Here is a 56,629-nt window from a genome sequence, read left to right as displayed (position 1 = left end):
ACGCCGGCTCCGCCAAATCCTTTCAGCACCTTCGCATCATCATGTTTCTCACCTCGCTGAGCAAAATCCAGCGCAAAACCAAAGAATCGTTGTACTTCTCTGGGCAAAGTCTGCAAATCCTTTCTGCTGCTGCCTATCCAGATTAGCGGCTTCTCATCCTGATCAGTCATTGATCATACCTTTCCTGGTATCGATGGAATGATTATACCCGTTCAGGTATGGTAATCAAATCTTCAACTTCGAAGTTGAGATGGAATTAATGCGTACAATACTAATTATGTTAAATAATGGATTTGCTTAACGCTAAGATTAATTTCGGCTTAGCCTCTTCCACAGCTTCTCTCATATAAATTGAGGACATGAATCTCAGTGGCTATAGGCTGCATCCCCTTAAAGGTGACAGACAAGGTATCTGGTCGATAACTGTTACGGGAAACTGGCGCATTACTTTTGAGTTTAAAGACAGTGACGCCTGGATTCTAAATTATGAGGATTATCACTAATGACAATGCATAACCCCCCACACGCAGGTGAAGTTATTTCCGACATCATGGAAGATCTCGATATCGGAATCAGGGAGTTAGCCCGCGCTTTGGCTATCGCACCCTCTACAGCCTCAAGAATGGTTTCTGGTATCACCGCCGTAACGCCTGAGATGGCTATCAAACTGGCCGCAGTGATCGGCAGTACACCTGAGATGTGGCTTCGCATTCAGGCTGCGTATGACCTTGATCGGGCGGCTAAAACAGTGGATTTGTCGGTGTTGAATAGCAGTTACAAGCCTGAACCTTTGCAGAGCGCAAACTGACCCTATCTTGTTGATGCGATTAAATGTCGAAGATTTAGCGAAGAGTCGTTCGGTATGATTTGCAAAATGCCCTGGTGCTTTTCGCCTCACGTCCATAAGGGCATAACACTCCATGAAAGCACCCGCCACAAACAGACTGTTTTTGTTGTCCCTCTCACCACAGCCTGAATGTGACTGATACCCTCTGAGTCACGAATCAGGGTTTCAGGATGACTTTTGTCCAGCCATTATCACGATCATCGAAATGCTTATAGCCTTCGGGGGCATCTGCCAGTGCAAGACGATGCGAGATAATCTGCGCCGGATTAGCTCTGTCGTGATGGATAAGCCGGGCGAGCTGGCGGTTGTACGCTTTTACATTACATTGCCCGGTCTTTATTGACTGGCCTTTGAACCAGAAATTACCAAAATCGAAAGGCACTTTGCCTTCTTTTGCCAGATCGGTCGCTGCTCCGGGATCCTGAGGAACAAAAACGCCTACTGCACCAATGCCGCCAGTAGCTTTGGTTGACGCGACAAGGCTATTTAACGTGGCTGAGTTATCCTCGTGGCCATGTTTATTGCAGCATTGATAACCCACACATTCGCAACCGCAATCTGTGCCGCGGCCATGAGTTAATTCGAGAATTTTATTGACCGCATCATCACCCACACCATTGATCGCCACAGCGCCCATTTGTTCGGCTAATGCCAGTCGATCTGGATGGGTATCGACAACAAACACCTCTGATGCGCCTTTGATAATGGCCGAATGCGCAGCCATTAAGCCGACCGGGCCAGCACCATAGATGGCAACACTCTCTCCAGGGCGCAAGCCTGCCAGTTCAGTGGCATGCCAGCCGGTAGGGAAGATATCGGAAAGTAAAACGTAGTCTTCCTCCTTTTCTACCGCATCGGGAGGCAGTACCAGACAGTTGAAGTCAGCATAAGGAACGCGAAGTAACTCCGCCTGTCCACCGTCCCATTCGCCCATTTCAGCAAAGCCATAGGCGGCACCGGCCGTACCCGGGTTGGCCGTCAGACAGTAACCGGTTAACCCTTTCTCGCAATTTTCACAGAATCCACAGCCGACATTAAAAGGCAGACAGACATAATCGCCGACTTTCACTCGCTCAACCGCGCTGCCGACTTCAATCACCTGCCCCAGATTCTCATGGCCGAAGATGCGACCCTGCTCGAAGCTGGTTCGCCCTTCGTACATATGCAGGTCGGAACCGCAGATATTGGTGGTGGTAATACGGACAAGCACATCTGTCTGGCGAACTATTTTGGGATCCGGAACGTCTTTGACTGAAACGTCGAAAGGTCCGTTATAGACAACTGCTTTCATAGCGTTCTCCTCACGTGCATGATCAGTTTTGAGGGAGGCGACTGCGCGATTCTTTGCTGTCGTAATCCTCTTCGTGATGCTGCTTTTTCAACCAAAATTCGTGATTGAATGTGTAAGTGTAGAACAGCTTATGGCACAGCCTGACAAAATAAACATCATGTAACTCTATGAAATATAAGCGCCGCTTCGCTAAAACCCCGTTTATCTCCCCCGCCGTTTTGCTTCTTTGCACCCTGCTTCAGGTCACCATGCTTATTGCCTGAGAGGGATTAGCGAGGCCGCTGGCGTTTGCCTATTTCTTGTCCTGCGACCAGGTTGCGCTGCCTGATGGGCTGAGGCAGACCGGTGGAAGTGGATGGCTTCACTACCGCATCCTGTCACTGGCAAGATGATAAACATCGTTGCGCTCACGCTTACCGACTGCCACAACGGCAATCACCAGCTGATCGTCTATCACCTGATAAACCAGGCGAAACCCGGATGCTCTGAGTTTGATTTTATAACAGTCTTTAATGCCACGAAGTTTTGCCGAGGGGATATGTGGATTGTCACAACATTTCTTCAGCTTTTTAGCAAATTGCTGCTGGAGAGTTTTGTCCAGCTTCTGCCACTCTTTAAAAGCCTCTTCCCTGAATTTGACGGTATAACTCACAAAAGCGCATCCAGATCGACATCCAGCAGACGCTGGTTGCTGCGTTCGTGGACCAGTTTAACCAGTTCCTGATCGTCGAGGGCATCAAGCATTTGCTCATAAAGCTCAGCCGGGACGCAATAGAATGCAGGCTGGTTGCGGTTGAGAATAGCAACAGGATAACCTTCCCCTGCATTCACAGTGGCCATAGGGTTTTTCTTCAGCTCGCTAACGCTGGCGCTGGTATCGCTTAAAATGATGTGTGGCATAACGCCTCCAGGACTGCTTAACAGGTCTTTATAGTAGCAGTCCGAAGACCTGATAACCAGTCTCTGAAGTAGATCAGGTCTGACTGCTATGCTTCTGTCTGATGGAGGTCCGAATAATGAAAATCCAGGCGTTTCTCTCTAAGGTCTGATTGTGAAAAACTTAACGAGGATAAGTCGAAAAGATCTCCAGAATGCCATTAATAACAAACTGAACGCCCATGCAGACTAACAAAAACCCCATCAGACGCGATATTGCGTCTATGCCACTGTTCCCCAGCATCCGCATTATGGCTCCCGCACTCCGCAGACAGATCCAGGTAATCAGGCTGACAACCAAAAAAATAAGCGGTGGTGCCACAGTGATAACCCACTCCGGGAAATTAACACCATGCTTTAACGTCGATGCGGAGCTGATGACCATAGCTATCGTACCAGGTCCGGCAGTACCTGGCATGGCAAGTGGGATGAAAGCGATGCTCGTATCATGTTTACTCACGGCTTCTTCCGACTGACCTTCATCGCCAGCCAGAGCATTCTGCTGGGCTGCAGGAAAAAGCATCCTGAAACCAATGTAAGCCACTATCAGTCCCCCGGCGATGCGTAATCCCGGTATAGAGATACCGAACGTTCTCATAACCAGCTTACCTCCGTACCATGCGACTAAAAGAATGATGAACACGCACAGTGAGGTCTGCATCGATACACGATTTCGCTCGACATAGCTGAAACGACTGCCAAGGGCTAAAAAGAGAACGACAGTAGTTAAAGGGTTAGCAAGAGGAAGCAGCACGACCAGGCCTAAACCCACCGCCTTTATCAGTTCAAACATATTATTATCCTGCGTTTGATGAACATAAGGTAATCAGCCATTCGGGCTACCAGAAAAGATCAAAAAGCGCTGTTGTCACTAAATAGCTGTTGCATGCCGGTGTAAATTCGAGCGTCGATCCCCTGAATCTAAAATATCAATCCACCAATGCGTAGTTTGACAAAAGAAATAATCCAGCCATAAGGCCATTTTTTATTGTTCTAAGTAAAACCGATATCCGATTTATGATCCGATACCTTACTGGTCTTTAGATGAACGGCGGACCGAACATTATTTATTTAACGCTGGATATAAAAAACAGACATTCTATAAATCAGTGCCTTGCCGTCAATGACTTCATCCCGGATGAAGATGGTTTTTTGATTTGATATCTAACCATTAATGATTTAATTAATGAATCCAGGGTGAATAAGATGGCGTATGCATCAAAAATTACCGGATCGAAAATTCAGTAACAGCGCAGGAGCGCGAAGTGAAGTAAGTATAAATATTTTTTCTCAAAGTCAGGCTGATAAAGATAAAATTGTGATCCAAACGTCAAAGTTTATAAATTATTTTAAATCAAGTCGTTAGATGAAATAACCTATTGAGCAATGTAAGACAAACAGATAACTACAGCCATGAATTAGAAATGTAATAAAAAGCCAAAAATCATCAGTAATCAATAAGATCAACCAGCAGGATGCTCAGGGTTAAGGCAGGAATTTTCTCGAATTCATATTTTTCAGGTAATGTCACGGTTCGGGGGTTGTATCCGTTTTTATCTATTACAAATTGACACATCCCTGGCATCGATCTATTTTTAAAACGCATTCCATTGTGGCAGAGGCAACTATGTTCCTTAATTATTTTGCTTTGGGTATGCTGATTTTAGTTTTCATCATTATTTTTTATGGAATTATCGTTCTTCACGATATTCCCTATTTAATTGCGAAATCCCGTAACCATCCTCATGCCGATGCCATTCACGTCGCGGGTTGGGTCAGTCTTTTTACGTTGCACGTCATATGGCCATTCCTGTGGATATGGGCCACGCTTTATCGTCCGGAACGCGGCTGGGGTATGCAGAATCAGCACGCTTCATTACTGGAATTGCAGCAGCGGGTAGCCGAGCTGGAGCGTATGCAGGCTGAGTCAAAAGCGCTGCGACCGGAGCGATGATATGGATCTGCTCATTATATTAAGTTACGTTGCGATAGCCTGGGCTGTTTTTAAAATATTCCGAATCCCCGTCAATAAATGGACCGTGCCAACGGCTGCTCTCGGGGGGATTTTTTTAGTCAGCGCACTTATTCTGCTGATGAACTATAACCATCCCTATACATCGCTCGCACAAAAAGCGGTTGTCGCGATCCCTGTTACCCCACAGGTTACTGGTGTCGTCATTGACGTGACGGATAAGAAAGAAGTGCTGATTAAAAAGGGAGACATGTTATTCACCCTTGATCAGACGCGATATAAAGTCCGGGTTGAACGGCTACAGGCCGACCTTGCCACCGCTATCAACGCAATCGAAGCGATGAAGGGACAATTAAATGAAGCCGTTGCCTACACAACCCATGTCACTGCGGAGCGGGATAGATTATTTCAGGACTATCAGCGCTATTTAAAAGGCAGTAAGGCGAAAGTTAACCCTTTCTCAGAACGTGATATTGATAATGCCCGACAGGCCTTTCTCGCTCAGGACGCCCTGGTAAAAGGCTCTCTGGCGGAACAGGATCAGCTCCGAAGCCAGTTAAACAGTGTATCAGGAGGTGAACAATCTCAGATCGCCAGTCTGAGAGCGCAGCTTGCCGAAGCCCGATATAATCTGGAGCAGACCGTTGTCCGCGCACCCAGTGATGGTTATGCCACGCAGGTATTAATCCGCCCCGGAAGTTACGCAGCTGCCCTGCCACTTCGCCCGGTCATGATATTCATCCCGGCACAAAAACGTCAGATTATTGCGCAGTTCAGGCAAAACTCCCTGCTTCGTCTGGCGGAGGGGGATGAGGCTGAAGTTGTGTTTAATGCTCTGCCGGGGCAGGTATTTTCAGGAAAGCTACTCAAAGTTCTGCCTGTAGTTCCTGGCGGAGCTTTTCAGGCCCAGGGAACGATTCAGTCACTGAGTCTGGCTTCAGCGTCAGATGGCGTTTTAGCGGTTATAGAGTTAGCTCCAGATAAAGATGTCGATGCATTGCCAGACGGCATTTTTGCTCAGGTGGCTGTCTATTCTGACCACTTCACCCATGTTTCGGTCATGCGTAAGATTTTACTAAGAATGACCAGCTGGATTCATTATCTGTATTTAGATCATTGATTAAATGAATGAACTGGTCAGCGTAAAGCAGGATGGAGAATAAGCTTTAAAATGGAGGGTTATATTGCCTGTTATTTTTTAAATGTAGTCATGAATGCCATTCATCTTTTACAACATTTCGAGGATACTCATATGAAAAAGTTAATTTTTGGTGTGGTTATTTGCTCTCTATCGTTTGGCTCATTTGCTGCCGAGATGATGTCAAAGAATGATTTTATGAAAGTAAAAGACCACTATGAAAAAATCGGTGATATCTCGACATCAGGTGAGACAAGCCCATCGGATGCAAAAGCGGAGTTGTCAAAAATGGCAGATGAAAAAGGCGGTGACGTGTTTGTACTGACTTCCGCCAATACAAATAATAAAATTAAAGGCACGGCTGATGTGTATAAGAAAAAGTAGCGCAGCTTTCTCTCTGAAACAGAAAATGTAGTGCTGGATTATTTTACGATATCTTCTGAATCCTGCTCTTAATGCAGGTTTCCTGATGCCCTTTACTGATGTAGAGGGCATCTCTTACAAAGCTGGCAGAGTTTTAAACAGTACTCTGTTTCTTTATAGCAGTGATCAGGCGCCTGAAGCCCTTATTTCTTATCCTGCGACCAGGTTGCGCTGCGAATATCGACCTTCAACGGCAACAGACCAATCCGGGTAAAGGTATCTGCCAGTGCCTGCTGCTGGGTGAAGACTTCAGGCGTCATCCGCTCTGCCCCAAACGGCATTCTCGCCAGCGCGCGCTGCCAGATGGGCTGAGGCAGACCGGTTGAGGTGGACATGATTTTCGCCGCCTCTTCCTGATGCTGATTGGCCCAGGTGCTGAGTGAACCCAGTTCATCGACTACCTGGCTGGCAATCTGCGGATAGGTTTCTGCAAACTTACGGCTGGCAAGATAGAAGGTGTAGTGCGGCACCAGTCCTTCCGCGTTTTTAATCAGTCGGGCGTGGGCGTTGGTTTCAACTTCTGCGTAATAAGGATCCCAGATAACCCATGCATCGACCGCTCCGCGCTGAAAAGCGGCACGCGCATCAGCAGGCGGCAGATAGACAGGTGTAATGTCCTTGTAGCTCAGTCCTGCCTGCTCCAGAGCGGTGACCAGCAGATAGTTAACATCAGAGCCTTTATTCAGCGCCACTCTTTTGCCTTTGAGATCCGCCACGCTTTTAATCGGGGAATCTGCAGGCACCACAATCGCTTCGGTTTTCGGATTAGCCGGAGAGTGTGCCAGATAAACCAGGTCGGCCTGTGCGGCCTGGGCAAACGTTGGGGGAGCATCGCCGGTGGCGGCCAGATCGATACTGCCGATGTTTAACCCCTCCAGCATCTGTGGTCCAGCCGGAAACTCAATCCAGTGAACCGCAATCCCCTGCTTCTTAAATTCCTGATCCAGCGTGCCGCGATATTTCAGCAGCGCGAAGATATTGGCTTTCTGAAAGCCGATATTCACCGTTTCGGGTTTCTCTGCTGCGGCCTGGGTGTTGAACGCTAAGCCTGCCTGGGCGGCAATAATCAATGCGCTAAGTAAAACTTTTTTCATCTCTCATTCCAGAGTCTGTTTGTTGTCAGCGCAACATAACAAACGCAGGATGAAGCGCTTAGCGAGGAAATGTTCGATGCTTAGCTATAAAAACACTATGGATGCCAGACCGATTCGCGTACCCGAATAGCGCGGTTAAATAACCCCAGTGCGTAAAAGCGGTCAGCGATGGTCTGCTGTTCCCGGATGATGGCTAAGTTCATCCGCTGGGTCTGATGACTGCGTCGGGCCAGGGCGTGCATCAGTGAGGTCGCAGAGATACCCAGTTCGGTGGAGAGCAGCCCGGCCGCTTCCGCGCGATGCGCATCAATGTAGCGGCCGGTCTGCTCCAGCGCGGTGAGCAGTATCTGAAGCAGGTCACCGGAGTGCGCCGCAAATCCGCGTTCAGCAAGGTAAAACTGATGATTATGGACCCGGCCGGTGCCATCCGCGATGACACGAAACTGTCCGCTGTTCTCGGCATCGCTGAGTAGCGGGTCCCACATCATCCAGGCATCGACTGCGTGAAGATCGCTGGGCGTCAGCGGATACTTTGGCGGTGCATAGACGATACGGACATCATCCAGCGCCAGGCCTGCTTCATCCAGAATCTGCAGCAGCAGATAGTGGACGTTGGAACCGCGATTCACAGCAATGCGTTTGCCTCTGAGATCGCCAATGTGCTGAACCGGGCTGTTTTTCGGCACCAGCAGCGCCACGCTTTGCGGGGCGGCGGGTTCCCAGGCGACGTATACCATCGGGCTGTTACTGGCCTGCGCAAACAACGGTGGAACTTCACCGGTGGTCCCGAAATCGATTTCCTGATGGCTCAGTGCATGCAGAAGCTGCGGCCCCGCAGGAAACTCGCTCCACAGCACGCTGACGCCCCGATCGGCCAGCTGTTGCTCCAGTGACTGACGCGCTTTCAGGATGCCGAGATTGCCAAATTTCTGATAACCAATGCGCAGTTCCCGCTCCCGTTGTGGCGGCTGATCCTGAGAAGGGTCGCGCTGACGCAGTGAGGTGCGACGCGGTTTTATTATGCCCAGATGACCCAGTTGGGTGCGCAGCGTATGCCGGCTGATCCCAAGTAACGCGGCCGCCTGTAGCTGATTGCCCTGTGTGAGTTCCAGCGCATTCTTCACCAGTGCGGCGATCACTTTGGGATAGAGCGGCGTCTCACTCTGCTGCATCTGCTGACGCAAAAACTGGTCGAGCGCCTCTTCTCCGGGGGGGAGATCGCTGCCAGCAATGGCGCTCAGCCGAAGCTGTTGCGGCGTGACCAGCGAGCTCTTGCTGAGCAGCACCGCATTATGCAGCGTGTTCTCCAGTTCACGGATGTTGCCCGGCCAGCTGTAGTCCATCAGCGTGGCGACAGCCTCTTCACTCAGGCGTAACTGAGGACGTCCCAGACGTCGCGCATAGAGCTGCAGAAAATGGCTGGCCAGCACCGGAATATCTTCGCAGCGCTGGCGCAGCGGCGGCAGTGTGACGCTGGCCACATTGAGCCGGTAGTAGAGGTCTTCCCGGAACCGCCGTTCCCGAATTGCTACTGCCAGGTCCCGGTTGGTGGCCGCAATGACCCGCACGTTAACCTTCACCGCTTTGGACGACCCCACGCGCGTAATCTCACGCTCCTGTAAAACACGCAGCAGTTTCACCTGCAGCGACGGACTCAGCTCACCCACCTCATCCAGCAGCAGCGTGCCGCCCTCTGCTGCTTCAAACCAGCCGCGATGGCGATCCTGTGCGCCGGTAAAGGCCCCTTTCTCATGTCCAAACAGCTCCGACTCCGCCAGGCTCTCGGTGAGCGCACCGCAGTTAACGGCCAGAAAAGGCTGCCGGCTGCGCGCACTGTGATTATGCAGGTAGCGCGCCATCACCTCCTTGCCCGTGCCGGTTTCACCGATGATCAACACGGTGGCATCGGTAGGCGCGAGCTGATCCAGCACGTCTTTAAAGGCGCGTGATGCAGGGTCAATTAATTCAGGGCTGGAAATCTGCATCTCATTTACCGGGTTAACAGAGGAGCCATGACCATAACGCGCGACAGCCGGAGAAACGAGAGGCAGCATGGGCTGGTTTGTTGCCAATGCAGCAGGCTGCAACTTCAGCTGCTGCAAATACAGCAATAAGACGCAGAGGGTATTCCTGTTATCTTTATGTAAATAAAGGAAAATAATAAAACTGCGCGCTGGCACGCTTCCTGCTAACAGCTATATAACCAAAGAATTTATCCGTATGTAATAAATTCAAATATCGTTATAAAGGAATCTGCTAATGAGCCAAGCGACACAGGAAAACCTCAACCTCTTCTGGTTTCTGCCTACCCACGGCGACGGGCGTTATCTGGGGACGACCGAAGGCGGCAGAGCGGTCGATTTACCCTATTTACAGCAGGTTGCGCTGGCAGCAGATAATCTGGGCTACTACGGTGTGTTAATCCCGACCGGTAAAAGTTGTGAGGATTCCTGGCTGGTTGCCTCTGCACTGGCACCGATCACCAAAAAGCTACGCTATCTGGTGGCTGTTCGTCCCGGTCTGCAACCGCCGAGCCTGGCGGCGCGTATGGCGGCGACGCTGGATCGTCTCTCTGGAGGACGGTTGCTGATCAACGTGGTGACGGGTGGCGATCCGGTGGAGAATAAAGGTGACGGCATCTTCCTGAGTCATGAAGAGCGCTATAAGGTGACCAGAGAGTTTCTTGAGGTTTACTCCCGCCTGCTCAAAGGTGAGAAGGTAGACTTTGAAGGCGAACATATTCGCGTGGAAGGCGCTGAGATCCTTTTCCCGCCGGTGCAGGAAGATGGCCCACCGCTCTACTTTGGTGGCTCGTCTGAGGCCGCTATCGACGTTGCGGCGAACCAGATCGACACCTATCTGACATGGGGCGAGCCGGTTGAGCAGGTGGCGGAGAAGCTGGCAGTGGTGCGTCAGCGGGCGAAGGAGAACGGCCGTACTCTCTCTTACGGCATCCGGCTGCATGTCATCGTACGTGAAACCGAAGAGGAAGCCTGGGCGGCTGCGGATCGGCTGATTTCTCATCTGGATGAAGAGACCATCGCCGCCGCGCAGAAGATCTTTGCCCGCATGGACTCCGCCGGTCAGGCGCGAATGAGCGCGCTGCATCAGGGCTCGCGAGAGAGCCTGCGCATCGGCCCAAATCTTTGGGCGGGTGTTGGCCTGGTGCGCGGCGGTGCAGGAACGGCGCTGGTCGGTAATCCACAGCAGGTTGCCGATCGCATCCGGGAGTATCAGGCACTGGGGATCGAAAATTTCATTTTCTCCGGCTATCCGCACCTTGAAGAGGCGCATCGCTTTGCTGAGCTGGTGATGCCGCTGTTGCCGCTGGCTGCCAATGCTGAAAAGAAACAGCGCAGCGTCAACACCGGTCCGTTTGGTGAAACCATTGGCGGTGACCGTCGTCCTGCTAAACAGGCCAGCGCCAGTTAGTCAGTTAACCGAAGAGAAGGCTTGCTTATGTCACAACAGCAGATTGTCATTATTGGCGGGGGATTCACCGGCACCGCGCTGGCGATCCACCTGGCCCGATCTGGCCTCGCGGAATTGCACGTGACGGTGATTGAACCCCGCGCGCAGCTTGCTCAGGGCGTGGCATATGGCACCACCGATCCAGCTCACCGCATCAATGTACCGGCCGCCAGAATGCAGCTTGCGGGTGATGAAGAAGGGGCATTTGATCGCGACTATCGCGCCTCTCCTGCTTTTAACAACGACCCGGAGGCGCTATGGCATGACGGCAATGTCTACCCGCAACGTGGTGAGTTCGGTCGCTGGGTCAATGCGCAGTTTGCGTATCTGCAGCAGCACTCACCGGTAAAACTCAGTCATCTGTGCGACAGTGCAGTTGCCTTCAGAGAGGGTGTGGTGACCACGGCTTCAGGGCAGCAGATTCGTGCCGATCAGGTGGTGCTCGCAATCAGTCATCCTCCTCCGGCGCTGCCTGCGCTGCTGAAGGCCATAGAGGGACATCCGGGCCTGATAGCCAATCCCTGGCAGCGCGACGCGCTGGCACAGGTGGCTCCTGACGACAGGGTCGCGATTATCGGTTCAGGACTGACGATGTCTGACGTGGTGGCCTCGCTGCATCGCCAGCAGCATCGCGGAAAAATTACCGTCTTTTCCCGGCGTGGCCAGCTGCCGCGTGCAAATCTGAGTGGCAGTTTTGAGAACTACACGCTGGATTACGCTCAGCCGCAGCCCGCTACTGCGCGCGGCTGGGTATGTCGGGTGCGTCAGGAGGTAAAAAAGGCGGCGGCGATGAATCTGCCCTGGCAACTGGTGCTGGATGATATCCGTCGTAACGGTCAGCAAATCTGGCAGAGCCTGTCGCTGCATGAGCAGAGGCGTTTTCTGCAGCATCTTCGCCCCTGGTGGGATGTTCACCGCTACCGGATTGCACCACAGGTCAGTCAGGTTCTCTCTCAGCAGCAGGCCAGCGGTCAGCTGTCGCTGCTGGCGGCGCGGCTGATTGCCGCGGATGCGGTGGGAAATACTCTCCGGCTGACGCTGCGCCTGCGTGGCGCGCAATCGCAAATGCTGGAGGTGGATAAAGTGATTGTCACCACCGGGCCAGCGCATAACGCACTGCTTAACAGCGACGTGCTACTGCGCCAGCTCCATGGCGATGGCGTCATTCAGCCTGACCCGCTGGCGTTGGGCATTCACGTCAACGCGCTGTCACAGACGGTGAATGCGCAGGGTAATGCGAATTCTCATCTCTATGTGGCCGGACCGGCTGCGCGGGGGCGCTTTGGCGAACTCATGGGATTACCGCAGGTAGCGGAACATGCTGAGTCCGTTGCACGACAGCTCCTCGCCGCCCCGCCGCTGCCCTTCAGCGAGCGATGTCCAGACTCACTGACGTACTAAATCCCCGATCTTAAAACACATTATTAATAGTGGGCGGCAAGCGATTGCCGCATCCGCTCAGGAGTCGCTATGTCATCGCAACGTGAAATTCGCCTGAATGCTTTCGATATGAACTGTGTCGGTCATCAGTCACCCGGTTTATGGGCGCATCCCCGGGATCGTTCCTGGCAGTACAAAGACCTGGAGTACTGGACCGACTTAGCGCGTCTGCTTGAGCGTGGCAAGTTTGACGGGCTGTTTATTGCTGATGTGCTGGGTGTCTACGACGTGCTCAACGGCAATAACCATGCAGCCATCCGTCAGGCTACACAGGTGCCGGTAAACGATCCGCTGGCGTTAATTACGCCGATGGCCATGGTGACAGAACATCTGGGCTTTGGCCTGACCGCCTCGCTGTCGTTTGAACATCCCTACCCGTTTGCCCGGCGGATGTCGACCTTGGATCATCTGACCAAAGGCCGCATTGGCTGGAACATTGTGACCTCTTATCTGGAAAGCGGCGCACGTAATATCGGGCATCAGGCGCAGACCGATCACGATGCGCGCTATGACTATGCCGATGAGTATCTTCAGGTTGTCTATAAGCTGCTGGAGGGCAGCTGGGAAGATGGCGCGGTCCTGCGCGATCGGGAGCGTCATATTTTCAGCGATCCGAATAAAATCCATCCAATTAACCATCAGGGCACGTTTTTCCAGGTGCCGGGTATTCATCTCTGCGAGCCGTCACCGCAGCGCACGCCGGTGCTTTACCAGGCGGGCGCCTCCAGCCGCGGCAAAGCGTTTGCGGCGGAACATGCTGAATGCGTGTTCGTGGCAGCACCATCGAAAGTACTGCTGAAGAAAACCGTAGCGGATATTCGACGCAGGGCCGCTGAAGCGGGACGCGATCCCCGTTCCATACTGATCTTCAATCTTCAGACGGTGATTGTGGGTGAAACCGACCTGGCGGCGCAGGCGAAATGGCAGGAGTACAAACGCTATGTCAGTTACGAAGGCGCGCTGGCGCTGATTTCGGGCTGGACTGGTATCGATTTCGGGCAGTATCAGCCGGAACAGGTACTGAAGCATCTGCATACCAACGCGATTCAGTCGGCGGTCGAAACCTTCTCCACGGCCGATCCCAACCGTCAGTGGACGGTGCAGGGCCTGGCCGACTGGGTGGGCATCGGCGGATTTGGTCCGCTGCTGGTGGGCAGTGCGGAAACCGTAGCCGATGAGTTGCAGAGCTGGGTTGAAGAGACCGACGTTGACGGGTTTAACCTTGCCTACGCCGTGACGCATGAAACCTTTACCGACGTGGTGGAACTGCTGGTGCCGGAACTGCAAAAACGCGGCGTCTACAAGCAGGGTTATCAGCCTGGTACGCTGCGTGAGAAGTTGTTCGGGCAGGGACCGCGACTGGCATTGCCGCATCCGGGAGCCGGATATCGCCATAACGCTGACGCAGAAACTCGGGTAAATAGCACTGAAATATCAGGATGAAATCTTCCGTTTAATAGTCTCAGTTATCGCTTTACGGATTTATTAACGGCTGAAGAAGCGCACCGGTTTCAGGTCAGTAAAAGAGAAATACTTTAATCCGTACCGGATGAATCCAGCAATTCATCCGGCTTCTGTCGTGGCCGGTTTTTCTTATTAACTTATTGAATATATTGAAATAGTTATCATTATTTGTTGGTTGTTAACTGTGCCGTAAATGCCTATAAAACCCTCGTTACCTGCTGAATATAATAACGAGGATACGATGAGTACATTAGAGATTGACAACACCCTGACCGCCCCGCCGCCACACTCCACGCCGGTTCGTTCGGTGAGTGATGTGGCCCGGCTGATCAACAGTCATACTGAGAAAAACAGCTACGCCCGCTGGATTGTTTTCCTGGCGCTGGGCGGTGTGTTCCTGGATGCCTATGATCTCACCACGCTCTCCTATGGTATTGATGATGTGGTGAAAGAGTTCGGCTTAACTCCGGTGCTGACCGGACTGGTGACCTCTTCGATTATGATTGGCACCATCGTGGGTAATCTGGTCGGCGGCTGGCTGACCGATAAATATGGCCGCTACTCGGTGTTTATGGCGGACATGCTGTTCTTTGTTGTTTCAGCCATTGCTGCGGGCCTGGCACCTAATGTCTGGGTGTTGATTGGGGCCCGCTTTCTGATGGGAATCGGGGTAGGGATCGATCTGCCGGTTGCCATGGCCTATCTGGCGGAGTTCTCTAAGTTCTCCGGCAAGGGAAACAAAGCTTCGCGTCTCGCGGCCTGGTGCCCGATGTGGTACGCCGCGTCGTCTGCCTGTTTCTTTATTATTTTTGCGCTCTATTTCCTGCTGCCAGCCGAACACATCGACTGGTTATGGCGCGCGTCGCTGCTGTTTGGCGCGGTACCGGCCCTGCTGATTATTGCGGTGCGCAGTAAGTTTATGAATGAGTCACCGCTTTGGGCGGCGAATCAGGGTGACCTGAGCGGTGCCGTGCGGATCCTGCGAGACTCGTACGGCATTATTGCGCATGAGGAGCATCCTGTTAAAACCGTTGCTGTGCAAGCGGCACCGAAAGTGAGTTTCCGTGTCCTGTTTCAGAAGCCTTACCTTGAACGCACCATCGTCAGCGCGGTGATGAACGTGTGTATCGCATTTGAGTACACCGCCATCGCATTCTTCCTGCCCTCTATTCTTGCGCAGTTTCTGGGCGCTGGCGTGTTCGAAACCATCTCGGCCTCGCTGGGTCTGAATGCACTGTTTGCCTTTACTGGCGGTCTGCTGGGGATGCGTCTGGCATGGAAGTTTCCCTCCCGCCATGTGGCGATTGCGGGTTTTGCGCTGCAGTTTATCGCCCTGATCTCGCTGGCGCTGATCGGTCATCCGCAGGCGACTATCGGCGTGGTATTTGCCGTACTGATGCTGGGACTCTGGCTCTTCGCCGAAGGATTTGGACCTGGCGCGCAGTTGATGATCTATCCGGCACTCTCCTATCCAACCCACATTCGCGCAACCGGCGTCGGCTTCAGTCGCTCGCTCTCCGGCATTGGAAGTGCGCTTGCGTTGTTCATTCTGCCGATTCTGCAGGCCAGTTACGGCACCAATATGTTCTGGATCGTCTCTCTTGCGGCCCTTATTCCGATTATCTTCCTGTTGATTATCCGGTTTGAACCGACTCAACAGGACATCGATGAACATCCCGAATCAGGAGAAGATCATGTCTGAATTAAGTCGCACTGAGTTTGCTGCACTGTCTGCCCACTTCCGGCCGCTGTTTGCCCGCATCGCTGAGGATGCCGCCGCGCGTGAAGTCGATCGCACTCTGCTGCATGAGCCGATCCGCTGGCTGAAAGAGGCGAGATTCGGCACCCTGCGTATTCCCAAAGAGGAAGGCGGTTTTGGCGCCTCGCTGCCGCAGCTTTTTTCCCTGCTGACCGCGCTGGCTGAGGCGGACTCAAATCTGCCACAGGCGCTGCGCGCGCACTTCGCTTTTATTGAGGATCGCCTGAACCAGCCAGAGAGTGAAGAGCGGCGGCGCTGGTTCCGCCGTTTCGTGGATGGCGAGCTGGTGGGCAGCGGCTGGAGCGAAATCGGTACGGTTAAGCTGGGTGAGGTCAACACCCAGGTATCACCGGCAGAGGGAGAGTGGCAGATCAGCGGTGAGAAGTTTTACAGCACCGGCACGCTCTATGCCGACTGGATCGATGTCTATGCAAAACGCACCGATAATGGCCGCGACGTGATTGCCCTGGTGAATACTCACCAGAAAAAAGTGGAACGCGAGGATGACTGGGATGGCTTCGGGCAGCGGCTGACCGGTAGCGGTACTACGCGCTTTAAACATGCCCGCGTGGAGCAGCCGCACGTTTATGATTTCAGTGAGCGCTTCCGCTATCAGACTGCATTTTATCAGCATGTGTTATTAGCGACGCTGGCGGGTATAGGTCGGGCAGTAGTGCGCGATGCATCACAGGGTGTGGCGCAGCGCAAACGGGTCTACAGCCACGGCAATGCGCCTCAGGTGAAGCAGGATGTGCAGGTGCTGCAGGTAGTCGGGCAAATCAGCAGCTGGATATGGGCAGTCGAAGCCGCCGTTGATCGCGCGACCCACTCATTGCAACGGGCGTATGAACTGCAACTGAACGGTGCGGCTGAAGCAGAGCTTCACGCGGCGAACGTGGACGCAGAAGTGGAGTCCGCCCGGGCGCAGGTGGTTGCGGTTGAGTTAGTCACACGTGCCGCCACGGAGTTCTTTAATGCGCTTGGCGCGTCCGATACCCGCGTCAGCAAGGCGCTGGATCGTCACTGGCGCAACGCGCGGACGGTGTCATCGCATAACCCGGTAATCTACAAAATCCGCAATGTGGGCGACTGGGAGGTAAACGGCAATGACCCGACATTTATCTGGCAGATCGGCAATGGCGATTAAGCATATTGAGGGAGAATGAAATTACGTCAGAAAATAAAAATCCGACAGGAATAAGCGCCTTTATTCAAAAATTCTGCCGCGCCTGAATGTAAAAAACCAGCTTCGTAATGCGAAGCTGGTTTTTATCCTGCCATACTAGTTTTAAGGCTGGCTTACAGGTTCTGGCATGGCTGAAGAGTGGTGAGTGGAAATTTTCCAGCCCTTACCATCCCAGACATAGGTGAAGGTATAACGTGCTGTGACGTGCGAATTATCTTTGAAGGTGAAAGTATAAACGCCGGTATCAATCGCTTTATTACAGCCAATTCGAATAGTGCGGGAATCGATTTTACCGCTCGGGCCTTTTTTCAGGAAGTCATTGAAGTAATCAATGCGTTCCTGATCGGTCAGACGTACCTGATTTGAAATTGTTGGCAGTAAGACGGCATCGCTGACATATAACTCAGAGACTTTTGTCGCATCGCCGGTTGCCAGAGAGTTATTCCAGGTATTAAACAGGCTGGCGACATCCTGTTCAGATGCTTTAACACAGGTCACAGGCTGTTGAGCCAGCGTAATAGCCGGTGCACATGACAGGCCTAAAAGGCACAGCGACAATAAAGTTTTTTTCATGAGATATCCTCTTTTTACCCTGGTGATGACAGCGTTCTGTGACTTAACTCAGGCGCAGTCATAAAAAATTTTAATAACGCATCAGGAAGAAATTCCCGTTGCTTTGCCAGACGTTAATTTTCGACGATAAATTAATTATCAGTCTTATTTGATGAATAATCTGGCATAAAACATCAAGGTTGCTTTTCATTTTCAGGCTGAAAGATAGCGGATAGCCGCTATTGACGGGTATTTAAATCTTTGCGAAGCCCATATTTAGTTTTTTATTCTGGCTTTAGATGCAGGCATGCCTCTGAATAGCGTGAATGATATGTATTAACAGGATGATTACAGAGATGGCATTGTGATGTTCCGTTGCGAAAATTTAGCAAATGAGGTGCTCTCGAACGTGTTTTCTAAACAGAAATTTCATTTGGGAGCATTTAATTATCTATAAATTAAATTCGCTGATTATATAATGAAGTTTTTAATCTTCAGTACTCTGTTAATTGCAGTTCACGCTTTTGATTTTCGTCATACTCGACGTCTGGAAATGCTGACTTAATTAAAGTTCTGTTTATCAGCTTACGATTTCACTAAATCGTTATTCAGACTTCCCTTCTTTTATTCACCTTATATATTACCAGCAAAAGTCGTTTCGTTATCAACACCTCCAGGGTTGATGTCCCGGTTGTCTCCCCGCCCTACCCATTTGAGTCTGTCCATCAGATCAAAGCCTGGCTGGATCCAGTACAGGATCTTAACTTCGTATAATTGTTCTTATACGAAGTCATGACACAGTCAGGCTTCCGGGTTAAGATGGGTAGCAGAAAAGTCTGTCCTGAAAATGGCAACGCTACGTAAATTCTGCCCGGTTATCCCCCTGCTGAGTTCTCAGAATTCACGTAGCGCGATCAAGGCTGTGTTTGGTTTATAAGTGAGCAAATATGAGCGAGTTAGTCCCGATCACCCATTTGACGGCGAACCGGAACAACGACGACATCACCGAACGGCTCAGGCAGTTCGTCCAGGATAAAGAGGCTTTTTCACCAAACACCTGGCGACAGCTGCTGAGTGTCATGCGGATCTGCAATCGATGGTCGGAAGATAACCAGCGTAGCTTCCTGCCGATGAGCGCCGATGATTTACGCGACTATCTCTCTTTTCTGGCTGAAAGCGGCCGGGCCTCTTCGACCGTTACTTCACACGCGGCGCTCATCTCGATGTTACACCGTAACGCCGGGCTGTCGGTGCCCAACGTCTCTCCGCTTGTTTTTCGTACCATGAAGAAGATAAATCGCGTTGCTGTAATGAACGGTGAGCGTGCTGGCCAGGCCGTGCCCTTCAGGCTCACTGATCTGCTGGCACTGGATGAAGAATGGTCAGGTTCAGATAACCTGCAGGCGCTGCGCGACCTGGCTTTTTTGCATGTCGCCTATGCCACACTGCTCCGTATCAGTGAACTGTCGAGATTGCGGGTGCGTGACGTAATGCGCGCCGGTGACGGTCGCATCATTCTGGATGTGGCCTGGACAAAAACGGTTGTGCAGACGGGTGGATTGATTAAGGCGCTCAGCGCCCGTTCAACCCAGCGCCTTGAAGAGTGGATCGAAGCCTCCGGGCTCTCCAGCCAGCCGGATGCGTACCTGTTTAGTGCCGTGCACCGCTCTGGTCGGGCATTGATTGCCGAAAAGCCGATGAGCACCCGGGCGCTGGAACAGATCTTTAGCCGTGCCTGGCTCGTCGCTGGAAAATCCGGCGCAGTGAAGGCTAATAAAAATCGCTACACTGGCTGGAGTGGCCATAGTGCCAGGGTCGGCGCAGCTCAGGATATGGCCGATAAAGGCTATCCGATTGCCCGTATCATGCAGGAAGGCACCTGGAAAAAGCCGGAAACGCTAATGCGCTACATCCGGCATGTCGATGCACACAAAGGCGCAATGGTCGAGTTCATGGAGCAACACGCTGACTCCGATTTTCCCGACTAATGGACTCACAAAAAGGTCACTCATAGGTCTTTCAGGTTGAAGTTATCCACAGAAAAAGTGGACAGCCTGTGTGTAAGCCGGTACTGAATAGAGGCCTGTCAGGCGTTAGATGGGTTCATCCAGCTGATTTCATTGATTTCTTCTTACTGCCATATAGCCTGCAGCGACTCTGTAAAGAAAAGACCCTGCACGGCCAGCTTCAATCCTTCTTTTGGCCGTTCTGACTTCACCAGCGAGGGTGACTTCAGCTTGCAGGCTTGTGAGAAAGGCCGGGGTTAAGCGGCCTTCTCCATTCTTAATGACGTGATTTCATCCTGGATATCACTTCATTTTGTTTCCCATCACATAAGTGTGAGCAACGGTACGATCGTCACCTAGCATCTCAATGCCAAACAGTGTTTCTTCAATGGTTTTGGACTCTTTATTGCGTCCGGCAAGGACCTGCCCGGCCAGAGGATCGAGTACAACAAAGTCAGCTTCTTTGCCAGGCGCTAAGCTGCCTATTTTATCCTGCAGCGACAGCACGGTTGTGCCGCCCAGCGTAGCAAGATAGAGGTTTTCCATCGGTGTCACTGAGTGGACGTCATCGGGCTTATCGGTGAATGCCTTGCGCATCTGCGTCACTTTGTAGGCTTCATCCATAGTCTGAAGGATGGACAGGCTGGTGCCCGCGCCGACATCTGTGCCTAAGCCAACCGGGATGTTGTACTGATGGGCTTTATCCAGATTAAACAATCCGCTACCGAGAAACAGATTCGACGTCGGGCAAAAAGCGATGTTGGCACCTTTCTCTGACAACACTTTGTAGTCGGTCTCATCAAGATGGATGGAGTGCGCGAAAATGGATTTCTTTGTGACCAGTCCGCTTTTGTCATACACGTCCAGATAGCTGCGGCTTTTCGGGAACAGCTCTTTAACCCAGGCGACTTCCTGATTGTTTTCCGCCAGATGGGTGTGCAGATAAACATCCGGGAATTCTTTAAGCAATTTCCCTGCGATATTGAGCTCCTCCTCAGTCGAGGTAGGCGCAAAACGTGGCGTAACCGCATAATCCAGCCGGCCTCTATGCTGCCATTTTTCAATCAGCGCTTTACTATCTTCATACGCAGATTGCGGGGTATCCAGTAATTCAGCGGGCGCGTTTCGATCCATTAGTACCTTACCGCTGATCATGCGCATATTGCGTTTTAACGCCTGTTCAAAAAATGCATCAACCGAAACGGGCGAGCTGGTTGCAAAAACCAGTGCGGTCGTTGTGCCATTTTTCACCAGCTGATCGAGGAAGACCGAGGCTTCCTGTGACGCATAGGGATGATTGCTGTATTTTATTTCGGTTGGGAAGGTGTAGGTATTTAACCAGCCGATAAGCTGCTCACCATATTCACTGATCATGGTGATCTGAGGGTAATGAACATGAGTGTCTACAAATCCAGGGGTGATAACTTTTCCACTGTAATCAATCATGATATCGACAGGCTGGTCTTTCAGTGTCGAAAAATCCCCTGACTTTACAATATAGCCATCTTTAACAATGAGATAGCCGTCTTTGTAATGAACTACTGCGTCTTTTTCTTTCGCTGGGTCGGCGTTAAAATAGACTATTTCCGCCCGATATCCCACCGTTTCCGCTGCGGCACCAAAAGAGAAAAGACAAAGCAAAGCGATAAGTTTGATCTTCATTTACGGCTCCTTCATATAATGAAAAATATCCTTTTATCAGGACGCGAATGATAGGGGATAAACAAGTCAACAGAGAGACTAAAAATGCGATGAATTTTGCGGCCTGAATGAGTTTTAATAGATTGAAGACTTCAACAAATAAAGTGATAAAGATTATGTAATTGATTGGGGCAAGTGTTATTGATTATTTCAGACTGCTTATCTGAATTAGAAATTTCTGGGTTGTTCATATCAGAGCATTAACATCTGAAGTTAAATTACAGATAAATATTCAGCGCCTGGCTACTACGTTAATAGCCAGCAGGCGCTGACTCCCGATTGCCTTCGTTTGCCGGTATCACTGCAACGTGACGTATCTGCCATCCGCTGCGGCGCTGAAAAGCCGCAGCGGATAGCGTGAATGATATTGGTATTTTACTGCGCAAAACCTTTCTGTTTATCACAACCGCCGTGGCAGCCGTGACAAACCCCTTTTTCTTCCCGGAGCATGACCGGTATTGCCTGCACCCGGTTTCCCGCTTTGCGCAACGCCAGCAGAATGATGACGTTCAGCGCCAGCACGCTGATCATGCAGGTCGAGCTGAATCCAGGATGCTCCGCAAAGGTAACGGTTTGATAAAACAGCGTGGCCGTGGTGTAGGCGATGTTCAGACCCCAGAAGAATGAGAACATCATCCATTTTTTACCGGCTTCGCGCGCAATCGCGCCCATCACAGAGACACAGGGAACATAGAGCAGGACAAAGATTAAGTAGCTGTAAGCGGCAAAGCCGCTGCCAAATTTGGCTGACATCACGCCGATTGAACCTGTTGCCATCTCTCCATCGCCTTTGCTGGCTTCAATCGGATTGGCCAGCGCATCCATTCTGAAAGCTGCAGTTAACCCCGCCCAGGTCTCCGTCAGCGCCTCTTTCAGTTCACCTGGCAGATTAAAGGATTGTGGATCGAACGAACGGCTCTGGATTGCCTCCGTGGTGTAAAGGCTGTTGAGCGTGCCGACCACGACCTCTTTCGCCATGATGCCGCTAACCAGCCCCACTGTGGCCTGCCAGTTATCCTGAGTGACCCCAATCGGCAACAGCACAGGTGTAATCGCTTTGCTGGTCGCCGCCAGCGCTGAGTGGTTAATGTCATCAACCAGCTGGCCATTAAATGTAAAGCTGCTCAGGATGCCTATCAGCATGCTCACCAGGATGATCACCTGTCCGGCTCGCACTACAAACATTTTCAGCCGTTGCCAGGTCTGTAACAGCAGGCTTTTGAGATGAGGCCGGTGATAGACCGGCAACTCCATGATAAACGGCGAAGATTCTCCGCCCAGCAGGGTATGTTTGAGCACCAGCCCGGTCACAATCGCCACCACAATGCCCAGCAGATAGAGTGAGAAAACCAGACTGGAACTGTGAGCGTTGAAGAAGGCAGCGGCGAAAACCGCAAAGATTGCCAGCCGCGCGCCACATGACATGAAAGGCGCTATCAGCACCGTCAAAAGACGTTCACGCGGCGTGTCCAGCGTCCGCGTCCCCATTACCGAGGGTACATTACAGCCAAAGCCGACAATCAGCGGTACAAAGGATTTCCCCGGCAGGCCCAGCGACTGCATCAGCCGATCGATCACAAAGGCGGCACGCGCCATATAGCCCGAATCTTCCAGGAAAGAGAGGAACAGGAACATCAGGCCAATCTGCGGAATGATCGGCAGCACGGTATTGATCCCGGCACCGATACCCTGCGCCAGAAAAACGGTCAGCCAGGCCGGGAAGTGGCAGACATAACCCAGCCATTGCACGCCATGAATGAATATTGCCACCGAACCACTGTCGAACAGGGGCTGAAGTGCGGCACCGATGTTAATTGAAAGGACAAACATCACATACATCACGGCCAGGAATATCGGAATGCCCAGCCAGCGATTCAGTACGATATTATCGATCTGGCGGGTGAGACCGGCAGGTAATGCCTGATGAATATTACTGACGGCCGCGCAAATCGTGTTGATGGCACGATAGCGATAATCAGCAATCTGAACGCCAGTATCGCCGCCCGCCTGCTGGATAATCTCAGGTAAACGCGGAAGCAGATCCGGACAAAGCTTCTGGCTGTTGATATCGCCTTCCAGCAACTGTAATGCAAGCCAGTAGCGTTTTTGTGGAGCAATCGTCGCAGGCATCTGCAGGTCGAGTTGCTCAATGGCTGTTTCAACCGCCGCCGGGTAACGCACCCGTTCCGGTGCGCAGTAAACATGTGGCTGGTCAATCAGGGTTTTAAGCTGAGCAATGCCGTCACCTTTGGTGGAGGTCAGTGAAACAACCGGACATCCCAGACGCGCTGATAGCGCTGCAACATCAATCGTAATGTTATGGCTGGCGGCGATATCCTGCATGTTAAGAGCGACGATGCAGGGCACGCCCAGTTCCAGCAGCTGGAAGGTCAGGAACAGGTTACTTTCCAGACTGGAGGCATCGACGACATTAATCACCACATCGGCGTGATCCTGATAAAGATAGTGGCAGGCGATGCTCTCATCGATGGAGCTTTCGGCGGATAGCGTGGTCAGCGAACGCGTGCCGGGCAGATCGATGAGACGGACATCTGACTGCGCGGTAAAAAATTGCCCTTCTTTGCGCTCAACCGTGACGCCCGCCCAGTTACCCACCCGCTGGCGGGCCCCCGTCAGCTGATTAAACAGCGTGGTTTTGCCGGTGTTGGGATTGCCAATCAGCCCGATGGTTATCTTTTTCATCAGACGATTTCCTCAAGGATGATATCGGCCAGGTCACGCTGTCTCACCGCCAGGCTGACGCGGCGGGTCCGGATTTGCACCGGGTCACCCATTGGCGCAACACGAATGATCTCAATAACGGCACCTGGAAGCATGCCCATTGTCAGTAATTTCTGGCGCCAGGCGAAATTTACCGACGGCTGATAGCCTAGAATTCGGTAGGTGCTGCCCATGTTAATTGCCATACCACGCTCTGCCTTTGAGTAAGAAGCACTCATTCTATAAATGATAAGCGTTTCGGTTTTTGATCTGGCATCAGGCAGAGAGTGAAAAAGCGTTCTGATTGGCTTTGGTTTAGGAAACAGAGAACATCTTTCTGTAACCTGGTTGTTTGCGGAAAGGGTTGATACAGGCGATTTTCGTGAGGTCTCTCATCGTCAGTTTCGGGACTTTGGGGCATCAGCGCCTATAATCCGGGCAGCGCGTTGTTCCGCGAGTGCAGAGGCTATTCGTCCGTTGAGAATGGCAACAAGTCTTACGGCAACGGGATTGTCGTAAGTTGTCCAAAATCCAAAAGGCTTATATGAAACAAATTACTGTTACTGACCTCCAGCAACTCAGCGAGCAGGCTGCGAATTCTCCTCGCTTGCGAGCCAATCGTAATTTACACCCTGAATTGAGCGAGCCGGTGCAGCGGCTGGCCATCGCTATGGAGCCAGGCACCTATGTCCGCCCTCACCGACATCCGCATACTTTTGAATTGCTGACCTCCCTTAGTGGGCGGTTTCTGGTATTACATTTTGATGATAATGGATATGTGACCCAGCGGGTGGTGTTAGGTGAAGAGTATAAGGTGCTGGAGACGGACGCAGGCACCTGGCATGCAGTTTTATCGATGGACAAAGGTGGCGTTATTTTTGAGGTTAAACACGGGGGTTACCAGCCGGTGACTGAACAGGACTCAGCACCATGGGCACCCGCCGAGAATGAGCCAGGAGCTGCGGAGCTAATGGAATGGTACGCACAGGCACAAGTGGGTAAGGGCTTTACCCGATAATTATTGCTTTGCGCTGAGTAGACGGTATCGCGATCGATACCGTTCTGCAGTATTAGTCGGGCAAGAACGTCTTTCTCAATTATTCCCTCTCGCGTAGTCAATCAAATGAATTCCAGACCAAATTGCCATTTGGCGATCGTTTTAATTAAACCCGAAGCGTGACAACCTAAACCTGATTGGTAGAATAAAAAGGGAGTTATTTATCAATGTAGTTAAAATGTAAAGGGAGTTAAAATGCGTCAATTAAATGTTGTGGAACTGACTGCTGTTACCGGTGCTGATATTGGCTATGCCGAGCTTCTGGGAATGTGGAATGATGCAGGGTTAAATTCTGATGTTTGTTTCAATTATGACCGTGCCGCCAAAGGTATCAATGCCATTGGTTTAGCCACTGCAACTGAAAATAAAGGCTGGAACAATTCTGCGATTGGCGAAGCGGGATGGACCCTTAACAATGCCGGTGAGAAAGTGACGTGGTTTAATAATGGCCTGTTTATGGCATTTCAGATCGGGTGAGTTGAAGCTGATTACACGTTGTCAGCTGAGCACTTAGCTGCATAGTCGTGTACCTGGATAAAGGTTTCTGAGGTTCTCAGGAGCCTTTTTACTCGTCCTGATAATGACCACCCGGCTTTAATACTGCGATTGATGACGTCTACATGCATGCTTATCTGTTCATATACGGAAGACACCCCACCACATCCTTTGAGTATAGCAAACAGCAATTCATTTAGTTACATCATTCAATTGCCGATTGAACGACTGTTACGGCCCTTCGGGCCGTGCGGGGCGGCTAGTCAATGAGCACTCGGATTTTCAGAATGGCTCCGTTTGGGGTTAGCCAGAGAGGGGCTGGATTCGGCATTGTTTCTGCCGGGGTGTTAAGTAACATTAATAGGGTGTTGTAACTAATTAAACGGCGCATCAACCTCTATTCATGAGTCCTTACTTTATACGTGCGCGCTTATCGGCCATGTTTGCTGTAAAAATGATGGTTACCAGACAGAAGGCAGCGGCCAGGCTGACTCATCAGGATCGCTACCCTCTGTCTGTCATTGCTGACGCTGGTTACCTCAGAACGCGAACCGTTTTCACATCGATTTCGACGCTGTTCCAGTCTTTATCAACTTCACCCTCGATACGGACTTTGTCAGTAGGTGATAACGTTTGCCCCATCCAGCGCTTATCGTCAATATCGACATTGATCGTGCCGGTGGCGTCTTTGAACTCATACAATTCGTGGCCAACCTGTCTGATGATATTACCCTCCAGCACTACCCATGAATCATCACGCTGCGTTTTGACCTGGGCTACTGAGGCCACACCAGGAGTCGGTCCTTTAAATCCACCCTGCGAATAGCCCTGCCCTTCTGCTGAAACAAAACCTTCCTGCTGAGCTGAAACACCAAAACTCATACCTGCGAATAAAACCGCTAAAAGAACCTTTTTCATATTTTTATCTCCGTTAAAGTGTGAGCCAAACTTACAACGAATATCTTAACGGAATCTTAAAAGCCATGATTGGCGATGAGTGTTTTGTCTTTCCTTTACCGGGAACACAGTGCCTGAATAAATCACCAAAAGACAATCATTGTTAAAATTATTGCTAACACTCGTTTTTGACAACAATGTAATCACATACTGTTCATCAGGCATTATGAAATATAATATTAAAACTCACATGATAAAGCAGACAAATAGAAATATCGTTATTGAGCACGAATGAATAAAGTAAACTGTGAGTGTAGCGCTATTATTTTTCGGCATAGATACATCCCAGTATTACTTCACTTATTCGGCATCTCAACATTACTCTTTGAAAGATATTGTATGACTTATAACCACTCAACCGGGTGGTTTTTTTTCGTCCATTTTTCGAGGTTGTCGCTTTTATGCGCAGTATTTAATCGATGTGAAAGCACACGATCGATGACTGCTTAAACTCCCATGGTTAACCAGAGAGTTCAAAAAAAGAGCCACTCAGATGAGTGGCTAAAATTAGGGTTAATTTGCACACTAATAATATTCTTTAATGACATTTAGTAAATAGAATATCCGTTCTTTTCATTAAGTTTTTCTGTTTTGAAGAGTTAACAGAGCACTTTCATCTGACTTAATTAGCGGTTCGTTTAATATTTAACAGACTTACATCCTAAAACTATTTATTCAGTTACGTCATGCCCGGTCAATCATGACTATAGAAATGTAACGACATCCTTTAATCCCAGGATTTTTATGGCGGTCTTTTCCTGGTAATAACCTGGTATTACAACAGCTGTAAAGGATGGGGAGGAATGTCTGAACTTTGAAAGATGGCCGCTTTGAGTTAAACGCCAAACCCCAGCAGAGAAGGCTCACCAGCGTGAGCCCCGGAAAAGCTCTAATTAAGGCGATCAGCATCGTCCTGAGCCTGTTTCAAATCGATTTTCGCTGACTCAAGCTTCAGTTTTTTCTCTTCAACTTTATGCGTTTTCTTCATGATTTTTTCCGCACGTCCATCAGCTCTGGCTTCTGCCAGCTCCTGCCCGGCTTCCTGAAGCTCAAGCTCCGCTTTTTTAACCTTCATTTCGCGTTTGCTGACATCATGAGAGGCACGCGATGCCTGACGCTCATCAGTGCAGTAAGTCTGAATTTTGTCACGGGCAATATTGAGCCGTGCAATTTCTGCACTATTCCCATGAATTTTGGCCATTTCAGTTTTAGCTGAAATATCAGCCAACTGGTCTTTACAGGAATCTGTCGCAGCAATCCCTGTCAGAGGGGACGAGATAAAAATCAAAGCGATAATTGTCTTTTTCATAGCTATATTAAATCCTTGTTAAAATAGACTAATCAGAATAATACTGCCGAATGAATATAGCCAAACGAGTCAGTGCTACAAGAGATAAATTGAAACATGAAATTATCTTTTCATGCGGGAACTGTTGTTAAATTTAAGTTTTAACGGTCAGTACTCACACGCTGAAAATTTCAGGATCTCGTATAAATCTGCGGAACACTCCTGAGCAGTATACTAAATTGATCCAGGTCATTTTTTACTGGATTAAGACTCTGACTGCCCGATTGTTATCATGTCGTTTAACATTCTCAACTAATAATGCCGCATCTTCTTAAAGAGTAACGACAGGAAAGTAAAATGACATCTTTGAATTCTGGCAAGAAACTTGTCTTCGCTATTGCGATGATGGCTTCGGTTATGTCCATTACCGCCTGCGCAAGCAATTATGTGATCTCTACTAATGACGGGCACATAATCACTACCCATGGCAAACCCGCCAGAGATAAAGAAACAGGGATGATTTCTTATAAAGATTCGGACGGAAACATGCATCAGTTGCAGCAGCACGATGTTAAAGAAATTGTGCAAAAGTAAATCGCCTTAAGCTCGAGCGTATTTACCGCCCTGAAAATTTTATCCTGTGGAACACTGAACAATGAAAAAGACTGTCATCTGCCTTGGCTTGCTGCTTTGCGCTTCTTCGTCTGCAATGGCGATTGGCCTGAATGTGGAACAAGGGAAAAACACCTCTGTGGTAGACGCAGAAATTGGCCGTTCATCCAGCGGAATTTATCTGGATAGCCAGTGGATCAAAAATACGGCTGATGGTGTTCAGATTGGCCAGGCCGGTACCGGTTATAACCTGGAAATCGGTCCGGTCATGCTGACGGCTGGCGTTAAAGCCACCTACATCGGCGGCAAAAAAGGCGATAACGGCGTCGCATTTCCTGTCGGCGGCGGTGTGAAAATCAATCTGCCTGCCAATTTTGCGATTTATGGTGAGGGATATTCCGCTCCGGAACAGCTGACCAACAGCGTTAAGAATTTCGTGGAAGCCAACGCCGGCGTCAGCTGGTCACCCGTGGGACCACTGATCGTAAAAGTGGGCTATCGCTATGCGGGTGTTGATGGCAAAGATGGACGTCCGGGCCATACCCTGATTGATGGTCCCTATATTGGCGGCGGTCTGACGTTTTAATGTCGGATAATTTTGTACGTTGAGGATACCCTGAAGGTTCACCGATCGGTTTCCTCACTCAATTTCTCATTTCTATGCAAACAGGGATCACTGAGAAGCAGATTATGAAACCTCTTGTGCTGGTGTTAGTTACTCTCTGTCTGACCGGATGCGTCCAGTATAAATGGGTCAAACCCGATGCGACTGAGCAGCAGGAAACCGTGGCGGAAACAGCCTGTCAGGCTCAGGCTCTGCGGGATTTACCGCCTGACAATGTCGTGAGTGGTAAATACATCTCGAAAGACAGTAAAGATAAAACCACCGATACCGATTACTCCACTAGTGATGCCAATGAAAGTCAGCGAGAGATCCTGGTGAAAGATTGTATGTTCAAAAAAGGCTGGCAACAGATTGAGGTTCAGGAATAGCCATATCGTCCTGCCAGAGGCCAGGTTAACCCTGGCCCGCTCCGATGAGATCAGGAGTGACGTTCAGATTTTATATCTGCCTCATCTTTTTGCTGGTCAGCACGATTTCGCCGGCAGCGCTCAGAGCAATACATCACTTCTTCCCAGCACCTTTCCCACTTTTTTCGCCATGACATCGGTTTGTTACACGTTTTACAGTAGCGAACCGGTAATGACTTTTTATTGCCTTTAAACACGTCTGTCCCTCCAGCGGAACGCTTTAAAGCTGATGATTGCGTATCTCTAAGAGAGTGTAGTCCAGAGCCGGTCCAGATAAGCGATGGCGATGGCGATGGCGATGGATTCAGAGTTAGCAAGCCGCTTTTTGACGAAGCTTCGTATTATCTGTTTGGTTAGCAGCTCTGCCATTTGATCTGACATTGCACATTAAAATCTCAGTCACATGGATTTTTAACACATCAGTGCGATATTGCGCCGGTTAACGAAATGCGCGACCTATAACATCGCCGTAATATCCTGGCAGATTATTGTTTTGCCTCTTCTTCCATCTGTCAGGTCACGAGCTGGCGCGGGGTGTGATCAATAAACTGATTCAGTAATGCTGATGAGTGAGTATTGAAGGCCATGGAGAACGCAACGATTTACAACGTGATCATCGCACAAAGCAATAATGAGCAGCGAAGATGTGGCTCAGGATTCACTCGTCAACTGGGAGCATCTTTAAACCTTTACAGAGGCTAAGAGAAAGTTATTGCTCTTCTGAGTCATCGATTTTCAATCTGAAAGGTCAGTCACGATTCTGGCGGTCTGGTATCCATTTATTTGACTGCGCGTTTCTGCAGATAATTTATACCAGCCAGTAGCCGATCGTCACAGTGGCTCTCTTAAGCAGGCCAGTTAAATCACCTGTAAAACAACTTACTATCATAAGGTTACAGATATCCTTATTAAAAAAGTGGGCTAATGATTATTCATTCGTAATTTTCTGGTTGTTTTTTACGTCGCTATTCCGATGATCCTCATGGTCTTATCGGTTTTCATCGGGCTGAAGTGTGCAGACGTCATTAACTCTCAGAACAAGCTGAGTATCGGATTAGCGAAGCGAGTCGACGGAAAAATTGGCGTGAAAGCAGAGTTAATCCATAACGTGACTAAATTATCCCGCGTCCCAGATGGCGCGCCTTTTTGCCATTTTGAGCGAAGAGCGTAAAAAAAAGAGTAAATTTACTTTTGTTTAAGGGTCATACGTTAATTACAGTTTAAACTCTCATAAAAAGCGATTAATATGATAACGTTGAACTATCGGTTCTGTATTTTGATTCTTCGAAGGCAAGCATCCTAAAAAAGCAGGTCTGACGAAAAGCATCAGCGTGAACCCGCTCTGTATTTTATTATCTGAACATGACTATGGTGACTTTGATGAGTGACACTCTCAACAGCTTGAATAATATCCGTACCCTTCGCGCAAACGCTCGCGAGCTTGACCTTGCTGCCCTGGAAGAAATGCTGGAAAAACTGTCGGTTGTAGTCAGCGAGCGACGTGAAGAAGCGCAGGCTTCTGAAGCAGCTAACCGTGAGAAAGCGGAGAAACTGGCTAAATACCGTGAATTACTGTTGCAGGAAGGTATCGATCCTAACGAACTGTTAAATGGTATGCCGACTGCGCCAGCAGAGAAGAAAAAACGTGCGCCACGTCCGGCTAAATATCAGTACACCGACGAAAATGGCGAAGTTAAGCAGTGGACTGGCCAGGGTCGTACCCCATCCGCTATTAAATCTGCCATTGATGCAGGTAAATCGCTGGACGATTTCCTGATTTAATCTTAAATGAGAAACCGCCTGACCAGGTCAGGCGGTTTTTTCAACATTCCTTAACAGTCACAAACCGTCCAATTACCAGTCACTACTGCTCATGTCGACCTGATAGCATCCCTTCCAGGCTTTGCCCTGACTGAATTTAATAACGGAAGATTTACTCAATTGCGCTCCCGGCAATGGATCTCATTCCATTCCCTAAGCCACTCTATTTATTCAGCGACTGCGCGTTGCGGGCGGTGATAATTTCCAACCCGATCTGCTGCCCATAAGAAAGCTCAAGCGTATTGCCATCTGGATCGGCAAAAAATGCCCAGTAACCCACTGGCGCACCAGATTGCTGTGCATCGCGTCGCAACACGCCTTCAAGCCGTGCAATTGCCACTTTTTCATCTATCTCTTCGCGGCTGGCACAGGCCACGCCGATATGGCCAAACGGGCCAAGCGGCGTATCTTCACTGTTGTCAGATTGCACCAGCACCAGTGCGAAAGGCCGGGTTAAATCTGACAGCCACGCGACTTTTTGTGCTTCCGGAATACCCGGTTCACGCTGGTGGATTACCTGCATCCCGGCATAACGCTGATAGAAATCTACGCTCTTATTTAAATCGCGAACCTGTAAAGCAAGATGAGTAAAACCGGTATCGTTTGACATGGCTGCTCCCTGTTCTGATTGAGCCATCACCATGCCACAGACGTCATTCAGAATTTGATCAGGGATGCTCAGCCGTTACGTTCTTCGCACATCACCTGGTTGCGCCCTGCCCGCTTCGCGCGATACAACGCCTTATCGGCACGTTCTATCAGCGCCTGCTTGCCCTGTTTTGAGTCAGAAGCAAGCCAGACGGCACAGCCTGCACTCAGAGTGACATGCTTTTGCGGCAGTTCCGTGGTGAGATGTGGAATAGCGAGCTGATTAATGGCTGCGATAATGGATTTAGCGAGCTCCAGCGCCGCTGACAGCGGTTGGTCGGGCAGAATGATGGCAAACTCTTCGCCGCCGTACCGGGCCGTAAGTTCGTTTTGACGCCGGGCGGTGTTCTTAAGCACAGTGGCCACTTTTTTCAGGCAGTCATCACCGGCCACATGGCCATATGAATCGTTATAACGTTTAAAATAATCGATATCGAACAAGATTAATGACACTGGCTGGCCGCTCCGCTCAGCGCGCTGCAGGCTTTCACTCAACATATGATCAAAATGACGCCGGTTCGCAACCCCCGTCAGCCCGTCGCTCTGTGCCAGATTTTCCAGTGAGCCATTCGCGGCAGTCAGCTCATCGCGAAGTCGGGTCAGTTCAAGCTGATAACGCAGCGTATGCCGCGCCTGACGCAGCACAAACGCCCCCAGTGACAGAATCACAATCAGCAGCGCCAGGCTCAAAATCAGATCCTGTACCCAACTCTTCAGCCAGTGGTTAAACAGCGCGCGCTTGTCATATCCCGCAGCAACTACCAGTGGATATCGCTGTGAGCGAACGAAGCCGAAAATACGTTTTTTACCATCAAGCGCAGCGGTCCACTGACCGCTGCCTTTATCTGCATGGGCCAGCATCCTGAGGAAAAGCGGACTCACAGAGAGGTTTTTGCCGATGTAACTGTCCGGCATCGGACGGGCGTACAGCACCGTGCTATCTGCCAGCATCAGAACCAGCACATCACCCTCACTGAGTTCGTAATAGCTGTAGAAGCGGCGGAAATAGTCCACTTTGATGGTGGCGAGTAAGACGCCACGAAAGCCCCTGAAGGCATCGTTCACCCGAAGCGTAACCGGGATCACCAGTTCGTGGGTGGTTCGACTGCGAAGCACCGGCCCGACATGCAGATTATTTCGCGGATTGGTGCGATGATAATTAAAATATTCACGATCGGAGTTATCAATGTCAGGCGGTATTCTGCCCATGGATGTCGCTATCCATTTCCCATGCGCATCATAGTAAAACAAGCCGTGAAGTTGCGGCAGACGGCTCTGTAACAGGCGCATCGTCTGACTCAGTGCCTCGCCATCTACACCAGTTGTAGCAATCTGCTTTTGAAGCTCGCGTTGCACTTCTCGTAATGAGAGTTCAGTTTGCAAAAACGTATCATCGGCCTGACGCGACTGTGACAACGACAGATTCACCGCCGTATCTTCTGCTTTATCGACGGTTTCAAGCCAGTCTTCGCGCATCGTCCACAGATTCAAACCAATCACCGCCACGGTGAGCAATACACCAGAGAGAATAATACTTCTCAGCAGCGGCGAAATTTTTGGCGCTGGCCCATCATTTTTGCGGCGAAACTTCATGCCAGTCCTTAACAAAACCTGATGACTGATTTAATCACAGTTAATCAAAAGCCAACATGCAAATCCCACAATCCCGGTTCGATAATGACAATCCGCAATTAACCAGCAGATTTCGCTTAAATCCCCCTCTCAATTGGCTCAATCAGCACCATAAATGCAGAATTAACAGCGAATAAAGCTAAATCAGGACTTCAAATATTGGGCGGGTAAATGTTACCCTTGCCGGCTGAATAATTTGCACTTAATTGATTAACTTGAGTATTTGAGGGATTTGTATGAGTAAGAACCTGAGCAGCCTGAATAATATCCGCACTATTCGTGCCGAGGCGCGCAACATGGATTTGGATCTGCTGGAAGAGTTACGCCAGAAATTAGAAACCGTGGTAAATGAACGCCGCGAAGAGGAAAGCGCGCGGGAAGCAGAAGCCCGTGAAAAAGCGGAAAAACTGGCGTTTTACCAGGAGCTGTTGCTGGAAGAAGGAATCAACCCGGCGGAGCTGGTAAATAACGCTTCTCCTTCGGCCATCGGCACAAAAAAACGCGCGAAGCGTCCGGCGAAATACCGTTACAGCGATGAAAACGGCCAGGTTCGTTACTGGACCGGTCAGGGTCGTACTCCTTCTGCAATTAAAGCGGCGATCGAAAACGGTCAGTCACTGGATGATTTCCTGATTTAATCGCGATATATGTCTGCCGGGATGCTGACCGCCACTGCGCGGCATTATTCCGGCATAATAAAATTCAGGGCGCAGATATTCATCCGGGCCTGACACTTATCCTCCTTTCTCATCACTCACCACCGGCTGGACCACGAAACGTCCGGCGCCACTCGCTGGGAGAAACGCCAAACCGGGATTTAAAACGCTGACGAAAGGAAACCGGCGAATCAAAGCCCGCCTTTTCTGCCACCCCTTCAATACTGATACCGGTTGTTTCCAGTAAAACCTGGCTGCGTTGCAGACGTTCAGCCGTCAGCCACTCTCCCAGTGACATGCCCGTCGCCTTGTGAAAATGACGTGTCAGCGTGCGGCGGCTCATGCTGAGCGTGCGCGCGAGTGAGTCCAGATCCTGCGGCTGATGCAGATTTTCCCGCAGTGATGCCAGCAGCGCATTGATCTTACCGTCACGCGTGTTTTCCGGAACCGGCCGCTCAATGAACTGCGCCTGACCGCCTTCACGGTAAGGCGGCACCACCATGCGTCTGGCAACCCGATTAGCAATGGCGCTGCCATAGTGCTGACGGATGATGTCCAGACAGCAGTCGATACCCGCGGCAGTGCCGGCAGAAGTAATCAGCCGATCGTCACGGGTATATAGGGCATTACTGTCGAGGTGAACCTGCGGAAAGCGCTCGCTGAAGTCACGCTCAAATTCCCAGTGGGTGGCCGCCCGATGCTGGTCGAGGAGACCGGCATAAGCCAGTACGTAAGTGCCCAGACAAAGCCCTACTACTTCCGCACCGCGCTGCCAGGCCGCGACCAGCTTATTAAGCAGCGCCTGCGCCGGTTTTTCAGCCGGATTATGCCAGTAAGGAACGATAATAATGTCTGCCTTATCCAGCGGTTCAGGACCCTGCTCCACCATGATTGACAACCCCAGTTCTGAAATCACCGGGCCAGGTTTCTCGGCGCAGATATCAACATGAAACAAATCCGGCTGTGGCAGAGCCGAGCCGAACAAAATGCAGGGAACGGAAAAATGAAACGGACTAAAACCGGCCGTTGCCAGCACAGCGACTCTCAGAGCAGCCATCTTCTTACCTTATTCTGTGAAAACGTATGATTGAGAATCTACTGCGCAAATGGTCGGGTTTAATGCCATAACGCTCAGAACGTCATTGTTTCACCATCTTCCGGGATCAGCACCTGGTCAGCAATACCCTGTTCCAGCGTGTAAGCACGCAGCTCAGCACGCGTCAGTAAACAGTGGTTGATCGCCTCCATGTGTGAGGAAACCAGCGTCGCTTCCGGCAGGATTTTTAACGTCTGCAACGTATCTTCTTTTCCCATGATAATCGGGCCATAGAGATCGTTGGTGGCATTGCCAGTGTTCATCACCACGACCTGCGGCTGAAAACGTTGCAGCGTTCTGACATAGGGCTTAACCCATACGGTATCGCCAGCAATATAGAGCGTTTTTTCTGATGGATGCGTAAAGACCAGGCCACAGGCATCACCAAGAAGATCGCCCATCACCTTGTCGGCATACAACGCATTGCTGCCGTGCTGACCCTCAGTTTTATAGATCGTCAGGCCGTCAACAAACTGATTCTCATCCTGCAGCACCCGAACGTTTTCAAAGCCCTGCGACCGAATCAGCGCGGCATCAGCTTCGTGCTGGCTGTAGATCATAATCGTCTTCGGCACTACCTGCTGTGCTGCCTCATCCCAGTGATCCCTATGTGTGTGAGTAACAATCACTGCATCGACGTCCAGCAGTGAAGCGACCGGGACAGGCAGCTCAACCATTGGATTGCGCAGGTGGGGACGCGCATTCCCGGCAAAGCCTGGCCAGGCCTCTTTTTCGGCCAGCATGGGATCGATCAGAAATTTTTTGCCTGCATAGTCCAGTACCAGTGTGGCATTACGAATCTGGGTCAGCTTCATTTTAGCTCCGTGAAAAGTCTCATTAACATCAGCCAGATTTACTGGCTACCATGAGGTTCACTTTACGGTAGTCTGCTGCCAGCTCGTGACAGGCTCAGAGGACAGTGTTCGATGAAATCGGGCCAAACTGAGGTAACTCTGGAGTAAATAAGGGTACAAATTCATCATAAATTTGCTGCCCGCAATTTTAAGGTCAGGTAACTTAAAATTGCTAATTAGTAGCTTCCATTAATCGCAAAATGACGCCGGAAGAAGCATTAAGGAGATTGAATGCAACAACCTGAAAAAGGGAATTAAATGCCTCAGTCTATTTTATCTTTCTGAAACAGCTTATGTTTCACTGCACCAAATCAAATCCCGCCAGCTCGACATGGCTCGTATGTCTGGGCATTCAGAGGGAGAGAGCCAGAAAATCGGTGCTGAGTTTGTTCAGAGCTTAGTTATTGAGGCAACTCAGGCCTTAACAGGTATGGTCACCCGGCCCATAGATCCGCAAATGGCGACAAGCAAGCACGGAATTTCTGTGCCAGCACGAAATCACGAGTACCGAGATCCAAATCCATTTCTTTTGCCACGGCAAAACAGATTATGTTAATGCCTTCTCCCGCCTGACGACTGTTTATACCTATGTACCCTATTACTTACCCGGCAATGATCCTGACTGATGGGTCTGTGAAGTGAGATCTCTTTCAGCGGCCAGAGACTTTACGCCACTGCTGACAAATTAAAGACAAAAAAATGCCGCAGCAGGCTGCGGCATGTCATTTCAGATTCGCATCAGAAATCGGCTTTCAGTACCACACGGTAATTGGCTTTACCGGCGCGGACGTGATCCAGCGCTTTATTGATGTCTGACATCGGGAAGAACTCAACCTGTGGGGCGATATCCGCACGGGAAGCGAGACGCAGCAGCGAGCGCAGCTGGCCTGGTGAGCCGGTGGATGAACCGGTTACCGCTTTGTCGCCCAGAATCAGATCAAATGCACTCACTTCAATCGGCTTCATCACTGCACCCACGGTGTGGAATTTACCCTGAGGAGCCAGCGCCGCGAAATAAGGTTTCCAGTCCAGATCGACTGCCACAGTGCTCAGGATCAGATCAAAACGACCCGCCTGTTTCTTCAGAGCTTCAGGATCGCGGCTGTTAACCACTTCATCCGCACCCATATCCAGGATCGACTGCTTCTTATCCGGGGTTGAGCTGAACGCCACGACTTCCGCACCCATCGCGTGCAGGATTTTGATCGCGATGTGACCCAGACCGCCGATACCAATCACACCCACACGGCTGGTCGCCGTGATGTTGCTCATCAGCAGTGGTTTAAATACGGTGATACCCCCGCACAGCAGCGGACCGGCGCTGGCCACATCCAGTTTCTCCGGCAGCGGGATAACCCACTGCCAGTCGGCGCGCAGCTTCTCGGCAAAACCACCTTTATTCATGATGGTCGGGATGCTGCCCTGCTGGCAGTTAACCTGCTCACCGTTGATACAGGCATCGCAGTGCTGACAGCTTTTGGCTGTCCAGCCGATACCTACATGCTGGCCGACTGAGAGGCCTTTGTTCTTAGCCGCTTCGCCCAGGGCGGAGACCCGGCCAATCACTTCATGTCCTGCAATCACCGGGAACTGAGAGATGCCCCATTCGTTGTCGATCATCGACAGGTCTGAGTGGCAGACGCCACAATATTCAACCTGGACTTCGACTTCTTCGGCTGCCAGTTCGGCGGCATCGTACTCATAGAGTTCAAGGGCCTGGCCAGCCTGCATGGCTGCATAACTTTTAATTTTCATTCATACCTCTGCGTGATTAATCACGGACAAGTGTAACAACTGAAAGCCGGCCTTGCCTGGCCGTTGCGCTTACACCGCACTTTTTTGTCTTTTATTCAGATAATTCAGCCTTTAACCTGCGCACCAGAAAGAGTTTGTAACACCTTGAGCTGTGCGACGGCTTCCTGCATGGCGTCCATTCCCTGCGTCAGTTCACGCAGGCTGCCGAGGTGCTTCGCAATGTCGGCCCGCTCATGTCGCGTCTGCTGATTCATCGCCGCCAGCGTATCGGCTGCACTGATACTGCGCTCTGCCATTTGCGCGGCGGTCTGTGCCGAGTCACTGGCCACAAGGCGAATACGAGAGATGGTGCTGACCGCCTCACCGATGTTGCTGGCTGTGGCTTCGGCCTGCTCTTTCGACGAGTGCGCCAGACGACGAACTTCGCCCGCGACCACGGCAAATCCACGGCCAGCTTCGCCTGCGCGTGCCGCTTCTACTGCGGCATTCAGCGCCAGAATGTTGGTCTGGAAAGCAATATTGCTGATGCCATGCGTAATCTCATTGATGCCGTTAGAGATTTTCTCCAGGTCGTCCAGTCCGTCATCCAGTCGCCCCTGCGCCTGCTGACTCTCGGTGGCGATGTTGCTGATGTTACGGATGCTGCTTTCTGCCAGGCTCAGCGTTTCGCCCTGGCTTTGGGTGGCCGTTTCCAGCACCGGCAGTGCTTCCATCAGCGGCGTCAGTGCCTGCTGATAATTGATCACCCGATCCAGCACCCGCGTCTGAATGCTGTTCAGCGCTTCCCAGCGGCGTAACGCACGCTGCGCGTAATGTGCTGCGTAACCGGCATACTCCACCGGGAACTGGCTCATCGCTTTGACGTCATGATTAAAGAACACCAGCGCCGAAAGCGTCTGATTGATTGGCACGCCCAGGATCTCACCAAAGCTTGAGAAACCGGCGGCGGCGATACCTTTAAAGAAGTGAGCATTGTGCAGCTTATCGGCATTACCGACACGACGCAGGATACAGTCGTTCATCAGAATCGCGGCCGGTTTGCCATGCTGAGCGGTAAAAGCCTGCCACTCCTGCTGCGTGGCCTGTTTGAAGTCTTTCTCCTGCATCAGGAACAGCCGGTCACCAAACTCGAGGTCACAGAAAAACTGCACGCCACCCGATTCAATTTTGGCGATCGAGCGAATGAAGTACTCCTCGCCGACTTTAACGCCGAAGGTTAACCCCTTCAGTCGTTCGGTCAGCTGCGCTTCAGTGCAGTTAAGGTGTTCACACAGCGACGCGACAAACGGCTGCTGCTGTCCCTGGCGGTTAAACACCGAGGTGACGGTGCGCGCAACCGGATCGGCTTCGGCAATCAGCCAGCTCTGATCGCGTGGCGTAAAGTTCTGGCTTTTAAACGGAGCAAAGGATTTTCCGGGGGCCATCTGGCAGAACACGATGACAGCTTTGCCCTGCAGCACCTTGCCACCGGTACCGATCCAGGTGCCATCAAAGGTGATTTTACCGCCCGCTGACCCCCCAATCGCCAGGCACGGAAAACGCCCGCAGTTGTACCAGGCCTGCATCAGAAAGCCCTCTGACGCCGACAACCCGTCGCAGTAAATCATCGCAAAAGTACGATCCGCCGAGAGCGGCATCCGCACCTGCAACCGCGCCAGCTCCTGCTGGATGGCGGTGATGCGCTGGCTGGCAGTCTGCGTATCGGCGACATGCAGATCGACAATGTGCGTCTCATGACTGGCGATCAGCGTGTCGGGCAGCCAGAGATAACTTCCTTCCGGGCCATTGCCATCACAGTAAGTGCTTTGCGATCGGCTGCTGCTCAGTGCGCCGTTGGAAGAGAGCGTCAGCACCGTCAGGTCGCTAGTGTTAAAGCGCTGCCAGGCCTGGCTGACCCGCTGAAAATCGGCTTCAGGCGGAACAAACGTCATCAGGATCCCGCCCGCCCGCGAGCTTAAACCAATAGAGGAGAGTGAATCGGGCAGCGCACGACAATCCCAGGTGCCATTCGCTGGCTGGCTGCTACGCCTAAGACGGGCAACAGGCAGGCGTCTTTTGATCGTCTTAATGATCGACATATTATTATTTTCGCTTTTATTTGAGTTATTTGCGCTTAAATTCGCGCTTTCTGGTGTGTAGAAGGAGGGCTAAATGCAGGTCCGTTCGCGTTCAGAACTCGTCGCTGAGTGCCGGGTTCATCATTGATCGGCGCGCTCAACGCCATTGGGTTATCGCCACTAGCGGGAAAACCTTTAGCAATTGCTGCAGTTGGTTTAATGGATGAGTTTGTTACATTTTCGTAGCATAAAATAATACAGGACAGGATTCTGACGGGCAGATGTAATGCTGTGTTAGTGACTGATGATTACCATACGGATTGATGATGATCGACACACACGATCCTATGCTGCGCCCGAAATTTACCTGTCCCTCAGCTGCCAGTGCTGTTCGCAGCGCTCCCGCGCTTCGGCGGGCAGGTCACGTAAATCTGGCAGCGTATCGCCGGAACCGTAGCCCATTGCTCCCGTCGCTTCCTGCTGTTTATCCTGTGCGGCGAAGGTGAGTTTCTCTTCCAGCGGCTGCCAGCTATCGCCCTGCCGACGCTAAATCCCTGCGCAAGGTTAACCTCAGGTTTATCAATAATTTCAGGCTGTGCATTTGCATAAACGAAGCGGGCGACTATGCTTGCCGGTGTGACTAGCTAGTCCTTTTTATCTAATGGAACATTGATATGAGGTCTTCCTATGACACAACAGAAGTACAGAGGCGGTGCCGGCAATTTTGCCAACGATCCAGAACGGGCGAGTGAAGCTGGCAGTGCAGGAGGCAAAGTCAGTGGGGGCAATTTCAAAAACGATCATGAGAAAGCCAGGGAAGCCGGTCGGAAAGGGGGCAAGATTAGTCGACGTCCTTCTAAGTAATTCTGAATAAAGCGCTTTAGGACGTTTTACGCCATGGAGTGGCATCTCTTCCGTCAACACTCAGAATCTGTTCATCATTCCCCCTCTTTTAGCCTTAACGCCTCTCTGACCAGGTTAAAAGCCGGTGAATGCTGCTTGCGGCTGGGATAATAGAGATAGTAACCGGGGAATGGCTCACACCAGCGCTCCAGCACCCGGATCAGCGTGCCCTGCTCCAGCCCTTCTGCAACTTCCTGTTCAGGCAGAAAAGCGATTCCCAGCCCGGCAATAGCCGCTTCTGCAATGTGTGCCGAGGTATTGAACGTCAGCTGTCCATCCACCCGCACATTTAACGGCCCCTCTTCTCCATCAAAATCCCAGACATACAATCCTCCTGCCGTCGCCTGTCGCATATTGATGCAGTTGTGCTGCAGCAGGTCGTGCGGATCCTGCGGCGCGGCATGACGACGAAAGTAATCTGGCGAAGCGACCGCGGCCATCCGTAATGGCGGGGTTATCGGCATCGCCACCATATCTTTATCAATGGTATCCCCCATCCTGACTCCCGCATCAAACCGATCGGCCACGATGTTACGTAAGCCATGACTGGCATCAAATTCGAGACGGATATCGGGATAAGCCGCCAGCAGTGGCATCAGTTTTGGCATCAGGAGCGAACTCAGAATATGCGGGCCACAGGTGATGCGGACTGTGCCGGCGGGCTTGTCCCGCATCGCAGTCAGCATATCCAGTTCCGCCTCAATTTCATCGAATCGATTGCCAATCGCCTCGATCAGTCGCTCACCCGCCGCGGTCGGCGAGACGTTACGCGTCGTGCGGGTCAGCAACCGAATCTCCATCCGGTTTTCCAGCGCAGTAATGGTCTGACTCAGCGCGGGCTGCGTCACGCCCAGCAGCGCCGCCGCGCGGGTAAAGCTGCCCTCTCGCGCTACGGTAATAAACGCCTGCAGGTCATTCATATTACGTTTCATGCTGCACTCCCGCCGATAGATTAATAAGCCATGGTTATAACCCCATTAAGGATTCATTAGCTAGTCAATATAAAGCGAAACAGTAGAATTTCCTGAGTTCATCAGCACCTAACAATGAAACAGGACAGAACATGGCTTCCACCGAAACAACGGCCTATTCCCCACAACATAAAGAAGCTCACTGGGGTGGCGTCTGGGCAATGACGCTTTGTGTCTTCACGCTGATCGCCTCTGAATTTATGCCGGTCAGCCTGTTATCGCCGTTATCCCGTGATCTGGCCGTCAGCGAAGGTCTGGCCGGACAGGGCATCGCCATATCTGGCGCGCTCGCAGTGATCACCAGCCTCTCGATAACCCGCATCGCGGGGAATCTCGACCGCAAAATTCTGTTGCTGACGCTAACGCTGCTGATGGCGATGTCCGGATTGATGGTGGCGATGGCTTCCAGCTATCTGACTTATATGACGGGCCGGGCACTGATTGGCGTGGTGATTGGCGGGTTCTGGTCGATGTCAGTCTCGGTGGCTATCCGGCTGGTCCCCACTGATCAGGTGCCGCGCGCGCTGGCTGTTTTCAACGGCGGAAATGCGCTGGCGACCGTTATCGCGGCACCGCTGGGCAGCTATCTCGGCTCGGTCTTTGGCTGGCGCGGGGCTTTTTTCAGCCTGGTGCCGGTGGCGTTAATCGCCCTGCTCTGGCAAGGCTTCACGCTGCCATCGATGCCGGTGGATAAGACACAGCAGCGCAACACAAAGCTCCTGCAGCTACTGCGTTCGCCACTGGTGACGGTGGGCCTGACCGCCTGCGGCCTGCTCTTTATGGGGCAATTCACCCTGTTTACCTACCTCCGCCCGTTTCTGGAAACCGTGACACAGGTGGACGTTTCTGCGTTGTCGCTGGTGCTGCTGACTATTGGCGTCGCTGGCTTTGTCGGAACACTGATTGTCGGGGTTGTTCTGCAGCGTGGATTCTATCTCACCCTGATGATTATCCCGCTGATCATGGCGGTCGTCGCGGTGCTGCTCATGATGTTCGGTCATCAGCTGTGGCTGGTGGCACCGTTGCTGGGCATCTGGGGACTGGTGGCTACAGCGGCACCCACCGGATGGTGGGCCTGGGTCGCCAGATCCTTCCCGGATAACGCGGAGACCGGCGGCGGCTTAATGGTTGCCATCGTCCAGCTGTCGATTGCTCTGGGATCGACGCTGGGTGGCCTGGCCTTTGACCATGCAGGCTGGCAGACCACTTTTGCCATCAGCGCCACATTACTGTTCGCTGCCGCCGCACTGGCGAGGATCACCGCCCGCAAAGAAAGTGCTGCCTGATAACAGGTTCGTTGTTTAACCGGGCAACCCGTTGCCCACACCTCGTCAAACCCGATAAGGATCCTCTCATGAGAGCATTAACCCTGATGTTTGGACTGTTGATCAGTTCATTTGCGGCCAGCGCTGCCGATATATCGCGCGGCGCTGATAATTTTTATCAGAGCGATAAAGTGACCCGCGAGAAAGTCACCTTTAAAAATCAGTATCAGATGGGTGTCACTGGCACGCTGTACAGACCCAAAGAGGCCAGTAAAACGGCACGCCTGCCAGCGATTGTGGTGGGTCATCCGATGGGTGCAGTCAAAGAGCAGAGCGCCAGCCTCTATGCGCAGAAAATGGCGGAGCAGGGCTTTGTGACTCTCGCAATCGATCTTTCATTCTGGGGCGAAAGTGAAGGCCAGCCGCGCAACGCGGTTTCTCCGGATATCTATGCCGAAGACTTCAGCGCCGCAGTGGATTATCTGGGAACCCGCGACTTTGTTGACCGCAATCGGATTGGTGTACTGGGTATCTGTGGCAGTGGCAGTTTCGTCATCAGCGCTGCGAAGATCGATCCCCGCATGAAGGCGATTGCGACCGTCAGCATGTATGACATGGGTTCGGCCAACCGCAATGCGCTGAATAAGAGCCAGACGCTGGCGCAGCGTAAACAGATCATTGAAGCCGCAGCACAGCAACGTTATGTGGAATTTACCGGGGGTAAAACCGAATACACCGGCGGTACGCCACATAAAATTGATGCTGATTCACCAGCCGTGGCTAAAGAGTTTTACGATTTTTACCGGACGCCTCGCGGTGAGTTCACCCCGAAAAGCTCGTCAGCTGCACTGACCACGCACCCGACGCTTACCAGCAACGTGAAGTTCATGAACTTCTATCCGTTCAATGATATTGAGACCCTCTCTCCGCGCCCGGTGCTCTTCATCACCGGTGATAAAGCGCACTCACGCGAGTTCAGTGAAGATGCGTTCCAGCGCGCGGCTCAACCCAAAGAGCTGTATATCGTGCCTGGTGCGGGCCATGTCGACCTTTATGATCGCACTGACCTGATCCCGTTCGCGAAGCTGACCGCCTTCTTTAAACAGCATCTGTAATCTTCTGCTGATCATTGAATCCAGCCCGCCTGCAGGAAACTGCAGGCGGGCTGTCTGCGTTACTGGCCTTTGCGATGACGGGTCAGATAGTGCTTCACCAGTACAAAGAACAGCGGAACAAAGAACAACGCCAGGACGGTGCCTGCCAGCGTGCCGCCGATGATGCCTGTACCGATGGCGATGCGGCTGTTAGCACCGGCGCCGGTCGCCACCGCCAGCGGGATCACACCTGCAATAAAGGCCAGTGACGTCATCATGATCGGCCGCAGACGGGTTCGCGCCGCCTGCAATGCAGCAGCACTCAGTGAACTGCCCTGACGCACTGCATCCTCGGCAAACTCGATAATCAGAATCGCGTTTTTGGAGGTCAGCCCGACGGTGGTCAGCAACGCCACCTGGAAGTAGATATCGTTACTCAATCCCCGCAGCGCCACTGCCAGCACGGTACCCAGCACGCCGAGCGGCACCGCCAGCAATACGGAGAATGGCACGGACCAGCTCTCATAGAGCGCAGCCAGACAGAGGAAAACCACCAGAATAGAGATCGCATAGAGCGTGGTTGACTGGCCACCCGCCTGCTTCTCCTGCAGTGAAAGTCCACTCCACGCACCTGTGGTTCCTGCCGGGAGTTCATTGGCCAGCCGTTCAATGGTGTTCATGGCATCGCCGGAGCTAAACCCTTCGGCGTTCTGACCCTGAATTTCGTAGGAGGCCGAGCCGTTATAGCGGTCAAGGCTTTCCGGCCCCATGGTCCAGCGGGTCGAGGCAAAGGCCGAGAACGGCGTCATGGTGCCCTCACTGTTCCGGATATACCACTTATCCAGATCTGACGGTGCTGAACGATACTGACCGTCGCCCTGCACATAGACCCGCTTTACCCGGCCCCGATCGATAAAGTCATTGATGTAGGCACCACCCCAGGCGCTGGTCAGCGTATCGGTCACGTCATCCAGCTGCAGCCCCAGTGCCACCGCTTTGCTGGTATCAATATCAACCTGCAACTGCGGGGTCTGTGGCAGAATATTCGCACGCACGCCGATCAGCGCCGGGCTTTGCGCTGAGCTTTGTAACAGCTGATCGCGCAGGTTCCCCAGTTGTTCACGCGTGGTGCCACCGCTGGCCAGCAACTCGTAAGTGAAGCCATTGTTCTGGCCCAGACCTGGCACCGATGGCGGCGTCAGTGCAAAGATTTGCGCATCCCGAATCGACGCCAGCGCATAAGTTGCGCGTCCGGCAATCGCCTCGGCGGAGTTCTCACTGCCGGGTCGCTGATCCCAGTTTTTAAGCTTGATAAATGCCATACCGGCATTCTGCGCCGCACCGCTGAAGTTAAAGCCGTTGATGGTGAAGACCACATCAATATTCTGTTTCTCTTCGGTCAGGAACCAGTCAACAATCTGCTGATTGACGGCCTCCGTGCGGCTGGCGGTTGCGCCCGCTGGCAAAGTCGCCTGAAGCATAATGCTGCCCTGATCTTCGGTCGGCAGGAAGCTGCCCGGCAGGCGGGTGAACATCACAAACAGCACCACGCCCATTGCCGCATAGAGCGACACCATGATCAGCGGACGACGCAGTGTGCTGACTACTTTGTGGCGATACTGGCGCTCAGTGGCGGCATAGAAGCGGTTAAAACCGCCAAAGAAGCCTTTGCGATGCGGTGTTGTCGGCCTCAGCAGCATGCCACACAGTGCGGGCGTCAGGGTCAGCGCCACCACCACGGAGAAGGTCATGGCCGCAATGATGGTGATGGAGAACTGCCGGTAAATCACGCCAGTCGATCCGGCGAAAAACGCCATCGGCAGAAAAACTGCCGAGAGCACCAGTGCGATAGCCACCAGTGCGCCGGAGATCTCTTTCATCGACTTTTCGGTTGCTTCACGCGCCGGCAAACCTTCGTCATGCATGATGCGTTCGACGTTCTCAACCACCACGATTGCATCATCCACCAGCAAACCGATGGCCAGCACCATGGCAAACAATGTCAGAGTGTTGATGGTGTAGCCGCACAGCGCCAGAACACCAAAGGTGCCGAGCAGCACGACCGGCACCGCCAGCGCCGGGATTAGGGTCGCGCGGATGTTCTGCAGGAACAGGTACATCACCACCACCACCAGCGCGATCGCTTCGATCAGGGTGATCACCACATCTTCAACGGAGATTTTGATGAAGTCGGTGCTGTCGAGCGCATAGGCCACTTCGTAGCCCTGCGGCATCGAGTGGCGATACTCTTCAACTTTATTTTTCACCAGCGTCGCGGTAGCCAGCGCATTCGCGCCCGGAGCCAGCATCACCCCGACCCCGGCCGCAGGATGCCCGTTAAGTCGTGTGGTCATGTCATAGGATTCACCGCCCAGTTCTACCCGCGCGACATCACCCACCCGCACGATGGCACCGCTTTTATCACTTTTGACGATGATGTTGCGGAACTGCTCTGGCGTCTGCAGTCGCGACTGCGCTCGGACCGTGGCGGTGAGTTGCTGATTATCGGGCGATGGCAGGCCGCCGATTTTACCGGCTGAGACCTGAATGTTCTGCGAGCGTATCGCCGCCGACACGTCGGAGGGCTGCAATGCATAAGCGTTAAGCTTGAAGGGATCGAGCCAGATGCGCATCGCGTACTGACCGCCGAACACCTGGATATCACCGACGCCTTCGGTCCTGGCTAGGGGCTCCTGCATATTACTGACCAGCCAGTCACCGATATCGGTGCTGTTGCTTTTACCCGTGGTGTCATACAGCCCCATCACCAGCAGGAAGTTCGACTGAGATTTGGTCACCGTGACGCCAAGCTGCTGCACCTCGCTGGGCAGGCGGGAGAGCGCCTGCTGCACCTTGTTCTGTACCTGCACCTGAGCGGTATCCGGATCGGTGCCCTGACTGAAAGTCACGGTGACCGACACATTCCCCTGTGAGCTGCTGCTGGAGGTAAAGTAGAGCAGATTATCCAGTCCGGTCAGCTGCTGCTCGATCACCTGAGTGACGCTGTTCTCCAGTGTTTCCGCAGACGCACCGGTGTAAGTAGCACTGATATTCACCGAAGGTGGTGCCACATCGGGATATTGTTCAACCGGTAACTGGGTGATAGAGAGCGCGCCAAGTAGCATGATTAAAATGGCAACAACCCACGCAAAAACGGGACGATAAATAAAAAAACGAGAAAACATCAGCGGGATCTCTTCCTTTGGGCGGGTGCAAGACCTGCATTCCTGCGGGTCAACAAACTGCGTTGATTATAGGTTGTAACATCCGGCTATACATCCTGACGTTATCTTTTCTTAAACCTGACTGATTATGGCTCTGTGTTGCACTTTTGATGGGTAGCGGATAGGCGGGGCTTCAGGCGTGAATGGATGCAGAGATGAATCTGATGATGCGTTGAGCAAAATGGTCAGCCCTGACTATCCTCAAACAAAGGACACAAATCAGGAGAAAACAATGATATTTATCCACTTCGTTTCACTTATCGCCTCTGCCCTCTATTTACTGGTCTTCCTGCCAAAAATTCGTTCCCGTCGCTAACCCATTGCTTATCAGGGATGCCAGACTTATCTGGGTGAAAACGCCAGTTTCTGGGCCATTTATGGCGTCATGCATTACATTTAGCGCTTATTTATAAGCAAACCGGAAAATAGTGATGTTAGTGTCCCTATCCTATTGATTAATGCGAATAGTACTGGTTGTTTTTTGTGATTTCATCATAGCTGTAGAAGTTTGATTCTCATTGCAGGTGCCCGGCACATATAAATCTCTGGGGATTAACAGTAGTTATAAAAAGTGCGAGGCAAGCCGGAAAGACCCTATAACGATCAAACCCATGCTTGATTCTTTTTGAACCAGATTGGACACTATCTCCACATGTATAATAGCACAAATGCTAACTTAGCCTTTAAGCTAAATTAGCATTTGTGCTATTATTTATTTCACGGAGGAGATAAGTTGTTCAACGTAAAGTTTCATGACGACGCCGGTGATGAGCTTGAAGCTTTGCCTGCTGAAATTGCCGCGAAGATGGTACGTTTGCTTGAGAAGCTGCAAGAAAACCCTCGTTTGCTGAGAGAACCGCACTGTAAGCCATTGGGCAACGGCCTATTCGAGGTACGCACAATGGGCGGCGATATAGCACGCGGTTTATGGGTCTATCAGACAGGTAAAAACATTTTCATACTTCGTATTTTCATCAAAAAAACAACCAAAACGCCAATGGCAGAAATTGATTTGGCGTTTCGCAGACTTGAGGAGATGCTCGATGGCGCATAAAACGCTGGCTGAGATGAAAGCCAGACTCATGCAAAGAGATGATTTTCAGGCAGCTTATGAAGCTGAAGAGCGCAAAGAGCGACTACAGGCCTTATTAGCTGAGTGGCGCAGCCATGCTGGATTAAAGAGTGCTGATGTTGCAGCCAGAATGGGCATCGCGCCCTCTACGCTCTCACGTATGGAAAAAAACATTACGTCTGCCAGCTTTGAAAATCTGTCTAAATATGCGAGAGCGTGTGGCGTGAAAACGGCTACGCTGTTTTTCAGCTAATGCTCTGATTTTTATATCGTTAATTTCTGCGGAACACGTTCATTTTTCCTTCGGTTCCGTTGTGGGATATATTGGCTGCACTCTCGTGACATTTTCTCTGCATAACAGGTAATCCCGGCAATGGCTCTGATCCCCAAAAACTACACGCGGCTGGAAAGCGGCTATCGTGAGAAAGCACTCAAAATCTATCCATGGGTGTGTGGGCGCTGCTCACGCGAGTTTGTTTATTCAAACCTGCGCGAACTGACGGTTCACCATATCGATCACGACCACACCAACAATCCTGAAGATGGCAGTAACTGGGAGTTGTTGTGTCTCTATTGTCATGATCACGAGCACTCGAAATATACCGAAGCTGACCAGTATGGCACTCGCGTGGTAGCAGGCGAGGATGCACAAAAAGATGTCGGGGAAGCCACCTACAATCCGTTTGCTGACCTGAAGTCGATGCTGAATAAGAAGAAGTAATCTCCGAAGTTTAAGCCTGTCAGGCCGTTCAACCCGCACTGACAGGCTCAGCCCCTTCCCGAACCCGATGTATAAAAATCCCCCCTGCAACTGGCAGGCCCGCATTGCACTATCCAGTTCCAGACAGAGATCAACATCCTCCTGAAATCCACGCTGTTGAAGCTCCAGGGCTGAAGCGCATTCGCGAAGAGATAACAGGTTAAGCTGCTGCCAGGCGGCAACTGCGCCTTCGGCTTCCGGAGAGCAACGGTCACGCCCGATGGCCGCGATAATCCCGCCTGCGGCAGCATAATCTTCAATAGCCGGGCGAAGCGTGCCATCGGGCCAGCGCTCTCCGCAAGGGACAACCAGAATACGGTCAAAGTCACGGCAGGCGATTGCAGTCTGCGTGAGGTTCCTGAAGCAACCGCTGAATACGGTGACGTCCGTATCCACATCATGGGCCAGGAATGAAATCGCTGATCCATTGGGAGACGGCAGCACCAGCTTCTCGCCCTCTGCTATTTTCCTAATCGACGCAGGCGAGAGACTAAAACCGCCCGTGTCAGATAATCTCTCGAAGCTGGCGACCTGTGCCCCGATAGTGTTTGCGTACCCGACAGCAGAGGCATCTTTCCATGGGTAAGGATAAACCTGCGCCCCATTGTCGACCGCCAGGCTAACACAGGTAGAGAATGACATCACATCGACGATCACGATGCACTGCACGTTCTTTGCCGCGTAACTGATCGCCGCTGCTCCCCACTCAAGGCGAACGTCAAACCTCTCCTGACTACACCATTGCATATTTCATCCTCAGTTATGGGCTGATGGGATTACGTCGGCCAATTCACACGCTATTGTCTGGTCATCATCGACAACGTTTCAGCGCAACAGGCATCCGAAATTTCATCCTGTTCCAGACATCAGGCAGGGATAATAGAGATCCCTCGGTAAGAATTTATTGTGACCTCCTATGCCACTACATTAAGCGCATGATATGCAATATTTTTTGCTGTAAAATCTGTTGACCCTCAGGTGTACATACCCACTGATAACCACAAATATTTGATATTGTAGTTATCAGTGGGTATTTTAATTCCGAGTTGATAACAAGGAGGTTTTGATTGAACAGTGAAGCTATTAAAGAGAAACGGCTGGGTTTTGGATCGTGTGAATGGGAGCCACCACATTTTTGTCAAAGAAGGTGTTGATCATCATATTACGGTTCCCCATCCGAGGAAGGATTTAGCAAAAGGCACGCTGCAGGACATCTTAAAAAATATGTAATACCAGGGCGCGCTTGCAGTGTCCCCCTTTTTAAGTGACACATTAGAATAGTGAAGTTAAAGGTGATGATATGAAATTTCCGATCTATCTACACAGAACAGAAAGCGGTGGTTTCTCTGGCTTCGTCCCAGACATTAAGGGCTGTTACTTTGCCGGTGATAATATCGACGAGACTATCGCAGACGCGTTTGGCGCAATTGATGCACATCTTGAATTTCAGGCTGAGAAAGGCGAAAATTTACCAAAAGCTTTGCCAGTAGAGGCACATTTCGACGATGAAAACTGCCAGGGTGGTTACTGGGCTTTCGTTGATATTGATTTATCAAAGTACGATGGAAAAGCGGTGAAGCTGAACATCACATTGCCGCAAAACCTGTTAAACAAGATTGATAGCTATGTAGATTTACATAAGGACTTTGGTTCACGGAGTGGATTTATTGCAGAATTAGCCCGCCGCGAACTGCAGAAAACCGCATAAACTTAAGCCGCCTGTTATCAACTCAAACTTGCCCGCTTATGGTGGGCTTTTTTGTGCATCGAGAAAAACAGCGCAACGCAGAGCGAAAAGTAAAGTGCACGGTAATATCGTGGCGTTATATTCACGTGGTAATACTTAATCCGGGCATTGCTCCTGTAAAGCTAATAACGTCATCGTGAATATCGTTCCTGATTTGTGCACAAAGGGGAGTATTACCTTAAAGAGTAAACCCACCCGCCTCGTTTATTATCGCGCTACCGCTCAGGACTTCCTTCATATTTCATCCCTGAAATCCAAGCCTCCCAACTCACCGAAACATTTTGAGAAAGATTTTCACCGAATAATAGCCAGAATCCACGCTGCGATGACTTTTTCTGTACCAGGCTTAGCGGATAACAACAGAGACAATGTGGAGCATTATGAAAGAGCAAAATCGCACAAATGGCATCGCCCCTTATGGCGGTGCTGCCGGTGGCTGGGGCGCACTCAAGGCGGTTGCAGATGCTATCCGCGGCCAGATGTCTGTGAAGCAGGATGTGATTGCCCTGTTCAAAGTCAATCAGCCACAGGGCTTTGACTGTCCGGGCTGTGCCTGGCCCGACCCGCAACATGCCTCATCCTTTGAGTTCTGCGAAAACGGCGCAAAAGCTGTCTCGTGGGAAGCCACCAGCAAGCGCACCACGCCAGAGTTTTTTGCTGCTCATACCGTGACTGAACTGTGGGAGCGCAGCGCACTGCATCTGGAGGGCGAAGGACGGCTGACCCATCCGATGAAGTACGATGCCGCTACCGACACCTATCAACCTATCGAATGGGAAACAGCGTTCCGGGAGATCGGTGAGCATCTGCGCAGCTATGACGATCCGGACAGCGTGGAGTTTTACACCTCGGGTCGCGCCTCGAATGAAGCGGCATTCCTGTGGCAGCTCTTCGCCCGCGAATATGGCACCAATAACTTCCCCGACTGCTCAAATATGTGTCACGAACCGACCAGCGTCGGGCTGCCGGAGTCGATTGGCGTCGGCAAAGGCACGGTAGAGCTGGAAGATTTTGATCACTGCGATCTGGTGCTCTGCATCGGCCACAATCCGGGGACTAACCATCCGCGCATGCTGGGCACGCTGCGTGAAGTCTCTAAACGCGGTGCGACTATCGTGGCGATCAATCCGTTGCGTGAACGCGGACTCGAGCGCTTTACGTCACCGCAAAGCCCGATTGAAATGCTGTCGATGAGCTCTACGGAGCTGGCTTCCACCTATTACAAAGTGCGGGTGGGCGGCGACGCAGCGATGCTGAAAGGGGTGATGAAAATCCTGCTTATCATGCATGAGGAAGCGTTGAGCAATGGCAAACCGGGCGTCATCGATGAAGCGTTTATCAATGAGCACACCGAAGGTTTTGACGCCCTGAAAGCTGATCTGGAGAGTACCGACTGGGAGCATATCCTGAAAGTCTCCGGCATGGCGCGTGAAGAGATCCAGCATATCGCCCGGCTCTACGCCAGCGCTGAGCGCACCATCATCTGTTACGGCATGGGAATTACCCAGCACCAGTACGGCACCCAGAATGTGCAGCAAATCGCCAACCTGCTGCTGATGCGCGGCAATATCGGTAAGCCTGGCGCAGGTATCTGTCCGTTACGTGGTCACTCCAATGTGCAGGGCGATCGCACGGTGGGCATCACGGAGATTCCGCCGCAATCGCTGCTGGATGGCATCGAGAAGGTGTTTGGTTTCAGGCCGCCGCAGAAACATGGTCACGGCGCCGTTGAGGCGATCAGGGCGATGCGCGACGGCAAAGTTAAGGCGCTACTCTGTCTGGGCGGAAATCTGGCAGAGGCGATCTCCGATCCGCAGGTGACGTTCCCGGCGATGCGCAAGCTGGATCTGGTGGTGCATATGGCGACCAAGCTGAACCGCTCGCACCTGTTACTCGGTAAGCACAACTATCTGCTGCCGGTGCTGGGTCGTACGGAGACCGATGTTCAGGCAACCGGTGCGCAGAGCGTAACCGTTGAAGATTCAATGTCGATGGTGCATGCCTCACGCGGTTCGCTGGACCCGGCGTCGCCACATCTGAAATCTGAACCAGCGCTGGTGGCCTCTCTTGCTAAGGCTACCCTGCCATACAGCGTGGTTGACTGGTCGGGCATGGCAGCCGATTACAGCCGCATCCGCGATGCCATTGAAGCGGTGTTCCCGGCGTTTGAAAACTTTAACGAGCGGATTAAACATCCGGGTGGATTCCGGCTTCATAACGCTGCCTCAGAACGCGTCTGGCTCACGCCATCTGGCCGTGCGGAGTTTAAGGTGATGCAGGGCATCAATGAAGATCCCCGCTCGCTGAAGTGCCATGATCTGGTGCTCACCACTCTGCGCAGTCACGACCAGTACAACACCACGCTGTACGGGCTGAATGACCGCTATCGGGGCGTGACAGGCCGCCGCGATGTGCTGTTCATTAATGCGGAAGAGGCAGAGAAACGAGGGCTGCGGGTGGGTGACCGGGTCGATCTGATGGCACTGGATCCGGATGGCAATCCTACTTCTCGCCAGATGAAAAACCTGACCATCGTGATTATCGATATGGCCTCAGGTTCGGTTGGCGCTTACTACCCGGAGGCCAATGTGATGGTGCCGCTCGACAGCCACGATACCAAAAGTGGCATTCCCGCTTATAAAAGCATTCCCATCTCTATGACGCGCGTCACCGACGAGACGCAGACAACCTCGGGCGTTTTACGCTAGCCCGGCCTGTCAGGAAGTGAATGTTGCCAGCGTGGCCGGTGCTCCGGTCACGCTGTTTTCGTTTTCACGGCCTGCCGCATGCTTTTATTGATCCCTTCTCCCTGCTTTAGCGCCTGAAAGCACCCGACGTGAAGCAACGCCGGCAATAGCATCGTATACACTACAGTCCTGAAAACGGCTCCATCAACGATTGTCTCTTTTTGTCTGCGCAGATGTTCAGCGCCCTACCGGAAAAATGCCATGTTTCACCTGATTTTCAGCTTACCGAGCTGGTACGTTATTGCGCGCGTCATTATTCCGTTGTCCCTGCCACTGGCCGTCAAGATCCTGCTCTCCGCTCTGGTGCTGCTGGCTTCACAATATCTGCTGATAAGCCGCTTTACCTCGGGCGGGATTTTTTCCGCTGAAATGCCCCGCATCATCATCATCCTGTTTAACTGGGCATACAGCACCGTGCTGCTGCTGGCCCTTCTACAGATGCTAATGGATGCGGTTTTGCTGATCGCCCTGCTGTTGCGGCATCCGCTGGAGCTGGTTCCCGGTGTTCGCTATCTGGCGGTGGTGCTGGCAATGGCGCTGGCTGCCTTTGGCGTACAGCAGGCGATACGGGTGCCGCCGGTCAAAGAGGTGACGCTGGTGCTGCCCAACCTTCCGGCTGAATTCGAGGGTTATCAGCTGCTGCAGCTGACCGATCTGCACATTACCCGGCTGTTTAACGCGGCATGGACCGCCGCGATGGTTGAACGTGCAATGTCTCTTAACGCCGATCTGATTGTGGTCACGGGCGATGTGATCGATGGAAGCCTGGAGCATCGGCGAAATGACGTCGCGCCACTGCGCGGGCTGGCAGCCCCTGATGGTGTATGGGCTATCACCGGCAACCACGAATATTTCTTTCATCAGGCGATCTGGACGGCCCATCTGGCCTCGCTGGGCCTGCAGCCTCTGCTCAACAGCCATACCGTTATCCAGCGCGGAGCCGCAAAGCTGGTGATTGCCGGTCTGCCGGACGTTTCAGCATCGGGAAGAAACGCGACCGGCCCGGATCTGGCCCGCGCGCTGGAACAGGCACCTGAAAACGCGCCGGTGATCCTTCTTGATCATCAGCCACGCAACGCCCGCCAGAACGCGGCGCAGGGCGTAGATGTGCAGCTTTCAGGTCATACGCACGGCGGCCTGATTATCGGACTGGACCGGCTGTTTGCTAAACCCAATGGCGGTTTTGTGTCCGGGCTTTATCAGGTCGGTGGGATGCAGCTCTATGTGAATAACGGCACGGCACTCTGGCCAGGCATGGCGGTCAGGCTGGGTCGTCCCTCGGAACTGACCCGGATTACCCTGCGCCGCCAGCCGTAGTCGCGTGACAAAATAGCCTCAGGAAAGTGCGGTTTTCGCAGGTGTGCATAAGCTTGTGTGAAACAAAGGAGATCACCATGACGATGCTATGTACTGCCTGCGGGACCGCTTATCCCTCTGATGTCCCCGATCCGCACTGTAAAATCTGTGAGGATGAACGCCAGTATGTTCCGGCTGCGGGTCAGCGCTGGATCGCGTTTGATGAACTGCGCGCCAGCCACGCCAATAAGTGGACGGCCCATAGCGATGCGCTGTTAAGCCTTAAAACCGTGCCTGAATTTGCCATCAACCAGCGCGCTTTTCTGCTGCGTACGCCGCATGGCAACGTGCTGTGGGACTGCATTGCCAACCTCGATGATGCGACTTATACGCTGATCGCCGCACTGGGCGGGATTGATGCTATCGCGATTTCACATCCGCACTACTACACCACCATGCAGGAGTGGGCTGAGGCGTTTAACGCACCCATTCATCTGCATGCGCACGACAGGCAATGGATTGTGCGGGAGAGTCCGCATATCCAGCTCTGGCAGGGCGAGTCGCTAACGCTGATGCCTGGTGTAACGCTGTTACGGCTGGGTGGTCATTTTCCCGGCGGCAGCGTGCTGCACTGGGATGAGGGTGAAGGAGTTATCCTGGCGGGTGATATTATTCAGGTCACGCCGGGTGCGCATGGCGTGTCGTTTATGTGGAGCTACCCGAATATGCTGCCGCTCTCAGCCGCCACCGTAGGCGACATCATGCATCGGCTCTCCGGTGTGACGTTCGGACAGCTTTATGGCGCGTTTGAGGGTCAGGATATTCATCAGCAGGCGAAAGAGAAGGTGATGCTATCGGGAGAGAAGTATCTGGCCTGTCTGCAGGATCATCAGGCGTAGCGGGCATCTAACGCACAGAAGAGAACAGCCGCCAACAGGTGGCGGCTGTTTTAACACACTTATGCAGTCTGGAATACCGCGACCATAGTACGCAACTGCCCTGCGCGCGCGGCGAGTTCATCAGCTGAGGAAGCTGACTCTTCAACCAGTACGGCGTTCTGTTGCGTGACCTGATCCATCTGGTTTACCGCGATATTAACCTGCGAGATGCCACTGCTCTGCTCTTCGGATGAAGCAGAGATATCGCGCATTAGCTGTGAGGTCTGTTCAATCGCGCTGACGCTCTGCTTCACCTTGTCGCCTGCGTTCTGCGCCATAGAAATCCCTTCCTGCGCATGACCGACTGACTGCTCGATCAGGCTCTTAATCTCTTTCGCTGCACTGGCTGAACGTTGTGCCAGCGCACGCACTTCTGACGCGACAACTGCAAAACCTTTGCCCTGCTCACCGGCACGTGCCGCCTCAACGGCCGCATTCAGTGCCAGGATATTGGTCTGGAAGGCGATGCTGTCAATCACCGAGGTGATCTCTTCAATTTTCCCTGAGCTGCCACGGATTTTGTGCATGGTTTCCATCACCGAATCCATGGCTGCGCCACTGGAGAGTGCCGCCTGCGTGGCGGACTCTGCACGGTCAGAGGCAAAGCGGGTGTTATCCGCGTTCTGCTGAATGATTGCCGCCAGCTGCTCC

52 protein-coding genes and 2 pseudogenes (2 of these 54 running past the window's edge) are annotated in these 56,629 nt (G+C 51.9%); 29 read left to right on the top strand and 25 right to left on the bottom strand.

Translation table 11 applies throughout. The features are described from left to right. A protein-coding gene (locus tag ACN1CO_RS13815; protein ID WP_419139400.1) for a type II toxin-antitoxin system RelE/ParE family toxin crosses the window boundary here: on the bottom strand, positions 1-170 show its 5' end (the start). Its footprint begins 211 nt before the window's first position; the window shows 170 of its 381 coding nt (coding positions 1-170); its start codon is at positions 168-170; its stop codon lies off the left edge, out of view. 192 nt (positions 171-362) lie between these two features. On the opposite strand from ACN1CO_RS13815, the pseudogene ACN1CO_RS13810 reads away from it, so the two are divergent. Both ACN1CO_RS13810 and ACN1CO_RS13805 read left to right on the top strand, forming a co-directional pair. Beyond that, positions 363-503: pseudogene (locus tag ACN1CO_RS13810) on the top strand (type II toxin-antitoxin system RelE/ParE family toxin); the annotation flags it as partial. Continuing rightward, positions 503-808, top strand: coding sequence for a HigA family addiction module antitoxin (locus ACN1CO_RS13805; RefSeq protein ID WP_419139399.1), 306 nt, complete (start codon positions 503-505; stop codon positions 806-808). The pseudogene ACN1CO_RS13810 and the gene ACN1CO_RS13805, both read left to right, overlap by 1 nt. A gap of 196 nt (positions 809-1,004) precedes the next feature. Here ACN1CO_RS13805 and ACN1CO_RS13800 read toward each other — a convergent pair whose 3' ends face one another. The 4 genes from ACN1CO_RS13800 to ACN1CO_RS13785 all read right to left on the bottom strand — a co-directional run bounded on the left by ACN1CO_RS13800 (position 1,005) and on the right by ACN1CO_RS13785 (position 3,867). Beyond that, positions 1,005-2,138, bottom strand: coding sequence for a glutathione-independent formaldehyde dehydrogenase (locus tag ACN1CO_RS13800; protein WP_419139398.1), 1,134 nt, complete (start codon positions 2,136-2,138; stop codon positions 1,005-1,007). A 364-nt stretch (positions 2,139-2,502) separates the two neighbouring features. After that, positions 2,503-2,790 carry a type II toxin-antitoxin system RelE family toxin gene (locus ACN1CO_RS13795; RefSeq protein WP_419139397.1) on the bottom strand — a complete coding sequence of 96 codons (288 nt, stop codon included), beginning with the start codon at positions 2,788-2,790 and terminating at the stop codon, positions 2,503-2,505. Beyond that, positions 2,787-3,038, bottom strand: a complete 252-nt coding sequence (locus tag ACN1CO_RS13790) for a type II toxin-antitoxin system Phd/YefM family antitoxin (protein ID WP_419139396.1) — start codon at positions 3,036-3,038, stop codon at positions 2,787-2,789. Before ACN1CO_RS13790 ends, ACN1CO_RS13795 begins: the two co-directional genes overlap by 4 nt. Before the next feature lie 160 nt (positions 3,039-3,198). Beyond that, on the bottom strand, positions 3,199-3,867 hold the full coding sequence (locus ACN1CO_RS13785) for a MarC family NAAT transporter (protein WP_419139395.1): 669 nt from the start codon (positions 3,865-3,867) through the stop codon (positions 3,199-3,201). A gap of 834 nt (positions 3,868-4,701) precedes the next feature. Between ACN1CO_RS13785 and ACN1CO_RS13780 the strand changes: the two genes are divergently transcribed. From ACN1CO_RS13780 to yahO, 3 genes are all read left to right on the top strand, one after another. Beyond that, positions 4,702-5,028, top strand: a complete 327-nt coding sequence (locus ACN1CO_RS13780) for a DUF3302 domain-containing protein (RefSeq protein ID WP_419139515.1) — start codon at positions 4,702-4,704, stop codon at positions 5,026-5,028. 1 nt (position 5,029) lies between these two features. Next, positions 5,030-6,166: an HlyD family secretion protein gene (locus ACN1CO_RS13775; RefSeq protein ID WP_419139394.1), complete on the top strand. Its 1,137-nt coding sequence runs from the start codon at positions 5,030-5,032 to the stop codon at positions 6,164-6,166. A gap of 132 nt (positions 6,167-6,298) precedes the next feature. Then, complete coding sequence (gene yahO / locus ACN1CO_RS13770) at positions 6,299-6,568, top strand: DUF1471 family periplasmic protein YahO (RefSeq protein ID WP_419139393.1); 270 nt, start codon at positions 6,299-6,301, stop codon at positions 6,566-6,568. 182 nt (positions 6,569-6,750) lie between these two features. Here yahO and ACN1CO_RS13765 read toward each other — a convergent pair whose 3' ends face one another. Together ACN1CO_RS13765 and ACN1CO_RS13760 are read right to left on the bottom strand one after the other, a co-directional pair. Further along, the gene (locus ACN1CO_RS13765; protein ID WP_419139392.1) at positions 6,751-7,701 is read right to left on the bottom strand and encodes a sulfonate ABC transporter substrate-binding protein; all 951 of its coding nucleotides are present in this window, start codon (positions 7,699-7,701) and stop codon (positions 6,751-6,753) included. 95 nt (positions 7,702-7,796) lie between these two features. Next, the gene (locus ACN1CO_RS13760) at positions 7,797-9,686 is read right to left on the bottom strand and encodes an aliphatic sulfonate ABC transporter substrate-binding protein (RefSeq protein WP_419139391.1); all 1,890 of its coding nucleotides are present in this window, start codon (positions 9,684-9,686) and stop codon (positions 7,797-7,799) included. 274 nt (positions 9,687-9,960) lie between these two features. On the opposite strand from ACN1CO_RS13760, the gene ssuD reads away from it, so the two are divergent. The 5 genes from ssuD (at position 9,961) to ACN1CO_RS13735 (ending at position 16,982) form a co-directional block, all read left to right on the top strand. Beyond that, the gene (gene ssuD / locus ACN1CO_RS13755; protein ID WP_419139390.1) at positions 9,961-11,133 is read left to right on the top strand and encodes an FMNH2-dependent alkanesulfonate monooxygenase; all 1,173 of its coding nucleotides are present in this window, start codon (positions 9,961-9,963) and stop codon (positions 11,131-11,133) included. Positions 11,134-11,160: 27 nt separating this feature from the next. Beyond that, positions 11,161-12,573: an FAD/NAD(P)-binding protein gene (locus tag ACN1CO_RS13750; protein WP_419139389.1), complete on the top strand. Its 1,413-nt coding sequence runs from the start codon at positions 11,161-11,163 to the stop codon at positions 12,571-12,573. A 69-nt stretch (positions 12,574-12,642) separates the two neighbouring features. Continuing rightward, positions 12,643-14,055 carry an LLM class flavin-dependent oxidoreductase gene (locus tag ACN1CO_RS13745; protein WP_419139388.1) on the top strand — a complete coding sequence of 471 codons (1,413 nt, stop codon included), beginning with the start codon at positions 12,643-12,645 and terminating at the stop codon, positions 14,053-14,055. A 262-nt stretch (positions 14,056-14,317) separates the two neighbouring features. Next, on the top strand, positions 14,318-15,778 hold the full coding sequence (locus tag ACN1CO_RS13740) for an MFS transporter (protein ID WP_419139387.1): 1,461 nt from the start codon (positions 14,318-14,320) through the stop codon (positions 15,776-15,778). Continuing rightward, positions 15,771-16,982: a monooxygenase gene (locus ACN1CO_RS13735; protein WP_419139386.1), complete on the top strand. Its 1,212-nt coding sequence runs from the start codon at positions 15,771-15,773 to the stop codon at positions 16,980-16,982. Before ACN1CO_RS13740 ends, ACN1CO_RS13735 begins: the two co-directional genes overlap by 8 nt. A gap of 141 nt (positions 16,983-17,123) precedes the next feature. Here ACN1CO_RS13735 and ACN1CO_RS13730 read toward each other — a convergent pair whose 3' ends face one another. Continuing rightward, complete coding sequence (locus tag ACN1CO_RS13730) at positions 17,124-17,594, bottom strand: SgcJ/EcaC family oxidoreductase (RefSeq protein WP_419139385.1); 471 nt, start codon at positions 17,592-17,594, stop codon at positions 17,124-17,126. 926 nt (positions 17,595-18,520) lie between these two features. Here ACN1CO_RS13730 and ACN1CO_RS13725 point away from each other — a divergent pair. Continuing rightward, entirely contained in the window at positions 18,521-19,561 is a 1,041-nt protein-coding gene (locus ACN1CO_RS13725) for a tyrosine-type recombinase/integrase (protein ID WP_419139384.1), read from the top strand. A 321-nt stretch (positions 19,562-19,882) separates the two neighbouring features. Here the strand turns inward: ACN1CO_RS13725 and guaD are convergent, their stop codons facing one another. The 3 genes from guaD to ACN1CO_RS13710 all read right to left on the bottom strand — a co-directional run bounded on the left by guaD (position 19,883) and on the right by ACN1CO_RS13710 (position 24,207). Then, on the bottom strand, positions 19,883-21,241 hold the full coding sequence (guaD, locus tag ACN1CO_RS13720; RefSeq protein ID WP_419139383.1) for a guanine deaminase: 1,359 nt from the start codon (positions 21,239-21,241) through the stop codon (positions 19,883-19,885). Between the two features lie 414 nt (positions 21,242-21,655). Beyond that, complete coding sequence (gene feoB / locus ACN1CO_RS13715) at positions 21,656-23,983, bottom strand: Fe(2+) transporter permease subunit FeoB (RefSeq protein WP_419139382.1); 2,328 nt, start codon at positions 23,981-23,983, stop codon at positions 21,656-21,658. After that, positions 23,983-24,207: a FeoA domain-containing protein gene (locus tag ACN1CO_RS13710; protein WP_419139381.1), complete on the bottom strand. Its 225-nt coding sequence runs from the start codon at positions 24,205-24,207 to the stop codon at positions 23,983-23,985. The genes feoB and ACN1CO_RS13710 overlap by 1 nt, the downstream gene beginning before the upstream one ends. A 338-nt stretch (positions 24,208-24,545) precedes the next feature. Here ACN1CO_RS13710 and ACN1CO_RS13705 point away from each other — a divergent pair, with 338 nt between their 5' ends. Together ACN1CO_RS13705 and ACN1CO_RS13700 are read left to right on the top strand one after the other, a co-directional pair. Beyond that, positions 24,546-25,019 (top strand): WbuC family cupin fold metalloprotein, encoded by a 474-nt coding sequence (locus ACN1CO_RS13705; RefSeq protein ID WP_419139380.1) that lies wholly within the window; start codon positions 24,546-24,548, stop codon positions 25,017-25,019. Positions 25,020-25,253: 234 nt separating this feature from the next. Further along, positions 25,254-25,535, top strand: a complete 282-nt coding sequence (locus ACN1CO_RS13700) for a hypothetical protein (RefSeq protein ID WP_419139379.1) — start codon at positions 25,254-25,256, stop codon at positions 25,533-25,535. Positions 25,536-26,087: 552 nt separating this feature from the next. Here ACN1CO_RS13700 and ACN1CO_RS13695 read toward each other — a convergent pair. Then, a complete protein-coding gene (locus ACN1CO_RS13695; protein ID WP_419139378.1) occupies positions 26,088-26,471 on the bottom strand; it encodes a YgiW/YdeI family stress tolerance OB fold protein in 384 nt (127 codons plus the stop codon). 928 nt (positions 26,472-27,399) lie between these two features. Further along, complete coding sequence (locus ACN1CO_RS13690; RefSeq protein ID WP_419139377.1) at positions 27,400-27,819, bottom strand: DUF1090 family protein; 420 nt, start codon at positions 27,817-27,819, stop codon at positions 27,400-27,402. Between the two features lie 336 nt (positions 27,820-28,155). Here ACN1CO_RS13690 and ACN1CO_RS13685 point away from each other — a divergent pair, with 336 nt between their 5' ends. The 3 genes from ACN1CO_RS13685 to ACN1CO_RS13675 all read left to right on the top strand — a co-directional run bounded on the left by ACN1CO_RS13685 (position 28,156) and on the right by ACN1CO_RS13675 (position 29,403). Beyond that, positions 28,156-28,392: a YgdI/YgdR family lipoprotein gene (locus tag ACN1CO_RS13685; protein WP_419139376.1), complete on the top strand. Its 237-nt coding sequence runs from the start codon at positions 28,156-28,158 to the stop codon at positions 28,390-28,392. 61 nt (positions 28,393-28,453) lie between these two features. Further along, entirely contained in the window at positions 28,454-28,996 is a 543-nt protein-coding gene (locus ACN1CO_RS13680; protein ID WP_419139375.1) for a YfaZ family outer membrane protein, read from the top strand. A 104-nt stretch (positions 28,997-29,100) separates the two neighbouring features. Next, positions 29,101-29,403, top strand: a complete 303-nt coding sequence (locus tag ACN1CO_RS13675) for a hypothetical protein (RefSeq protein WP_419139374.1) — start codon at positions 29,101-29,103, stop codon at positions 29,401-29,403. A gap of 50 nt (positions 29,404-29,453) precedes the next feature. On the opposite strand, the gene ACN1CO_RS13670 is transcribed toward ACN1CO_RS13675, so the two are convergent. Then, entirely contained in the window at positions 29,454-29,639 is a 186-nt protein-coding gene (locus ACN1CO_RS13670) for a DUF2256 domain-containing protein (protein ID WP_419139373.1), read from the bottom strand. A 46-nt stretch (positions 29,640-29,685) separates the two neighbouring features. After that, entirely contained in the window at positions 29,686-29,811 is a 126-nt protein-coding gene (locus ACN1CO_RS13665; protein ID WP_419139372.1) for a hypothetical protein, read from the bottom strand. Positions 29,812-30,822: 1,011 nt separating this feature from the next. On the opposite strand from ACN1CO_RS13665, the gene ACN1CO_RS13660 reads away from it, so the two are divergent. Next, positions 30,823-31,224 (top strand): H-NS family nucleoid-associated regulatory protein, encoded by a 402-nt coding sequence (locus tag ACN1CO_RS13660; RefSeq protein ID WP_090967065.1) that lies wholly within the window; start codon positions 30,823-30,825, stop codon positions 31,222-31,224. A gap of 202 nt (positions 31,225-31,426) precedes the next feature. On the opposite strand, the gene ACN1CO_RS13655 is transcribed toward ACN1CO_RS13660, so the two are convergent. Then, complete coding sequence (locus ACN1CO_RS13655) at positions 31,427-31,873, bottom strand: VOC family protein (RefSeq protein ID WP_419139371.1); 447 nt, start codon at positions 31,871-31,873, stop codon at positions 31,427-31,429. 68 nt (positions 31,874-31,941) lie between these two features. Further along, positions 31,942-33,504 carry a diguanylate cyclase domain-containing protein gene (locus tag ACN1CO_RS13650; RefSeq protein ID WP_419139370.1) on the bottom strand — a complete coding sequence of 521 codons (1,563 nt, stop codon included), beginning with the start codon at positions 33,502-33,504 and terminating at the stop codon, positions 31,942-31,944. A gap of 275 nt (positions 33,505-33,779) precedes the next feature. Here ACN1CO_RS13650 and ACN1CO_RS13645 point away from each other — a divergent pair, with 275 nt between their 5' ends. Beyond that, positions 33,780-34,181 carry an H-NS family nucleoid-associated regulatory protein gene (locus tag ACN1CO_RS13645; protein WP_419139369.1) on the top strand — a complete coding sequence of 134 codons (402 nt, stop codon included), beginning with the start codon at positions 33,780-33,782 and terminating at the stop codon, positions 34,179-34,181. Positions 34,182-34,293: 112 nt separating this feature from the next. Here ACN1CO_RS13645 and ACN1CO_RS13640 read toward each other — a convergent pair whose 3' ends face one another. From ACN1CO_RS13640 to ACN1CO_RS13625, 4 genes are all read right to left on the bottom strand, one after another. After that, positions 34,294-35,256: a GlxA family transcriptional regulator gene (locus tag ACN1CO_RS13640; RefSeq protein WP_419139368.1), complete on the bottom strand. Its 963-nt coding sequence runs from the start codon at positions 35,254-35,256 to the stop codon at positions 34,294-34,296. A gap of 74 nt (positions 35,257-35,330) precedes the next feature. Continuing rightward, positions 35,331-36,110, bottom strand: coding sequence for an MBL fold metallo-hydrolase (locus ACN1CO_RS13635; protein WP_419139367.1), 780 nt, complete (start codon positions 36,108-36,110; stop codon positions 35,331-35,333). 777 nt (positions 36,111-36,887) lie between these two features. Next, positions 36,888-37,904: an NADPH-dependent aldehyde reductase Ahr gene (gene ahr / locus ACN1CO_RS13630; RefSeq protein ID WP_419139366.1), complete on the bottom strand. Its 1,017-nt coding sequence runs from the start codon at positions 37,902-37,904 to the stop codon at positions 36,888-36,890. Between the two features lie 104 nt (positions 37,905-38,008). Further along, on the bottom strand, positions 38,009-39,982 hold the full coding sequence (locus ACN1CO_RS13625) for a methyl-accepting chemotaxis protein (RefSeq protein WP_419139365.1): 1,974 nt from the start codon (positions 39,980-39,982) through the stop codon (positions 38,009-38,011). Between the two features lie 666 nt (positions 39,983-40,648). On the opposite strand from ACN1CO_RS13625, the gene ACN1CO_RS13620 reads away from it, so the two are divergent. Beyond that, entirely contained in the window at positions 40,649-40,825 is a 177-nt protein-coding gene (locus ACN1CO_RS13620; RefSeq protein WP_009093122.1) for a general stress protein, read from the top strand. A 74-nt stretch (positions 40,826-40,899) separates the two neighbouring features. On the opposite strand, the gene ACN1CO_RS13615 is transcribed toward ACN1CO_RS13620, so the two are convergent. Then, positions 40,900-41,796 carry a LysR family transcriptional regulator gene (locus tag ACN1CO_RS13615; protein ID WP_419139364.1) on the bottom strand — a complete coding sequence of 299 codons (897 nt, stop codon included), beginning with the start codon at positions 41,794-41,796 and terminating at the stop codon, positions 40,900-40,902. A gap of 131 nt (positions 41,797-41,927) precedes the next feature. Here ACN1CO_RS13615 and ACN1CO_RS13610 point away from each other — a divergent pair, with 131 nt between their 5' ends. Together ACN1CO_RS13610 and ACN1CO_RS13605 are read left to right on the top strand one after the other, a co-directional pair. Then, positions 41,928-43,121, top strand: a complete 1,194-nt coding sequence (locus ACN1CO_RS13610) for an MFS transporter (protein WP_419139363.1) — start codon at positions 41,928-41,930, stop codon at positions 43,119-43,121. Positions 43,122-43,189: 68 nt separating this feature from the next. Further along, positions 43,190-44,215 (top strand): alpha/beta hydrolase, encoded by a 1,026-nt coding sequence (locus ACN1CO_RS13605; protein WP_419139362.1) that lies wholly within the window; start codon positions 43,190-43,192, stop codon positions 44,213-44,215. Between the two features lie 59 nt (positions 44,216-44,274). On the opposite strand, the gene ACN1CO_RS13600 is transcribed toward ACN1CO_RS13605, so the two are convergent. Next, the gene (locus ACN1CO_RS13600; protein WP_419139361.1) at positions 44,275-47,379 is read right to left on the bottom strand and encodes an efflux RND transporter permease subunit; all 3,105 of its coding nucleotides are present in this window, start codon (positions 47,377-47,379) and stop codon (positions 44,275-44,277) included. Between the two features lie 772 nt (positions 47,380-48,151). Here ACN1CO_RS13600 and ACN1CO_RS13595 point away from each other — a divergent pair. The 3 genes from ACN1CO_RS13595 to yajD all read left to right on the top strand — a co-directional run bounded on the left by ACN1CO_RS13595 (position 48,152) and on the right by yajD (position 49,211). Continuing rightward, complete coding sequence (locus tag ACN1CO_RS13595) at positions 48,152-48,472, top strand: type II toxin-antitoxin system RelE/ParE family toxin (protein ID WP_419139360.1); 321 nt, start codon at positions 48,152-48,154, stop codon at positions 48,470-48,472. Continuing rightward, positions 48,462-48,743, top strand: a complete 282-nt coding sequence (locus tag ACN1CO_RS13590) for a helix-turn-helix domain-containing protein (protein WP_419139359.1) — start codon at positions 48,462-48,464, stop codon at positions 48,741-48,743. The genes ACN1CO_RS13595 and ACN1CO_RS13590 overlap by 11 nt, the downstream gene beginning before the upstream one ends. Before the next feature lie 120 nt (positions 48,744-48,863). Continuing rightward, positions 48,864-49,211: an HNH nuclease YajD gene (yajD, locus tag ACN1CO_RS13585; protein ID WP_003850685.1), complete on the top strand. Its 348-nt coding sequence runs from the start codon at positions 48,864-48,866 to the stop codon at positions 49,209-49,211. Positions 49,212-49,376: 165 nt separating this feature from the next. Here yajD and ACN1CO_RS13580 read toward each other — a convergent pair. Continuing rightward, positions 49,377-49,892: pseudogene (locus tag ACN1CO_RS13580) on the bottom strand (2-phosphosulfolactate phosphatase); the annotation flags it as partial. A gap of 432 nt (positions 49,893-50,324) precedes the next feature. Here ACN1CO_RS13580 and ACN1CO_RS13575 point away from each other — a divergent pair. The 5 genes from ACN1CO_RS13575 (at position 50,325) to ACN1CO_RS13555 (ending at position 55,939) form a co-directional block, all read left to right on the top strand. Continuing rightward, on the top strand, positions 50,325-50,480 hold the full coding sequence (locus tag ACN1CO_RS13575) for a type II toxin-antitoxin system HicA family toxin (RefSeq protein WP_337016104.1): 156 nt from the start codon (positions 50,325-50,327) through the stop codon (positions 50,478-50,480). A gap of 70 nt (positions 50,481-50,550) precedes the next feature. Further along, positions 50,551-50,958 carry a type II toxin-antitoxin system HicB family antitoxin gene (locus tag ACN1CO_RS13570; protein ID WP_419139358.1) on the top strand — a complete coding sequence of 136 codons (408 nt, stop codon included), beginning with the start codon at positions 50,551-50,553 and terminating at the stop codon, positions 50,956-50,958. A gap of 419 nt (positions 50,959-51,377) precedes the next feature. After that, positions 51,378-53,705: an FdhF/YdeP family oxidoreductase gene (locus ACN1CO_RS13565; protein ID WP_419139357.1), complete on the top strand. Its 2,328-nt coding sequence runs from the start codon at positions 51,378-51,380 to the stop codon at positions 53,703-53,705. A gap of 240 nt (positions 53,706-53,945) precedes the next feature. Continuing rightward, entirely contained in the window at positions 53,946-55,061 is a 1,116-nt protein-coding gene (locus ACN1CO_RS13560) for a metallophosphoesterase (RefSeq protein ID WP_419139356.1), read from the top strand. A 77-nt stretch (positions 55,062-55,138) separates the two neighbouring features. Next, positions 55,139-55,939 carry an MBL fold metallo-hydrolase gene (locus ACN1CO_RS13555; protein WP_419139355.1) on the top strand — a complete coding sequence of 267 codons (801 nt, stop codon included), beginning with the start codon at positions 55,139-55,141 and terminating at the stop codon, positions 55,937-55,939. A 59-nt stretch (positions 55,940-55,998) separates the two neighbouring features. On the opposite strand, the gene ACN1CO_RS13550 is transcribed toward ACN1CO_RS13555, so the two are convergent. Next, positions 55,999-56,629 carry the 3' end of a methyl-accepting chemotaxis protein gene (locus ACN1CO_RS13550; protein WP_419139354.1) on the bottom strand. 1,295 nt of this gene lie beyond the right edge of the window, so 631 of the gene's 1,926 nt are visible here — the last part of the coding sequence; the start codon falls outside the window, past its right edge; it ends in the stop codon at positions 55,999-56,001.

This window comes from Pantoea sp. R13S299, from assembly GCF_048515925.1.
Lineage (GTDB): Bacteria > Pseudomonadota > Gammaproteobacteria > Enterobacterales > Enterobacteriaceae > Pantoea.
The sequence above is the reverse complement of the archived record's forward strand: the minus strand, read 5'-3'. Positions and strand labels throughout refer to the sequence as shown.

Excerpts from the sequence above, each read along its gene's own strand:
- ACN1CO_RS13805 (WP_419139399.1), top strand. The coding sequence starts at position 503 with ATGACAATGCATAACCCCCCACACGCAGGTGAAGTTATTTCCGACATC.
- ACN1CO_RS13800 (WP_419139398.1), bottom strand. The coding sequence starts at position 2,138 with ATGAAAGCAGTTGTCTATAACGGACCTTTCGACGTTTCAGTCAAAGAC.
- ACN1CO_RS13790 (WP_419139396.1), bottom strand. The coding sequence starts at position 3,038 with ATGCCACACATCATTTTAAGCGATACCAGCGCCAGCGTTAGCGAGCTG.
- ACN1CO_RS13785 (WP_419139395.1), bottom strand. The coding sequence starts at position 3,867 with ATGTTTGAACTGATAAAGGCGGTGGGTTTAGGCCTGGTCGTGCTGCTT.
- ACN1CO_RS13780 (WP_419139515.1), top strand. The coding sequence starts at position 4,702 with ATGTTCCTTAATTATTTTGCTTTGGGTATGCTGATTTTAGTTTTCATC.
- ACN1CO_RS13775 (WP_419139394.1), top strand. The coding sequence starts at position 5,030 with ATGGATCTGCTCATTATATTAAGTTACGTTGCGATAGCCTGGGCTGTT.
- yahO (WP_419139393.1), top strand. The coding sequence starts at position 6,299 with ATGAAAAAGTTAATTTTTGGTGTGGTTATTTGCTCTCTATCGTTTGGC.
- ACN1CO_RS13765 (WP_419139392.1), bottom strand. The coding sequence starts at position 7,701 with ATGAAAAAAGTTTTACTTAGCGCATTGATTATTGCCGCCCAGGCAGGC.
- ACN1CO_RS13760 (WP_419139391.1), bottom strand. The coding sequence starts at position 9,686 with ATGCAGATTTCCAGCCCTGAATTAATTGACCCTGCATCACGCGCCTTT.
- ssuD (WP_419139390.1), top strand. The coding sequence starts at position 9,961 with ATGAGCCAAGCGACACAGGAAAACCTCAACCTCTTCTGGTTTCTGCCT.
- ACN1CO_RS13750 (WP_419139389.1), top strand. The coding sequence starts at position 11,161 with ATGTCACAACAGCAGATTGTCATTATTGGCGGGGGATTCACCGGCACC.
- ACN1CO_RS13745 (WP_419139388.1), top strand. The coding sequence starts at position 12,643 with ATGTCATCGCAACGTGAAATTCGCCTGAATGCTTTCGATATGAACTGT.
- ACN1CO_RS13740 (WP_419139387.1), top strand. The coding sequence starts at position 14,318 with ATGAGTACATTAGAGATTGACAACACCCTGACCGCCCCGCCGCCACAC.
- ACN1CO_RS13735 (WP_419139386.1), top strand. The coding sequence starts at position 15,771 with ATGTCTGAATTAAGTCGCACTGAGTTTGCTGCACTGTCTGCCCACTTC.
- ACN1CO_RS13730 (WP_419139385.1), bottom strand. The coding sequence starts at position 17,594 with ATGAAAAAAACTTTATTGTCGCTGTGCCTTTTAGGCCTGTCATGTGCA.
- ACN1CO_RS13725 (WP_419139384.1), top strand. The coding sequence starts at position 18,521 with ATGAGCGAGTTAGTCCCGATCACCCATTTGACGGCGAACCGGAACAAC.
- guaD (WP_419139383.1), bottom strand. The coding sequence starts at position 21,241 with ATGAAGATCAAACTTATCGCTTTGCTTTGTCTTTTCTCTTTTGGTGCC.
- feoB (WP_419139382.1), bottom strand. The coding sequence starts at position 23,983 with ATGAAAAAGATAACCATCGGGCTGATTGGCAATCCCAACACCGGCAAA.
- ACN1CO_RS13710 (WP_419139381.1), bottom strand. The coding sequence starts at position 24,207 with ATGGCAATTAACATGGGCAGCACCTACCGAATTCTAGGCTATCAGCCG.
- ACN1CO_RS13705 (WP_419139380.1), top strand. The coding sequence starts at position 24,546 with ATGAAACAAATTACTGTTACTGACCTCCAGCAACTCAGCGAGCAGGCT.
- ACN1CO_RS13700 (WP_419139379.1), top strand. The coding sequence starts at position 25,254 with ATGCGTCAATTAAATGTTGTGGAACTGACTGCTGTTACCGGTGCTGAT.
- ACN1CO_RS13695 (WP_419139378.1), bottom strand. The coding sequence starts at position 26,471 with ATGAAAAAGGTTCTTTTAGCGGTTTTATTCGCAGGTATGAGTTTTGGT.
- ACN1CO_RS13690 (WP_419139377.1), bottom strand. The coding sequence starts at position 27,819 with ATGAAAAAGACAATTATCGCTTTGATTTTTATCTCGTCCCCTCTGACA.
- ACN1CO_RS13685 (WP_419139376.1), top strand. The coding sequence starts at position 28,156 with ATGACATCTTTGAATTCTGGCAAGAAACTTGTCTTCGCTATTGCGATG.
- ACN1CO_RS13680 (WP_419139375.1), top strand. The coding sequence starts at position 28,454 with ATGAAAAAGACTGTCATCTGCCTTGGCTTGCTGCTTTGCGCTTCTTCG.
- ACN1CO_RS13675 (WP_419139374.1), top strand. The coding sequence starts at position 29,101 with ATGAAACCTCTTGTGCTGGTGTTAGTTACTCTCTGTCTGACCGGATGC.
- ACN1CO_RS13665 (WP_419139372.1), bottom strand. The coding sequence starts at position 29,811 with ATGGCAGAGCTGCTAACCAAACAGATAATACGAAGCTTCGTCAAAAAG.
- ACN1CO_RS13660 (WP_090967065.1), top strand. The coding sequence starts at position 30,823 with ATGAGTGACACTCTCAACAGCTTGAATAATATCCGTACCCTTCGCGCA.
- ACN1CO_RS13655 (WP_419139371.1), bottom strand. The coding sequence starts at position 31,873 with ATGTCAAACGATACCGGTTTTACTCATCTTGCTTTACAGGTTCGCGAT.
- ACN1CO_RS13650 (WP_419139370.1), bottom strand. The coding sequence starts at position 33,504 with ATGAAGTTTCGCCGCAAAAATGATGGGCCAGCGCCAAAAATTTCGCCG.
- ACN1CO_RS13645 (WP_419139369.1), top strand. The coding sequence starts at position 33,780 with ATGAGTAAGAACCTGAGCAGCCTGAATAATATCCGCACTATTCGTGCC.
- ACN1CO_RS13640 (WP_419139368.1), bottom strand. The coding sequence starts at position 35,256 with ATGGCTGCTCTGAGAGTCGCTGTGCTGGCAACGGCCGGTTTTAGTCCG.
- ACN1CO_RS13635 (WP_419139367.1), bottom strand. The coding sequence starts at position 36,110 with ATGAAGCTGACCCAGATTCGTAATGCCACACTGGTACTGGACTATGCA.
- ahr (WP_419139366.1), bottom strand. The coding sequence starts at position 37,904 with ATGAAAATTAAAAGTTATGCAGCCATGCAGGCTGGCCAGGCCCTTGAA.
- ACN1CO_RS13625 (WP_419139365.1), bottom strand. The coding sequence starts at position 39,982 with ATGTCGATCATTAAGACGATCAAAAGACGCCTGCCTGTTGCCCGTCTT.
- ACN1CO_RS13620 (WP_009093122.1), top strand. The coding sequence starts at position 40,649 with ATGACACAACAGAAGTACAGAGGCGGTGCCGGCAATTTTGCCAACGAT.
- ACN1CO_RS13615 (WP_419139364.1), bottom strand. The coding sequence starts at position 41,796 with ATGAAACGTAATATGAATGACCTGCAGGCGTTTATTACCGTAGCGCGA.
- ACN1CO_RS13610 (WP_419139363.1), top strand. The coding sequence starts at position 41,928 with ATGGCTTCCACCGAAACAACGGCCTATTCCCCACAACATAAAGAAGCT.
- ACN1CO_RS13605 (WP_419139362.1), top strand. The coding sequence starts at position 43,190 with ATGAGAGCATTAACCCTGATGTTTGGACTGTTGATCAGTTCATTTGCG.
- ACN1CO_RS13600 (WP_419139361.1), bottom strand. The coding sequence starts at position 47,379 with ATGTTTTCTCGTTTTTTTATTTATCGTCCCGTTTTTGCGTGGGTTGTT.
- ACN1CO_RS13590 (WP_419139359.1), top strand. The coding sequence starts at position 48,462 with ATGGCGCATAAAACGCTGGCTGAGATGAAAGCCAGACTCATGCAAAGA.
- yajD (WP_003850685.1), top strand. The coding sequence starts at position 48,864 with ATGGCTCTGATCCCCAAAAACTACACGCGGCTGGAAAGCGGCTATCGT.
- ACN1CO_RS13570 (WP_419139358.1), top strand. The coding sequence starts at position 50,551 with ATGAAATTTCCGATCTATCTACACAGAACAGAAAGCGGTGGTTTCTCT.
- ACN1CO_RS13565 (WP_419139357.1), top strand. The coding sequence starts at position 51,378 with ATGAAAGAGCAAAATCGCACAAATGGCATCGCCCCTTATGGCGGTGCT.
- ACN1CO_RS13560 (WP_419139356.1), top strand. The coding sequence starts at position 53,946 with ATGTTTCACCTGATTTTCAGCTTACCGAGCTGGTACGTTATTGCGCGC.
- ACN1CO_RS13555 (WP_419139355.1), top strand. The coding sequence starts at position 55,139 with ATGACGATGCTATGTACTGCCTGCGGGACCGCTTATCCCTCTGATGTC.